The following is a 54300-nucleotide window of genomic DNA, read 5'->3' on the forward strand; positions in this document are numbered from 1 at the left end:
GGGGCTCATCTCGCCGCGTTCGATACGGCTCACGGCAGCCTTCGAGACCCCGGCGCGGCCCGCCAGGGTTGCCTGGGTCCAGCCGCGCGCCTCGCGTTCCGCCGTGATCTGCCGCGCCAGTTGCCCGGCCGCCTGTACCGCCCCCTCCTCCCCGTCATTGCGGATCATGGACATGCATTGAGTTTCTGCAACAAAGGTGGCCGGTGTCAAGGGAATCTTTTGAACCGGGTGCAGTACCCCGCCGGTACCCGCCTGCACGTCCCACCCGGACTCCCACCTTCACCCCAGTACAGTGGACGCACACACAGCCCACGACCCCGCGCCCGGGGCCACCCGACGGCCCCCGATCCGACCCTCCCGGAGGTTGCCCCATGACCCACACGCCCCCCCCAGCCAGCGACCATCCCGCCAGCGACCACATCGACGCGATGCTGCACGAGAGCCGCGTGATCGAGCCCAGTGCCGAGTTCCGCGCCCGCGCCCGCGTGACCCGCGAGGACTACGAGCGCCGCTACCGCCAGAGCCTGGACGATCCCGACACCTTCTGGTCGGAGGTCGCCGGGGAACTCCACTGGTTCAAACCCTGGACGCAGGTGCTCGACTGGCAGCCGCCGCACGCGCAATGGTTCGTGGGTGGGCAGACGAACATCGCTTTCAACGCCCTAGACCGCAACGTCGCCCGCGGCCTGGGAGGCAAGACCGCGACCATCTGGGAGGCCGAGGACGGCGAGGTCCGCACCTACACCTACGCGCAGCTGCTGCGCGAGGTGAAGAAGGCCGCGAACGCCCTGCGTGACCTGGGCGTGCAGTCCGGCGACCGCGTGACCCTGTACCTGCCCCTGACGCCCGAGGCCGCCATCGCCATGCTGGCCTGCGCCCGCATCGGCGCGGTGCACTCCGTGGTGTTCGGCGGGTTCTCCGTCAGCGCGCTGGCCGACCGGATCAACGACGCGCAGAGCAAGGTGCTGATCACCGCCGACGCCGGGCAGCGGCGCGGGTCACTCGTGAACCTCAAGGCGAACGCCGACGAGGCCGCGAAACTCACCCCCAGCCTGGAGAAGATCCTCGTGGTGTGCCGCGCGAACTGCGACGCGCCCATGCAGGAGGGCCGCGACGTCTGGTGGCACGACGCCCTGAACGCCGCCAGCGACGACCACGACGCGCTCCCCGTGGACAGCGAACACCCGCTGTTCGTGCTGTACACCTCCGGCAGCACCGGCAAACCCAAGGGCGTGCAGCACACCACCGGCGGGTACATGATCGGCACGTACCTCACCACCCAGACTGTCTTCGACCTGCGGGACGACGACATCTACTGGTGCACCGCCGACGTCGGCTGGATCACCGGCCACAGTTACAGCGTGTACGGCCCCCTCCTGAACGGCGCGACCATCCTCATGTACGAGGGCGCCCCCAACCACCCGGACTGGGGCCGCTTCTGGCAGCTGATCCAGAAGCACCGCGTCACGATCCTGTACACCGCGCCCACCGCCATCCGCTCCTTCATGCGCCAGGGCGACGCCATCCCCGCCGCGTACGACCTGAGCAGTCTGCGCCTGCTCGGCTCGGTCGGGGAACCCATCAACCCCGAAGCGTGGATGTGGTACTGGCGCACCATCGGCGGCGAACGCTGCCCCGTCGTGGACACCTGGTGGCAGACCGAGACCGGCTCAATCATGCTCACCACCCTGCCCGGCGCTCACGCCAGCAAACCCGGCAGCGCGGGCCTCCCCATGTTCGGCGTGGAGCCCGCCATCATGACCCGCACCGGCGAGGAACTCGGCCCGGACGAGGGTGGCCTGCTCGTCCTGAAACGCCCCTGGCCCAGCATGCTCCGCACCGTGTACGGCGACGACGACCGCTACCGCAAGACCTACTGGGGTGAGATCGACGGCGTGTACTTCGCCGGGGACGGCGCCCGCCGCGACGGCGACGGCTACGTGACCGTCATCGGCCGCGTGGACGACGTCCTGAACGTCAGCGGCCACCGCCTGGGCACCATGGAGATCGAATCCGCCCTCGTCGCCCACCCCAGCGTCGCCGAGGCCGCCGTGGTCGGAAAACCCGACGACGTGAAAGGCGAATGCGTCGTCGCGTTCGTCCTCCCCCAGAGCGGCTACGCGGTCGACCCGAAGGAACTGCGCGCCCACGTCAGCCGCGAAATCGGCGCGCTCGCCCGCCCCGACGCCATCTACGTCGCCGACGCCCTCCCCAAGACCCGCAGCGGGAAGATCATGCGCCGCTTCCTGAGGCAGATCGCCGCCGGAAAAGACATCCAGGGCGACACCAGCACCCTCGAAGACCCCGGCGTGCTCGACCGCATCGCCGCCACAGAGCCCATGTAATGCCAGTGAGCAGGCCGCGACACTGCCAGGGCTGGGGTGTCGCGGTCCGCTGGTGAATTCACGTGGCGCTGATCGCGTACTCCGGCGCGTCCGCCCGCCATTCCAGGTGATCCCCGCACCACAGCGGATGCAGGTCCACGCTGGCCGTGCGGCCCCAGCGCGCCCCGTCATGCGCGGCCCGCACCGTCAACGTGACGGTCCCGCTGGGCTTCGCGGACACCTGAATGTCCAGCTGCCGCAACGGGTCCGGGTGGCACCCCCCGAGCAACTGGGTCTGAAGTTCCGGAAGCAGGGGCCGCAGCGCCTGATGCAGGTCGGCAGGAAGCATGCCCGCAGCATGCGCCCAGCCGCTCCGGGGCGGAACTGGCCGCGTGGCGCACCCGACTGGCCAGCTGGCCTCACGGTTCCAGGGGCCAGACCAGCAGCTGCGTGGCGTCCTGAACGGGGAAGAGGTGGGGGGAAACCTCCGCCTCTCTCCCGTACGTGCCCAGCAGGAACCGGGCGTCGTCAGCGCTCACCGTAAGCGGGCAGGTGAGGGTCAATGCGGATTCCGGCGGCGTGTCTCCCGGCGCGAGGGGCCGGCCCAGCGCCGCCCAGGTGGCCCGCAGGTGCGCCGGACCGTGCGCCGCCCCCCACACCACCCCGCCGGGCCGCAGGATGCGCCGTGCCTCCGCCAGCGCCCGCGCCGGATGGGGCAGGTGCGCCAGGACCCGCGCGAACAGCACCACGTCGAAACTCGCGTCCGGGAACGGGAGCGCCTCTGCGTGCGCGGGCTGCACGCCCGGCCCCGGCGTGGGATCGACCCCCACCACCCGGCCCGCGTGCCCCCGCCGCGCCAGCTCCCGCAGAATCCGACCGTCCCCCGCGCCCACATCCAGCACGTCCAGGGCAGGGGAGAGGTTCAGTGCGTCCAGCAGCATCCCCTCCGGCCAGGATGTCCCGGACAGGCGCGAGAGGAGAGCATCCCGCTCCCGCAAACGGGCAGAGGCAGACGCCGGGTGAACCCCAGCCATCTGCCCCAGACCATCCGCCATGGGTTTTACATGTCCATGCGCGTTTTCAGGAAGTTCGTCATGACCGCCCCGCGCTTGTAGAACGGGTTGTCCATGATCTTCACGTACAGCGGAATGGTCGTCTTGGGTCCCTGGATGACGGTTTCTTCCAGCGCGCGCTTCATGCGGGCAATCGCCTGCTCACGCGTGTCGTGGTGCACGATCAGCTTGCCGATCAGGCTGTCGTAGTGGGGGGGGATCACGTAGCCGGTGTAGCAGTGGCTGTCCACGCGCACGCCGGGGCCGCCCGCGAAGTGCACGTCGTCGATCTTCCCGGCGGCCGGGCGGAAGTCCTTGTCGGGATCCTCGGCGTTCAGGCGGCACTCGATGGCGTGCCCGCGCAGGACCACGTCCTCCTGCTGGAGTTTCAGGCCGTACCCGGCGGCGATCTCCAGCTGCAGCTTCACGAAGTCCAGCCCGGAGATCTCCTCGGAGACGCAGTGTTCCACCTGGATGCGGGTGTTCATCTCCATGAAGTAGTAGTTCCCGTCGCGGTCCACGATGAATTCCAGCGTGCCCGCCCCGGCGTAGTTCACGTGCTTGGCGAGGCGCACGCCGGCCGCGAGGATCTCCTGACGCAGCGTGTCCGGCAGGGTGCTGGGCGCCTCCTCGATCAGTTTCTGGTTGCGCCGCTGGATGGAGCAGTCACGCTCGCCGATGTGGATGACGTGGCCCTGCCCGTCGCCCATGACCTGCACCTCGACGTGCCGGAATTCCTCCAGGAACTTCTCCATGATGATCGCCGGATCACCGAAGTACAGCCGCGCTTCCTCCTGCGCCTGCGCGAAGCCCTTGGCGAGTTCCTCCTGCGTGCGGATGACCTTCTGCCCGCGCCCGCCGCCGCCCGCGCTGGCCTTCAGCAGCACCGGGTACCCGATCTGCTTCGCGGCCAGCAGCGCGTCGTCCACGGTGTCCAGCACGCCGGTGCCCGGCACGACCGGGACATTGCTCATCGCGGCGATCTCGCGCCCACCGGCCTTGGATCCGAGGGCGCGCATGCTCTCGGGCGTCGGCCCGATGAACGTGATGCCGTGCTCGCGGCACATCTCCGCGAAATCCGGGTTCTCCGCCATGAACCCGTACCCCGGGTGAATCCCCTCCGCGCCCGTCATGAGCGCCGCCGAGAGGATGTTCGGGATGTTCAGGTACGACTGGTTGCTCGCGGGTGGGCCCACGCACACCGACTCGTCCGCCAGCAGTACCGGCAGGCTCTTCTCGTCCGCCGTGGAGTACACCACGACCGTCTTCACGCCCATCTCCCGCGCCGTCCGGATGACGCGCAGGGCAATCTCGCCACGGTTGGCGATCAGGATCTTCTTGAACATGCATGCCTCCAGCGGGGTCAAAGTGTCTGAGGGTCGAAGAGTCCAAGGGGTCAAAGGGTCAAAGAAAGTTCACTCTTGACGCCTGGACCCTTCGACCGTTCGACCCTTCGACGTTTTGACGTCATTCAATGATGAACAGCGTCTGGCCGTACTCGACGGGTTCGGCGTTCTTCACGAGGATCTCGCGAATGGTGCCGCCCTGTTCGGCTTCGATCTCGTTCATGAGTTTCATCGCCTCGATGATGCACAGCACCTGCCCGGCGGCGACGGTGTCGCCGACCTTCACGTAGGGGGCGGCGTCGGGGCTGCTGGACGCGTAGAAGGTGCCGACGATGGGCGCCTTGACGGGCGTGCCCTTGCTGGCGGGCTTCTCGGCGGGTGCCTCGGCGGGCGTGGGGGCCGGGGCACTGGCCTGCGCGGGCGTGGCGGGGGCGCTGTCCTGCACCTGGGGGGCAGGCATGGCGGGTGCGGGCATGGGCGCGAACGCGGGGGCGCTGGCGGGCATGGGGGCCGCGACTGGTGCGGGGCCGGGTGCGGGCATGGGGGCGGGCGCGGCGAAGGCCTGCGGGCCGCGTTTGAGGCTCAGGTCGAAGCTGCCGGTGCGCAGGCTGAATTCGCGCACGTCGGCGTACGTGAGGGCATCGAGAATCTGTTTCAGGTCGTTCGGGTTCATGGCCCCTCCTTGAAGTTCGGGTGTTCTGCGGGTGCTGCTCCCAATCATGCCCCGTGCCGGGTGAGAGGGAGGTGCCTCCCGCAGCCTAACGCTCGTTTGGCTGATGCGCAGTCTAGCGGCAATCGTGATTCGGGAACGGTCCCGGGCGCCGGGCGCGGACTGAACTCAGTCCAAGGGAAAACGTGCGCGCCGCCCGCCGGAGAAACCGGGGGCGGCGCAGTCACGTCACGTCATTTACGCGCGGCTGAGGTACTGACCCGTGCGGGTGTCCACCTTCACGCTGGTGTCCTGCTCGACGAACAGGGGCACCTGCACCACGGCGCCGGTTTCCAGCGTGGCGGGTTTCGTGCCGCCGGACACCGTGTCGCCGCGCACACCGGGGTCGGTCTGCACGATCTTCAGGATGACCTGGTTGGGCAGCGTGATGCTCAGGGGCTTCTCGCCGTACATGGCGACTTCCACCTCGGTGTTCTCCTTCATGAACTTCGCCGCGTCGCTGACGAGGCCCTTGCCCAGCGTGATCTGGTCGAAGGTGTCCAGGTCCATGAACACGAAGTCCTCACCGTCGGGGTAGAGGTACTGCATCTTCTTGCCTTCCACGTAGATGTCCTGCAGCTTCTCGCCGCTGTTGAAGGTGCGGTCCACGATCGAACCGCTTTCCATGTTGCGGAACTTCGTGACGACCTTCGCGCCGCCGCGGCCCATCTTCAGGTGCGAGTACTCCAGGCACTCCCACAGGCCGCCGTCCATCTCCACTTTCGTGCCGTTGCGCAGTTCAGTCACACTGATCATGTCTTCTCCTTGTCCTCGTCCGGGGCCATCTCCGCACCCGCTGGGTGGGGCGGCCGCGCGGCAACGCCACAGAGTCTAGCAGAGGCCCCCGTGACCCTTCCACCCGCCTATGCGCGTTTGCTATGCTGTCACGGTTGCACGCCCGCCCCCCGCCCCGCCCCGAGCGGAACCGCGCGGCGAGAGTGAGGCGGCGAAGAACGTCCCCGAAGGAGAAAGAGCACATGGAACTGAACGCCAAACCCCGCAAGAGCCAGGAAAAGCTCGCTGAAGGCCTGATCCCCGCCGTCGCCTACAACAAGGAGAAGAACGTCTCCTTCACCCTCGACAAGAAGGCCTTCGACCGCGCCTTCCGTCAGCAGAGCACCACCGGCCTGTTCGACATCACCATCGAAGGCGGCGAGACCTTCCCCGCGCTGGTCAAGACCGTGCAGATGGACAAGCGCAAGCGCACCCCCATCCACGTGGACTTCTACATGGTCACCTACGGTGAACCCGTCGAAGTGAACGTCCCCGTGCACACCAAGGGTAAGAGCCAGGGCGAAGTCATGGGCGGCCTCGTGGACATCGTCGTCCACAACCTGAGCGTCATCGCCCCCGGCCCCCGCCGCATCCCCCAGGAACTCGTCGTGGACGTCACCAAGCTGAACATCGGTGACCACGTTACCGCCGGTCAGGTCAAGCTGCCCGAAGGCGTGAAGCTCGCCGGTGACGCCGAGCAGGTCGTCATCAGCGTCCTGGCGCCCCGCCTCAGCGAAGGCGAAGCCGCCGCCGAGCAGCAGGCTGCCCAGGTGGCCGGACTGGTCGCCGCTGGCGAGATCAGCGAGGAAGCTGCCGCCGCCATCCTGGAAGGCGACGCCACCGTCGAGGAAGCCAAGGCCGAAGCCGCCGGCGAGCCCGAAGGCGAAGCCACCGAAGAGAAGACCGAAGAGTAATCCTCTTCCCGAGCGCCGCCCCTCCCAACGGAGAGGCGGCGCTCCTCGTTGACCCCCGCCGCGGGAACCGCCCCGGTCCGCGTGTAGGAAGATGGCCCCGGGAATAACCTGCGCCGCTGACGATGTCCTGTGTCCCAGGCTACTGCGCGTCCCTTGTCCCGCCTGATCCAGAGGTCGGGTGGCACCTTCAGGACAACACGGACCGCAGGAGCGCTGCTGCCTCCGGGGGGCGCTGCCTCTATCACGACTGTCCGGAGGCCTGGCGGTGCCGTTCCAGGGACATTGAGGAAGGCCCTCTCGGCGTCCTGTGGTGTTGTTCGGCCCATGGCACCGATATCACCCGGCGGCTGTGTCTGTGGACGCGAAAAAACCGCCCCGGTGAGGGGCGGCTTCGCACCTGGAGGGGCGCTGCGCTCAGGGTTGGCTGGGCGGCGTGACCGGCGCCGGGGTCACGGGCTCGGTCGGGGCAGGCTCACCGGGAGCCGGTTCGGTCGGTGCGGGCTCAGTCGGTGCGGCGTCTGCCGGGGCGGGTTCAGCCGGGGCTGCCTCCGCTGGGGCCTCGCTGGGCGCCGTGTCTGCTGGGGCCGGGTCGGTGGCAGGCGCACGGTCGGGTGCGGGCGTCTCGGCTGCGGGGGCGGCCGGGGTGTTCTCGCTCTCGGGCAGGCGGGCGAGCGCCACGACCGTCAGACCCATGCTGCTCCTCTGCGTCAGCTGGAACTGCTGGTCATCCTTCGTCAGGGTCAACGTGGTGACGCCCGCCGCGTCGGCGGTGGGGGCCGCACCCCCGGCGCCGGCGGCCTGATAGCCCTCGGCGACCAGGGCCTGCGCGGTGCGGGCCAGGGCGTCCTCGGCGTCGCCCCGGTAGATCAGCGCCTCGCCCAGCACGGTTGGGACGGTCTTCAGGACCTCCTCGCCGTCCAGTTTGGGCACGGTGACGCTGCCCGCGGCCGGCAGGCTGCTTGGCGGGACGTCACCAGTCGGGGCGTCGGCCGGAGCCGTCTCGGTCGGCGCTACGGTGGCGGGCGTGGCGTCCGTCGGGGCCGCGTCAGCGGGAGCCGCGTCCGTGGGGGTGGTCTCGGCCGGTGCCGGTTCAGGCGGCGTGGTCGGCGCGGGGGCCGGTGCCGCAGGAGTGGGTTCGGTGGTGACGGGCGCCGGGGCGGGCGGCATGACCGGATTGGCGGTCTGGGCCAGCGCCGCAGGGGCAGCCAGCAGGCTCAGCGTGAGCAGACCCAGCAGGGGGCGGCGCAGGGCGGGACGGGGGGCATTCTCTTGACGCATGGAGCACCTCTTTCAGGGTCGCGCGGCCACGGTGGGCCGGGCGGGGAGAAGTGAACGACCGCTCTGGGCTGTTCCTGCTTCCCACCTTGCGGGGCGAAGCTGCGCGTTCCCTGGGGGCACGCTCAAAGGCGCGCCAGTCCTCCACTCAGGCGCGGCGCACGCGGCGTTCATGCGATTCAGGGAGACGTCACTGGCCCCTCACGCCGCACGTCAGTCCGGTCCCCCACGGTGGGGGCGCAGTGACCCGCCGGTAGCAGACGCGCGCCCGGCCGGGCGTGAGACCGCCCTCTCACGCGGCGCGGCGTTCAGGACGGCATCTGGGGACCGACCGTGAGGGCCGCCGGTCAGGAACCGCGCAGGCACGCGGCCCGCTCCGCCTGCGGGCGGCGACTGCACACGCGGGCCTCCTCGATGAAGGTGGGCAGGTGCCCGTTCACCCGCGCCAGCAGTGCCTGGAAGTCCGGGACCATCGTCGCGTAGGCCGCCACGGCGCCCAGCGTCGCGTTGTTCACGCCCCGCGCGAAGAACGCGTCGTAGCCCGCGTACCCGCCCCAGGACGCCTTCAGCGTCGCGTATCGGGCATTCATGTCCGCCAGGATCGCGCCCTTGCGCTCGCGGCGGTCGGTTTCCGTCAGGCCGGACGTGGCGTACAGCGCCTCCAGCCGCGCGCGGGTGTCCAGCAGCAGCGCCTCGAACCCCGCCTGCCGCTCCTGGGCCAGCCGGTCCTGTTCGCGCAGTTCGGGCGTGCCGTGCGCGGCCAGCCAGCGGCGCATGCCCTCCTCTTCCACCGCCGTGGCGTACGACTCGTTGAAGACCGTGTCGCCCGCCACGTACAGGCTCGGGTGGGACAGCTCGTGGATGATCGTGCGGATCAGCGTCGCGTCCGGGTAGGTCAGCATGGTGGACAGCAGGGGGTCCTTCAGGTACCCCAGCGTGGAGTACGCGCTGACGCCGCCCACGTTCACGTCCCGGCCCGCCGCGCGCCGCGCCTGCGCGTCCGAGAGCGCCGACGCCTCGCTGAAGTACCCCCGGTACCCCACGCAGCCCGCCACCGGGAAGCACGACGTGTCCAGCGTCACGCTGAACTCCGGCGCGGAAAACACGTTCCACACCACGTACGGCCGCCCCACGTCCACGTACTTCAGGAAGGACCCGTGGTCCGGCAGGCCCAGCCCACCCGCCGCCTCCGGCGCGACCGCGAAGGCCCGCACGTCCGACGCCAGTTGCAGGCGGCGCCGCACGCCCGCCGGGGTGCCCGGATCGGCCAGCACGTCCGCCAGGGGCCGCGCGCGGCGCAGCAGGTCCAGCTGCCCGCCCGCCGCCTGCGTCAGGTACCGCACGTCCGCGCACCCGCTCAGCAGCGCCCCGCCCGCTACGAGCGCCGCCGCCCACACCACCCTGCGTCTCATGACGGCAGTCTAGCCGGGGCGGCGGAACCTCCCCCCGGGTCAGGGCAGCGTGTTCCCGGCCGCGATCAGCAGCCCGTACCATTCCTCGCGGGTCAGGGTGACGTCCGCTGCGCGCAGGCAGTCCGCCAGCCGCTCCGGGGTGGTCGTGCCCGTCACGGGCTGCATCCGCGCCGGGTGGCGCAGCAGCCACGCCATGGCGATCGTCGTGCTGCTCACGCCGTACTTCGCGGCCAGTTCGTCCAGTTTCGCGTTCAGTGCGGGGAACTTCGCGTGCCCGATGAAGACCCCTTCAAAGAACCCGAACTGGAACGGCGACCAGGGCTGAACGGTGATGTCGTGCAGGCGGCAGTAATCCAGCACGCCCCCGTCACGGTCCACCGCCGACGCGTTTTCCATGTTCACGTTCAGGCCACTGGTGATCATCGTGGCGTTCGTGATGCTCAGCTGCAATTGGTTCGCCACCAGCGGCTGCCGCACGAACTTCTTCAGCAGCTCGATCTGACGGGGGTGCTGGTTCGACACGCCGAAGTGCCGCACCTTCCCTTCCCGTTCCAGCTGGTCGAACGCGGCGGCGACCTCCTCGGGTTCCACCAGCGCGTCGGGGCGGTGCAGCAGCAGCACGTCCAGGTACTCGGTCCGCAGCCGTTTCAGGATGCCGTCCACCGACGAGAGGATGTGCTCGCGGGAGAAATCGAAGGTCTGGATGTCCGGGCGGATGCCGCACTTGGACTGCAGGATCAGGCCCTCGCGCACGCTGGAGCTCATGCCGACCGCGTCCGCGAACACCTCCTCGCTGCGGCCCGCGCCGTAGATGTCCGCGTGATCGAAGAAGTTCGCGCCGTGCTCCAGCGCCGTCCCGATCAGGTGCGACGCCGCCCCCCGCTCCATGCCGTCGATGCGCATGCAGCCCACCGCGACCACCGGCACCATCAGGTCACTTCCGCCCAGCTTCTGAGTTCGCATGCCCCCATGCTAACTGAAAGGATTCAGACGCCGGGGAGGACGCGACCCTGAAGCTCCGCTCAGCACACCCCCAGCCTCCCATGAACCCCACGTCATCCCCGCGCCCGGCGCCGCCCGTACGCTCGGGGTATGCCCGGCACCCTGAAAGACCTCGCGCGCCTCATGCGCGGCCTCGACCTCTGCCTCCTGACCACCACCACCGCGTACGGCCACCTCGGCTCGCGCCCCATGAGCAACAACGGCGAGGTCGACTACGACGGCACCAGCCACTTCTTCACCTGGGCTGACAGCCGCGCCGCCCGTGACATCGAGAAGAACAAGAACGTCCAGCTGGGCTTCCAGTCGCAGAAACCCTTCCTGTTCATCGCCGTGCAGGGCGACGCGACCCTCACCACCCACCGCCCCACCATGGAACCCCACTGGCAGGACCAGCTGACCCAGTGGTTCAAAGAAGGGCTGGACACCCCCGGCCTGACCATGATCACCGTCAAGGCCCGCCGCGTGAACTGGTGGGGCGAGGAAGAAGGCGAACTGGAACTCGGCTGATCAGCCCGCTCCGTCCGCCTACACCTCCGAGTCTGCCCACACCGCCATGAACTGCGCAGGCGTCCAGCCCACCAGATCCGACACCTGCCCGTCCCCGACCTCCACCACCCGCTGCGCCCCATCGGCACGCCGGGCGATGTCCACCGAGAAGAACGGCGACGCGATCCGCCTCGCGACCTCCCGCACCAGCTGAGGCACCGCCGCGCCATCCGCGCTGAACGCCCGCCCCCCGCGCACGAAAAACCGCACCTCCGACGCCGGATCCAGGTTCTCCACGCGGCGCACGCACACCCCACCCTCGACCTGACCCCGGAAGTGCGCCATGCGCTCCAGCAGCTCCCCGATCTGATCAGGGCGCGTGATGCGGCTGCCCGCACCGGTCTTCAGGGACTTCACGAAGTCCTTCACGAAAAACCCGTCCCAGCCCAGCGCCGCCAGCGACCCCGGCAGGGCGTCCAGATCCGTGAAGCACACCGTCTCCGGCGTCACGTCCGCCAGCAGTGGCAACCAGCGCGGCAGGTGATGCGCCGCCAGATACGCCTCCGGTGACGTCAGCACCTGCGCGTCCGCCGCCTCCACCGCACCCACGAACGCCCGGTACCCCACCTCATCCAGCATCCAGCCCCGGTACAGCACCGTCTCATCCGGCATCAGCGCCGGGCGGAACACCCGGTCCCCATCGAACGCGAACGTGGACACGCTCCACCCCAGCCCCGCGAACGCCGCTGCCTGCTCTGCGAACGCCTCATCCGGCTGCCGCACCTGAAAGTAATCCGCCGGGACCACCACCCGCATCGCCATGCCCGGTAGTGTAAACCGGCCCGTCCACGCGGGACGGACCGGTTCAGGCACAGAGCCGGGCGTGCGTTACGCCGCGCCGACCTTCTTGGCGATGATGCCCTCGATGTACTTCACGACGCTCGCCAGGGGCACGCGGCCCAGCACGTCCTCCAGGAACGCGGTGACGAGCATCTTCTCGGCGGTTTCCTTGCTGATGCCGCGCGACCGCAGGAAGAACAGCGCCTCCTGATCCACGGGGCTGGTGGTGCTGCCGTGGCTGCAGCGGACGTCGTTCGCGTTGATTTCCAGCTGCGGGACGCTGTAGTTGCGGGCCTCGCTGCTGAGCATCAGGGTGCGGTGCTTCTGGTACGCGTCGGTCTTCTGCGCGCCCAGGTCCACCTTGATCATGCCGCTGAACACCCCGACGGCCTGGTCGTTGTTCACGCCCTTGTACAGCAGGTCGCTGTGCGCGTTCGCGGCCGCGTGGTGCTGCAGGGTGTAGTGATCGAAGTGCTGGTCGGCGTTCGCGAAGTACAGGGCCAGCATCTCGCTGTCCGCACCCTGCCCGCGCAGGTAGGACTGCATCTCGGTGCGGCTCAGGGTGCCGCCCATCGTGACGACCAGGGAGTTCAGGGTCGCGTCACGGCCCACGTCGCCACGCTGACGCTGGATGTGCGTGACGCCCTCGCCCCAGTTCTGGATGCTGACGTACCGGACGCGCGCGCCGTCCTTCACGACGAGTTCCACCGCGCCGATCGCGTACGTGCCGGGCAGCGCCTCGCTGTCCTGCTCGTCGATGAACGTCACCTGCGCGTTCTCCTCGGCGACGACCAGCGTGCGGGTCGCGGTGTACGTCCCCGCGTCGCTCATGACGCGGAAGCTCCCCAGGGGCAGTTCGACCTCCACGCCGCGCGGCACGTACACGAACGCACCGTTCGTCCACAGGGCCGCTGCCAGCGCACTGAACTTCCCTTCGCTGGGATCCGGGCTCTTGCTGGGCGTCGTGCCCGGCGCGGCGATCGTCGTGTCGTCCGGCACCTCGGCCGGCACCACGCTGTACAGGTACTGCTGCACCTTGTCCGCGTGCTGCTCCACCGCCGACTTCAGATCCGTGAAGATCACGCCCTTCGCCGTCAGTTCGGCGGGGAGTTCCGTGCGGTACACCACGTCCGGGCCGTCCAGCACGAGGAACGCGCCCACGTCCGTGCCGCTCAGGCGCTCCTGCACGCTCGCGGGCAGCGCCGACACGTCCGACACCACGTCACGCTTCCCGTGGGGGCGCAGCGCGTCGAAATCCACGTCCACGCGCGTGTACTTCCACGCCTCCACCGACTCCTGCGGCACCTCCAGCGTCGTGAACAGCTTCAGGCTTTCCCTGCGCTTCGCGGTCAGCCACTCGGGCCCCTGCACCTGCGCCAGTTGATCATTGAATTGCGTCATGAACCCTCCTCGCGCCCGCCCCGTGGCTCGCCGCCGAGAAACGCCTCGACCTCGATCACCACGCCGAACGGCGCGTCAAAATAGAATGTGAGCCGACCGTGGTTCGCCACCGGTTCAGGCACCATGAACCCACCCTGCGTCAGCTGCGCGTGAATCGCCCGCACCTGCTCCGGCGACTCCTGAAGGAACCCGATGTGGAACACCTTCGGGTACACCACGTCCCTCACCCGGAACACCGAGATCAGCGCGTCCGCGTCGTCCAGCAGGAACGTCATCGCGTCGTTGCGCGGCATGCCGACCGCCGGCCGCAACCCGAAGAACCGCTCGAAGATCTCGACCGCCAGCGGCACGTCCGTGACACCCAGATTGATGTGATTCAGTTTCATGACGCGGGGCCTCCGGGGCAGGGGAGACGCCCCCACGCCGCAGCGTGAGGGCGACAGGGGGCGGTCAGCCGACCGAGCCTTCCATTTCCAGTTCGATCAGGCGGTTCAGTTCCACGGCGTACTCCAGGGGGAGCTCTTTCGCGATGGGTTCGATGAAGCCGCGCACGATCAGCCCGGCCGCCTCGTCTTCAGACAGGCCGCGGCTCTGGAGGTACAGGATCTGGTCGTCGTTGATCTTGGAGACGGTCGCTTCGTGGCCGACGCTGGCGTCTTTTTCCTCGATCTCGATGTAGGGGTAGGTGTCGGTGCGGGCTTCCTCGTCGAGCAGGAGGGCGTCGCATTCGACGTTGGTCTTGCTGCCCTTGGCGCCCTCGTAGATTTTCACGAGGCCGCGGTAGCTGCTGCGCCCGGAGTCCTTGCTGATGCTCTTGGACACGATGGTGCCGCTGGTGTGGGGCGCGAAGTGCACGATCTTCGCTCCGGCGTCCTGGTGCTGGCCGCGACCGGCCATGGCGATGCTCAGGACCTCGCCGCGCGCGCCTTCTTCCAGCAGGTAGCAGGCGGGGTACTTCATGGTGACCTTGCTGCCCAGGTTCCCGTCCACCCATTCCATGACGCCGTTGCCGTACACGGCGGCGCGCTGGGTCACGAGGTTGTAGACGTTGTGGCTCCAGTTCTGGATGGTGCTGTAGCGGAAGCGGGCGCCTTCCTTCACGACGATCTCGATCACGCCGCTGTGGAAGCTGTCGCTGCTGTACGCGGGGGCGGTGCAGCCCTCGATGTAGTGCGCCTGCGCGCCCTCGTCGATGATGATCAGGGTGCGCTCGAACTGCCCGCTGCTTTCCGCGTTGATGCGGAAGTACGTCTGCAGGGGGATGTCCACCTTGACGCCCTTGGGCACGTACACGAACGAGCCGCCCGACCACACGGCCGAGTTCACGGCCGCGAACTTGTTGTCCTCGGGGGGCACGATCGTCGCGAAGTGCTCGCGGAACAGTTCCGGGTACTCCTTCAGGCCGTCCTCGATGCTCAGGAACACCACGCCGAGCTTCTCCCACTCCTCCTTGAGGTTGTGGTACACCATCTCGGATTCGTACTGCGCGCCCACACCGGCCAGCGCGGCGCGCTCCGCCTCGGGGATGCCCAGACGCTCGAAGGTCTCCTTCACGTCGGCGGGCACGTCGTCCCAGCTGCGCGCGTTGAAGCCCTCGGGCTTGATGTAGTAGTAGATCTCGTCGAGGTTCAGGCCCGACAGGTCCGCGCCCCACTCGGGCATGGGCTTGCTCAGGAAGATGTCCAGGGCCTTCAGGCGGAAGTCCAGCATCCACTGGGGTTCGTCCTTGGCCTTGCTGATCATTTCCACGACGTCGCGGCTCAGGCCCTTGGGGGCCTTGATCGCGTAGCGTTCCGGGCTGCTCCACCCGTACTCGTACGTGGCGTTGATCTCGTTCACTTCGGGATTGATGGTCATGTGCTGCTCCTTCGGAGGGTGAGAGGGAAGCGAGGGTTGATGGACACGGGCCCCGCGTGGGGTCGGCCATCAACCGTCAACCGTTCACCATCAACGGCGTTACGCCGTGGCGAGTTCCTTGACCCAGTCGTAGCCTTCGGTGTCCATCTTCTTGGCGAGTTCGGGGCCGCCGGTCTGGACGACCTTGCCGTCGAGGATGATGTGGACCTTGTCGGGGACGATGTAGTCCAGCAGGCGCTGGTAGTGGGTGATGATCAGGCCGCCGAGGCCCGGGCCGCGCATGCTGTTCACGCCCTTGGAGACGATCTTCAGGGCGTCGACGTCGAGGCCGCTGTCGGTTTCGTCCATGATGATGTAGTTGGGTTCCAGCATGAGCATCTGGAGGATCTCGTTGCGTTTCTTCTCGCCGCCCGAGAAGCCGGCGTTCAGGTAGCGTTCGACGATGCTCTCGTCCCATTCGAGGGTCTTGAGGGCGCTCTGGAGTTTGCCGTAGAACTCGGTGAAGCTCACTTCTTCGCCTTCGGCTTTGCGGGCCTGCATGGCGAGGCGCAGGAAGTTGGCGATGGTGACGCCGGGGATCTCGACGGGGTACTGGAAGGCCAGGAAGACGCCGAGGCGGGCGCGTTCGTCGGGTTCCATCTCAAGGATGTTCTGGCCGTCGACGAGGATTTCGCCTTCGGTGACGGTGTATTCGGGGTCGCCGACGATGACCTTGGCGAGGGTGCTCTTGCCGTTGCCGTTGGGGCCCATGATGGCGTGTAGTTCGCCGCGGGGCACGGTCAGGTTGATGCCTTTGAGGATGGGCTGGTCGCCGACGGTGGCGTGCAGGTTGCGGATTTCGAGCTGGTGGGTCATGCGGGCTCCTTCGGGAATCAGGGTGTGTTTTGTTAGGAATGATTCCTACTTACCGGGTTATTTTACCCGTCCCGGAGCCTAAAGTCGAGTGATTCACTGCGGATTCCGGACGGCAGGGTCAGCAGGAACGTACGAAGTGAGCGTTCGTCTCCGCCCGCCTGCCGTGGGCACGGAGAAAGCGGCTTCAGCGCCCGCAACGACCGACCTGCCCGTCCACCCACGCGCCTCCTCATGAGTGTGCTGCACGCTTTTTTCACGGTTGCCACGTGCGCGCGTGCTACCCGTGGAGGTCATGACCATCCTTGATCTGGTTCGCGCGGCTGGCCCGCTGTTGTGGGTGCTGCTGGCCCTGTCGGTGTACGTGGTCTACCTGAGCGTCGCCCGCGCGCAGGCGCTGGCCCGATTGGGCGCGGACGCCCGCACGCTGGTGGAACGCGCCCGCGCCGTCACCGCCGAGAGCGGCCCGCACGCCGCGCTGGCCGAGGTAGACCGCGCCGCGCACCCCAGCCCCGCCGCGCAGGTCCTGCGCGCCGGACTGGCCCGCGCCGACCGGGGCGTCCCCGCCGCCGAGAGCGCCATGCACTCCGCGCTGCTGCACGAGGACGCCCGTCTGTACGCCGGGCTGGGCGCGCTGGGCACCGCCGCGCAGGTCGCGCCGCTGCTGGGCCTGCTGGGCACCGTCATCGGCATGGTCCGCTCCTTCCTGGTGTTCAGCCAGACGACCGCCCCCACGCCCGCGCAACTGGCGACCGGGATCAGCGAGGCGCTGATCAACACGGCGGGCGGCCTGATCGTCGCCGTGATCGCGTACGTGGCGCGCGGCGCGCTGCGGGCCCGCGCCGACCGGATCATGGTGCAGGCCGAACAGGTGCGCGAGGACCTGCCCGGCTGGCTGACCCGCCCCGCCCCCACCCCGGCCCCCGTGCGCGCCGACGCACCCATCCCGGAGGTCGCCCTGACGTTCGGCGGCGCGCAGTGAAGCCGTTGCCCAGGGCTTCCGCCCCGACGGAACGAATGACGCCACCCGTTCACCCGGAGTCCGTATGACCCGCCCCGCCCGCCGCCGCTTCCGGGGGGATCACGACCCGGTGACGTTCGACTTCGCGCCGATGGTGGACATCGTACTGCTGCTGCTGATCTTCTTCTTCCTGACGAGCACGCTGGGTGCGCGGCAGAACGCGCTGCCGCTGGACCTGCCCCGCGCGAGCAGCAGCGTGCAGGAAACGCCGGACCTGCCCATCGTGAGTGTCAACCGCGCCGGGCAGGTGTTCCTGAACGGCAAGGCCACCACCCTGGCCAAACTGGGCGCGCAACTGCGGCCCCTGGCGGAACAGTCGGGCGGCGTGGTGGGCCTGCGCGCCGACGAGCGCGGCAGTTACGGCACCGTCGTCGGCGTGATGGATGAGATCAAGAAGGCGGGCGGCACCCGCCTCGCACTGGGCACGCAGACCGGGCAGGACGGCGGGGCCGCACCGTGACCACCCTGCCCCGCCCCACGCCCCCTGAATCCCGCGAGGGCCGCCGCGCCGCCGCCGCGACCGTCGCGGTGCACGTGGCGCTGCTCGCGGGCCTGCTCGCCCTGCGTCCCCAGCCGCTGCCACCTGCTGCGGCGCCCGATGCGACCCGCGCGCCGCTGGAAGTCGTGACGCTCGCCCCGGCGCCACCTGCGACCCCACCGACACCGGCCCGGACGATCACCACGCCGCGTCCCACCCCGGAGCGTCCCAGCCGGACCCCCAGTCCGGCCACGCCCGCGCGCCAGACTGCCGAGACCCGGCCGACGCCGCCACAGCCGACCACGTCGGCGCCCACCCCAACGAGTCAGGCTCCTGCATCCCAGACGGCCGCATCCCAGACGGCCGCATCCCAGACGGCCGCAGCCCAGTCACCCGCCGCGCCGACCCGAGCGGCGCAGGCTCCGGCGGACCGGGCTGCACCGTCACCTGAGCCCGCCCCTGCCACCCCGGTCGCGTCCGCGCCGACCCCTGTTCAGGCGGCCCCAGCTGCTCCAGCCGCGCCCCGTGACTCAGACGCCACGCCAACCCCATCAGAGCTGCCCTCGTTGGACGCCGCGACCCGACCCGCCGCCACCGGTGAGGCGGACGCCGCGTCCGGGCCGACCCCTGCCCGCGCGGCGGAACCGGAGCAGGCGGCCCCCGAGGCTCCCCGCACCGCCGCAACCGCTCCGTCGGACGCCGGGCCGATCAGTGCCCTGCCCCGCCGCGAGGACCTGACCCGCACCGCCCCGGAGGGTGTGGTCGCCCAGGCCACCCCGGTCCGCAGCGCGAGCCCCGCCGAAGCCCCGGTGGACGTGCGTGGCATTCCCGCGCGGCCTGTGAGCCGTGCCGACACACCCGCCGACACGAGCCCGGTCGCGTCCACCAACCGTGACCGGACGGCCGCCACCCCGCCCACCGCCAGCCCGGCGCCCTCCAGCAGCCGCGCGACGACCAGTGAGCCCGTCTCGGCCGCTCCGGTTGCCTCGACACCCGCCAGTCGGGCCGCTGATCCTGCCGCTACACCCGCACCAGCCGCCCGACCGGCCAGCGGCAGTGCCGCGCCGCAGACTCCAGCGGCGCAGAGTCCCGCGGCAGCCGCGCCCACTCCGCGGACCTCCGCCCCGGCCGCTTCTGCTCCGGCCGCCCCAGCCGCTTCCCCCGCCCCTCGCACCGAGCCCACCACGGGCGCAGGAACGGCTCCGGCGACCGGTACGCCCAGCCGCGACCCCGCCGCCAGCCCCACCCCGGCTGCGGGGACGTCCCCTGCACCCGGAACAGGCACGGCCCCCGCGGCCGGGACCCCGGACACCCCCACCTCCGCTCGGCCCGGGAGTGGTCCGGGTGGGGACGGCGGCACGCCCGCGGCCGGACGGGGCGGCGCCGCTGCCGGCAGTGGCGGTGGCAGTGACCCCGCCGCGCCCGTCGCGCGCGGTGGTGGCGCGGCCCCCGGGGCAGGCAGCGAGACGCGCCCACTGGCCTGCACGGTCGTCATCGACGTGCGCGGCCTGGGCGCGTTCCAGCGGGACATGACCAGCATCGTGTACGCGGGCGGGCAGCAGCTGTGGCCCGACGCCGCCCTGATCAAGGGGGTGTCCAGCGAACTCGTGCAGGCGGGGAACCTGCACACCTACGTGACCACCGAATCACATCTGGCCGCCTTCCAGAACGTCACCCGCGTGAAGGCCGAGCGCATCCAGCCCAGCCGCTTCGCCCCGAACTCGCGGGTGTACACCGACGTGACCATCTCAGACGCGGCCGCCGCGCAGTTCCGCTCGGCGGGCAGCGCCTGCCGCGTCGTCTACCTCAAAGATTGATCCTCCAAGGAGCCCCATGAACCGTCACCTGACCCTGCTGACCCTCTGCACGCTGCTCGCCGCGCCCGCACACGCCTGGGTGCCGAAACTGGAGGACACCACCGCCAAGAACGTCATCGACGGCGCGTACGGCCGCCGCGACCCGGTGCCCACCTACCTGAATGTGGACCTGACCGTCAAGGGCGCCGCATTCACGGCCGGGAAGGACGCCGTGACCGCCTTCGACGGCGGCGCCGCCTGCGTCACCGACTGGCTGGCCGCACCGGACGACTTCACGAAGGGCAGCCGCCCCGCGCAGCTCACCGTGAGCGGACAGGCGGACCAGCTGTACTTCCAGGCGCAGGACGCCCGGAACAACTTTCAGAACCTCAACGTGAAAACCGCGCTGGCCGAGGAGTCCGCCGCGCGCCGCCTGCCGGACGGGCAGCTGCGCGTGGACATCGCCGTGCGCGGCCTGCCGGGGGAGAAGGCGCGCGGCGCGTACCTGGTGCGCCTGAAGGGCCCCGACGGAAAACTGATCGCGCCCGTGAAGAGCACGTACGTGAACGATTTCAAGCAGGAGGGTGGCACCTGGAGCGGCACGCTCGTGTACTACTTCGAGCCGCTCAAGGCCGGGATCGGCGCCAGCGACACCGTGCCCCTGCTGCTGCGGACCGAGGCGGACACCGACTGCGCGTACCAGATTCCCCTGAACCTCGCCGCGTTCAACTGACCACCGGCCAGACCCGAAGAAGCTGAAATTCGCTGAGCAGAACGTCGAATGTGGGGGGCGGGCGGACCGTCACGCGGGACCCTCATTCGGGGAACTGCTCTAGAATGCGGGGCGTGCCTGCTTTCCCCCTCCTGGCCGTGGACATCGGCAACACCAGCACCGTCATCGGACTGGCCGACGAGCAGCTGAACCTCACGAACACCTGGCGGATCCGCACGAACCGCGAGCACCTCCCGGACGACCTCGCCATGCGCCTGCACGGGCTGCTGCAGTTGACGGGGGCGCCCATGCCGCGCGCGGCGATTCTCAGCAGCGTCGCGCCGCCCCTGGGGGAGAACTACGCGCTGGCGCTGCGCCGCCACTTCGCGGTGGAGGCCTTCGAGGTGCGCGCCACGAACCTCCCGGACGTCAGCGTGGAACTCGACGTGCCCGACGCCGTCGGCGCCGACCGCCTGTGCAACCTGTTCGGCGCGGAGAAGTACCTGGGGCACCACGAGTACGCCGTCGTGGTGGACTTCGGGACGAGCACGAACTTCGACGTGATCGGCCGGGGCCGCCGCTTCCTGGGGGGCGTGCTCGCCACGGGCGCGCAGGTCAGCGCCGACGCGCTGTTCAGCCGCGCCGCGAAACTGCCGCGCATCACGTTGCAGGCGCCGGGCACCGCCATCGGGAAGAACACCACGCACGCCCTGCAGTCCGGTCTGGTGTTCGGGTACGCGGAGATGGTGGACGGGCTGCTGCGCCGCATCCGCGCCGAACTGCCGGGTCCGGCGGTCGCCATCGCCACCGGGGGCTTCTCGCGCACCATTGAGGGCATCTGCCGCGAGATCGACCACTACGACGAGACGCTGACCCTGCGCGGCCTCGTGGAACTCTGGGCCAGCCGCTAGAGCCCTCCACAGGACCAGCGCGAGTCATCACCTCGGCCCGTACCGGCAGGTCATCGGCCCGTCCCCGGGCTACCCTGCACGGTATGACCGCCCCGCACCGCATCGTCAGCCTGCTGCCCAGCGCCACCGACCTGCTGTTCGACCTGCTGACCCACCTGGGCCTGGGGGAACGCGTGGTGGGCGTCAGTCACTCCTGCGACCACCCGCGCGCCCGGCACCTGCCGGTCCTGACCCGCTCCATCGTGGACAGCGCCGCCCCGCAGGCCGAGATCGACCGGGCCGTCAGTGAAGCCGTGCGGGAGGGCCGCGCCCTGTACCAGGTGGACGGCGAACTGCTCGACCGGCTGGCCCCCGATCTGGTCGTCACGCAGGGGGTCTGCGAGGTGTGCGCCGTCACGCCCGGCACGCTACAGGACGCCGTGCGGTACCTGCCCGGCTGCCTGCCCGCCGCGAACGTCCTCAGCCTGGAAGGCAAGAGCGTGCAGGGCATCCTGGACGACCTGCGCGCCCTGGCCGCCGCCGCCGGTGTCCCCGAGACCGGTGAGGCCCTCGCCCGGCAGGCGCAGGCCGACTGGGACGCCATCCAGCCCGCCCCCCACGCGCCGCGAGTCCTGACGCTGGAATGGACCGAACCCCCGTTCTACGGTGGGCACTGGGTGCCCGAGCAGGTGGAGAGGGCGGGCGGCGTGAACGTCCTGGGCACCCCCGGCACCGACTCGGGCCGCGCCACCTGGGACCAGATCGCGCCCCTGCGACCGGACGTGAGCGTCGTCCTGTGCTGCGGGTACGGCCTGAGCGACAACGTCACGTTCGCCCGCGACCTGCCCGACCTCCCGCTGGGAGAGGTGTGGGCGGTGGACGCCAACGCGCTGTTCAGCCGCCCCGCGCTGGGCGTCGTGCGCGGGGCGCAGGTCCTCGCCGACCTGCTGCGCGGCCAGGCAGCCCCCGGCCTCAGCGAACGCATCCGCTGAAGCTGGCCTGCGTGGTGTGGCCTACGCGGGCCGCATGATCCGCAGGTACGCCCGCCACGGCCCCACCGCCTCCCGGTACCCGCCCCCCAGCGTGCGCGTGATCTGAAGGACGTGATCCAGGTCATGCGCCGCCCAGGTCGCCAGCAACTGCGCCAGCGTCACCGACCCGAACTCGGGGTGCGTGCCGCGCCGTCCCAGTTCCGCCGCGCCCAGGGTCAGGGCGTCCAGCGCGTCCAAGCTCTCCTCTCGCACCGCCGCGAAGTCGTCCAGCAGTTCATCCAGCGACCGCGCCGCCTCCGCCGCCTGATGCCCGGCCCGGTCGAACGGCGGGAACACCTCCGCCTCCCCCGCCGCGAGCAGCACCCGCGCCCGCGGCAGCCAGTTCGTGCGGTCCGCGTGCGACAGGTGCGCCACCACCCCACGCGGCGACCACGTCCCCGGCCCCTCGTCCAGCTCCGCCCACGCCTGTGGCAACCCGCGCAGGAGCGCGTCCAGCACGCCCGGCGTCCGCGCCAGCTGCGCCCGCACCGTCCCCAGATCCACGTTCATACCCGCAGCATAAAAGGGAAGAGGCAGGCCGCCTCACGCCGCACGCCCCCTTGAATGCGCACCGCGTCTACGGATTCCGTCTGTTTCGCCCTCCACCCGGAAGAACGCCGGGTTGCCCACTCCACGCCCGGAACCCGCTTTTCCCCTCCTCGCATCCGCTCGGGTTGAAAGATGTTGCACACCTTTCAACCGGAGTCCGGATCAGTTGATCATCTTCGTCTTGTTCGTCATGAAGTCCATCAGCACGTACTGCCCGATGTTGTGCGGCGTCGTGAAGTACGCCTTGCCGCGCGTCATCTCCGAGACGCGGCGCACGAAGCCCACCAGATCCGGGTCGCGGGCCAGCATGAACGTGTTCACCTGAATGCCGCTGCGGCGGCAGTTCGCCACCTCGCGCAGCGTCGCGCCCAGCACGTACGGGTCCAGACCGTACGCGTTCTTGTAGATGCGCCCGTCCGGCAGCGTCAGCGCCGAGGGTTTCCCGTCGGTGATCATCACGATCTGCTTCATGTCCTTGTTCTCCCGCTTCAGCAGCTGCTGCGCCAGCCGCAGGCCGCCCGCGGTGTTCGTGTGGTACGGCCCGATCTGCGCCTGCGCGAGCTTCCCGACCGGGACCTCCTCGGCGCTGTCGTGGAACAGCACGAACTTCACGGTGTCCCCCGGGTACTGCGTGCGGATCAGGTGCGCCAGCGCCAGCGCCACCTGCTTGGCGGGCGTGAAGCGGTCCTCGCCGTACAGGATCATGGAGTGCGAGCAGTCCAGCAGCACCACCGTCGCCGCCGACGAGTTGTACTCCGCCTGCCGGATCACCAGATCCGACTCCTCCAGGTTGTCGAAGCCCTTGCTGATCACGTTCCCGAGCGTGGCGGTCGTGTCGAGGTTCATGGTGTCCCCGAACTCGTACCCCTTGAGTTCACCGGTCATCTCGACGCCCGACGCGTACTCGCGCGTGTCGTGCGACCCGGCGCTGCTGCGCCCCAGGCCGCCCATCAGGTCCCGCAGGCTCTTGTACCCCAGGAAATCGATGCTCTTGTCGGTCAGCTGGAACTTCGCGTCGCCGGGATCACCCGCGCCGCCCCCCTCGCCATCCTCGAACTCCTTGCGGATGAATCCGTCCTGCTGCAACTTGTCCATCAGCCGCTGGATCTGCTGGCCCAGCCCGGTCTCGCGGATGTCGTCGGCCTGCATGGCCTCCATCAGCTGCTCCTCGGGGATCATGTTCCGCTCCGCGAGCGCCTGCAGGATCGCGTCGAACAGGTCGTCCATGCTGGGGCGCGCGTTCGGGTCCGGGTCGTACGGGTCGTTCATGCCCTGCCCCAGCAGCGCCTCCTGAATCATCTGCATCAACTCGCTGCTGTCGAGCTGATCGAGTTCCCCCTCGAACTTGCTGTACCGCGTGACACGCGCCATGTGAACCTCCGTTCCCCGCAGCATGGCGCGTTTGGCGTGCGGGGTTTGTAAGGCTCTGGGTGTTTGCCTCCGCCCCGCCCGAAGGACTCCCGGTCAGGGAGTCGGTCAGAAGCGGATGCGCTGCTTCAGGGTGGGCGACAATCTCAGTTTCACGAGGCAGACGCCCGGCACGCCGTCCACCGCAGCGTTCGCGCTGATCGTCAGGGTGTTCGGGGTGTTCCCGCCCGCCTTCACGCCGATCACGGGTGACAGGGCCTCCCACGTGTAGGACACGCCCAGCCCGTAGTACTGACTGGGGTTGGCGAGGTCGTACGTGCCGCCCGCGTTCCGGTTCATCTTCAGGATCCAGGGTTCACTGCCGGCCGGGATCAGCTCCACGCTGGCCTGCCCGCCCGCGTCCTTGGCCGTCATCGTGAAGGTCTTCAGGGTGACGGTGATCTGCGCGGCGGTGGGCGCGCATGCGAAGCTCGCTCCGGCGAACTGCATGGGGATCTCCAGTTTCGACGGGTTGCCGACGCGCGACACGACCTCCTCGTACGACACGTCGTCGAACGTCGCCGCGTACGTCAGGGTGCCGGAGGCCACGGCCTGCGGCGAGAGTGCCTGCGGGGTGGGGACGGGCGTGACCTCCCCGCCGACGTCCTGTCCGGCGATGGGCAGCGCCGCCACCTGCTGCCCGTCGGCAGCGGCGCGGACCAGTGACCCGCAGCCACTCAGGGCGGGCGCGGCAAGCAGTGAGCAGATCAGGGCGGAACGGAGCCGGGTACGCATGGGAAACCTCCTGGGGTGGCGCAGGCCACCTGCCAGGAGCCTAGGCGGGCACGCGTTGCAGGGGCGTTGCGCGCCCCACGCGCCACCCTGCGCCGCTCAGGGCTGACGCAGCGTGATCGTCTGGTCCTGCGTCAGCGTGGCGCTGATCTGCATGTCGTCCAGGGTCATGAGCATGCGCATCTGCATGGTCGTGCGGACGCTGCTGCTGACGGTCAGCCCGTCGGGGCGGGCCAGGGACTCGCCTTTCACTGAGCCGCCAGTCACATTCATCTGGAAGAGGACCTGCCCGGCGCGGTCCTTCACGCTCGTCTGCCACGCGCCGAACGTCCCGGTCTGCGTGAAGCGCAGCCGACCGGCGGCGTCCGGCCCGGTGAAGGTCAGGCGGCTGGTGACGGCCAGGGGCGTGCTGGTCAGCGTGGCGGGGTCCACGTCCGAGTCCGGGTCCTGCAGGATCGGACCCAGCAGCGCGCCCATCATGCTGTCGAGCGGCACCTCCTGCCGGGTTTCGCGGCTCTGGCCGGGGGTCAGGGGCAGGCCGATCAGTTGCGGTCCCGTGCCGCTGCTGTTCGACGCGCGGATCAGTTCATTCAGGTTCATCTGCTGGTACAGGCGGTTCACGTCCGCGTTGTCGCTGCTGAGCTTCAGGTCCGTCAGCGTCCCGTTCGCGTCGAGCGTCTGCGTGGCCTTCGTCGTCAGGGCCTTCGGCAGTCCCGGAATGGTCTGGATCAGGGTCTGTTGCAGGGTCACGCCCCCCAGCGCGTCGCGCGCGGCGACCCGCGTGAAGCTCTTGCCGGTGATGGTCGTGGTCTGCCCGCCCATCCCCTGGAAGGAGGTCCGCACGGCGTCCAGTTCCTTCTGCGGGACGTTCGCGCCGGGACGGGCGGTGACCTTCACGTCACTGACCTTCAGGACGCTGGTCAGGGTCGAGCGCTGCTCGACGGTGGTGCCCACCGGGGCACTCAGGCGCAGTGTGGTCGCCGTTCCCGTTGCCGGAGCCGACTGCGCGCCCGCCGGGGTGAACAGGGAAGAGGAGAGGAGCAGGCCGGTCAGGAGGAGAGGACGCATCGCCAGCACCCTACGCGCCCCGCACCGCCCAGGTTGCCGCAGGTGACCGGGCGGACAGCGAACGTGAAGGGAGGTCCCACGGTCGTGTGGCGGCGCGCGGCGTGCGCGGTGCGTCAGAATGATGGGCATGACTGATCCCGTGACTTCCGTTCGTCCTGACGCCCGGCTCGTGCGCCTGCACGCCGGGCGGGGCGATCCGCACGCCCGCCTTGCCGGGGCGCTCGCTGACCTCGAGGGCGCCGCGTGGGGCCTGCTGCTGCGTGACGAGACGGCCCTGGCCCGCCAGCTGGCCGCTTCACTGGGCGCCGGAACGCTGCGCGTGGACGCCCGAGTCCGCGTGAACCGCGAGGCGCTGGCCGCCGCCGGACTGGCCGCCGCGAGCGCCGACGCCGACTGGCGCGGCGCGCGCGCCGTGTGGCTGCTGGAACCCACCCCGGCCGAACTGGACCGCGCCCGCCGCGCCGGGGTGCCCGTGATCGTGGACGCCACCCTGGCCCCCGGCGGGACGTGGCTCGCGCAGGGCGCGCGGCTCGTCGCGTACCGCGACAGCGTGACCCTGACCGGGCACGGCGACGCCCCCCTGAGCGCCCTGTTCGGCACGGGCGCCGCCCCCGCCCCGCTGGCCGCCGCGCCCAGTGACCTGAGCGTCGCGCTGGCCCTGCGGGACGTGGCGACCCTGCCGCTGCGGCTGGCGCGCGCGGCCCGCACGACCACGCAACTGGCGGAGCAGCTGGGCGGCGCGGCGCAGCCCGCCGGGCCAACCGCGCTGCTGCTCGCGCCGGACGCCGCGGCGGACACCGAAGCTCCGCTGGGCGGCGTGCTGACCGCCGCGCGCAGCGTGCCGGGCGGCGTCCTGATCACGCCCGGCCTGGAGGACACGCGCGCCGCCCTGACGCTCCTGCGCGGCGAGGCCGACACGCAGGGCCCCGCAGACCCGGACACCACGACACAGGCCGAAGCGACCGACGAGGAGGGCCGGGGCGACCCCCGCACCGAGGGCCGTCCGGAGTTCCGGGAACGCCGCGAGAGCCGCGACCGCTTCGAGCGCCGTGAACGCGGCGGGCGCCGCGACGACCGGCGGGACGACCGCCGCGACCGGGGCGGCCGCGACCGTTTCGAACGCCGCGACTTCCGCCCACCCGTGCCCGCCCAGCGGGGCGAGCAGCCCGACGCACCCAGCACCCCGTCCCAGCCGGACGTGCCCGAACGCTTCACCTTCGAGCCTCCCGCCGCTGCTGCCCCCGTGAGCACGCCCACCCCGGTCGCGGCACCCGCCCCGGCGCCCTCCCCCCAGGCGGAGCCGGAGGAGACCTGGGAGCCGGAGATCGTGTTCAGCGACTCGCCCGTGCAGGGGGCCGGTCCACTGCCCACCCCGGTCAGCAGCGGACCCAACGCCCCGAACCTCCCGCAGGTGCCGGACGTGCGCCATCAGGCCGTCGAGGAACAGGCCCAGCCCACCGAGGAGCAGGCCGCCGAGGAGCGCCCCGACGCCGCCGACGCCCAGCCCGAACCGGAACCCACCCCCGAACCCGCCCCGGTCATCCTGCCCCCGGACCTGCCCGGCGGGAAGGAGGACCCGGCCGCGAACCTCACCGACGGGCAGCTGGCCATCTACGCCCGCCTGCGCGAGTGGCGCAACGCCGAGGCGAAACGCCAGGAGATCAGCCGCTTCATCATCGCCAGCAACGCCACCCTGGCCGAGATCGCCCGCCGCGTCCCGTACACCCTGGACGACCTGCGCGAGGTCAAGGGCATGGGACAGGCCCGCCTGGGCAAGTACGGCGACCGGATACTGGAGGTCGTGCGCGGCTGACCGTCCGCGGGAAGAAGGGGGGCCGGCCGGTGCGTCGGCCCTTCTTCATGTTCGCTCAAGGCGGTGGCGGCACGGGGACCGATAGGCTCGCGGCATGATACGGATTCCGTCTGTTTCGCCCTCAACCCGGAAGGCCACCGGGTTGCCCACGCCACGCCCGGAACCCGTTCCGCTCCAACTCTCATCCGCTCGAACTGAACGGTTTTGGCAAACCATTCAGTCGGAGTCCTTATGAGCCCTGACTTCGTGCGGTACCGCGACGACCTGGAACGCCCGCAGCCCGACGAGGCGCGCACCTTCGCGCAGCTGGCCCGCGTCATGCAGGGCTACAGCGAGGCGTTCCACACCCGCTACCACCACGCGGTGCGCCCCGTGCACAGCAAGGGTCACGGCCTGCTGATCGGGGAACTGGAGGTCCCGGACCTGCCACACCACCTCGCGCAGGGGCTGTTCGCCGCGCCCGGGCGTTACCCGGCGGCCGTGCGGCTGTCCACCCCGCCCGGCGACATCCTGCCGGATAGCGTGTCCACGCCGCGCGCGCTGGCCCTGAAGGTCGTGGGTCCGGCCGGGCAGGTCATGGTGGACGGGCACGCGGGCGAGGTCACGCAGGACTTCCTGCTGAACAACGGCCCCGTGTTCGCCGCGAAGGACGCGGGCGGGTTCCTGAACAACCAGCTGCCCATCCGCCTGACCCTGAACGCCCCGGAGGAACTCAAGGTCGCGGCGGCGCTGGGCGCGCAGGTCGCGGCGCGCATCGCACCGGACAGCGGCCCGCTGGCGGGCGCCCTGAAACAGCTCGGCGGACACCCCTCCACGCACCCGCTGGGCGAGACGTACTACTCGCAGCTGCCCATCCGCTGGGGCGAGTACGTGGCGAAGGTGGCGCTGGTCCCCACCGCCGAGCACCTGCGCGCCCTGACCGGGCAGGCGGTGCGCGTCCTCGGGCCGGGCCGCGCCGACGCCCTGCGCGCCGCCGTCGCCCAGGTCATCCGCGCGTCGGGCGGCACCTGGGACCTGCGCGCGCAACTGTGCACCGACGAGACCCGCATGCCCATCGAGGACGGCTCGGTCCGCTGGGACGAGACCCTCAGTCCCTTCGTGACCGTCGCGCGGCTGCACGTCCCCCCGCAGGACCCCGCGCGGCCCGACAAACTGGTGTTCGCCGACGACCGCCTGAGCTTCAGCCCCTGGCACGCCCACGCCGCGCACCGCCCGCTCGGCAGCGCCATGCGCGCCCGCCGTCACGTCTACGAACAGTCCACGGCGTTCCGGCGCGAACACAACGACGAACCCATGCGCGAACCCCGCACCGCAGGGGACCTGCCCACCCCCTGACCGGTGCGGTCAGCTCTGACCGTCAGGTCTGCTCGTCCGGTCCGTAGCGGTGCTCGGTGGGCAGGGGCGCGCGGTCGTGCGTGGCCTGCGCCACCCGCGCGGCCAGTGGGAAGTCCACGGCGGCGTACCACGCTTCCTCCAGGCCCGCGCCGCCGGGGTCCGGGCGGTACACGCACAGCGCCGGGCCGTAACTGCACGCGCCCAGGCAGCCGCTCTCGGTGAGGCGCAGCGTGCCGCCGCGTTTGTAGTAAGCGAGCGACTGGCGTTCCAGGTGGTTCCAGAGTGCCTTGTGCAGCAGTGCGGAGCCGCGTGACTGGCAGTTGGGTCCCTGGCAGATGAGCAGGTGGCCGTGGGTGGGGAAGTACTTCGGGGGCATGCCTCTCCTTGCGCGGCCCTGTGTGGGCGCCGCTCAATCCTGGGGGATGACCAGCAGGCGGTCTGCGTGCTGCACCACGTTGACGTGCAGCCCGTACGCGGCGTGCAGGTGCGCGGGCGTCAGCACCTCGCGGGGCGTGCCGCTGGCCTGCACCCGCCCGCCATGCAGCAGCACGAGGTGATCGGCACGTGCGGCGAGGTTCAGGTCGTGCAGCACCGCCACGACGCCCAGGCCGCCCGCGACCTCGCAGCGCAGGTAGCGGATGACGTCCAGCGCGTACGCGAGGTCGAGGTGGTTGGTGGGTTCGTCCAGCAGCAGGAAGCGCGGTTCGGCCGCCAGCGCGCGGGCCAGCGCCGCCCGCTGCCGCTCCCCGCCGCTGAGTTCGGACACGCGGCGGTCCTCGAACCGGCGGGTGTCGGTGCGGTCCAGCGCGGCGTCCACGGCGGCCTCATCGGCGGGGGTCCAGGGGGTGCGGGGCAGCAGCCCGAAGCGCCAGTCGCCCGCGCCGCGCCCCAGCGCCACCACGTCCCGCACGCGCGCCCCGTCCGGCAGGCCCTCGCTCTGCGCGAGGTACGCCAGCTGCCGCGACCGCTGCGCGCGACTCCAGGCCCCCAGGGGCCGCCCGGCCAGGGTCACCTCGCCCTGCGTGACGGGGTTCAGGCCCAGCAGGGCGCGCAGCAGCGTGCTCTTGCCCGCACCGTTCGGGCCGATCACGGCGCTGAACACGCCGGGCCGGAAGGTGGCACTCACGCCCCGCACCGCCGGGAACGATCCGGCATGGACGTGGACGTCATGCGCGACCAGGGCGTCCTGGGTGGTCGCCTCCGGCTGCGGTGGCGTCGTGTTCCGCAACAGGTCAGTCATGGCGTTCCTTGCGCAGCAGCCACAGGAAGAACGGGCCGCCCAGCAGGGTGGTCACGATCCCGACCTGCGACAGCGGCGTGGTGCGGGCCAGCAGGTCCGCGCCGACCAGCAGCGCCCCGCCCAGCAGCGCCGAGAGCGGCAGCAGCGTGCGGTGCCCGGGGCCGAACGCGAGGCGGATCATGTGCGGCACGATCAATCCCACGAAGCCGATCACGCCCACGTACGCGACGGCGCCAGCCGTGGCGAGGCTCGCGGCGATCACCGCGATCAGCCGCAGCCGCTCAACCGGGACGCCCAGGCTGCGGGCGGTCAGTTCGCCCAGTTGCAGGGTGTCCAGCGCGCGGGCCAGCAGCAGCAGCGCCCCGCAGCCCAGCCCCACGTAGGGCAGCACGGTCAGCACGTCCCGCCAGCCGCTGAAGCCCAGGTCGCCCAGCGTGTACGCCAGCACCTGCCGCGCCCGGTCCTCGCCACGCAGGATCAGCGCGGTGGTCGCGGCGCTCAGGACGCTGCCCACCACCACGCCCGCCAGGATCAGCCGCGTGGGCGGAAAACGGCGCCCCTCGCGCGCCAGGGACAGCGTGCACGCCACGGCGACCAGCGCGGTCAGCAGCGCCGACACCGGGATCAGCGCGCGGGGCCACCCCGCCACGATGGCGACCGTGGCGCCCAGCGCGCTGCCGCTGGCGACGCCCAGCAGGTACGGGTCGGCCAGCGGGTTGCGGAACACGCCCTGGAACGCGCCGCCGCACACGCTGAGGCTCGCGCCCACCAGCGCCCCCATCACCACGCGCGGCAGGCGGATCTGCCACACGATCACGTCGTTCCCCTCCAGCGCCTGCCGGGTCACGCCGCGCCACAGCGCGCCCAGCACCTCGCCGGGCGGAATCGTCACGCTGCCCAGCCCGGTGCCCAGGACCACGGCGGCCAGCAGCAGCGCCGCGAGCAGCAGCGTGCCCAGGCCCACCCCCAGCCCCCGGCGCGGCGCGGCGACCTGCATTTACTTGAACAGTTCCGGGTGAATCAGTTTCGCCAGGCCCATCAGCGCCTGCCCCAGGCGCGGTCCCGGGCGGCCCAGCATGGTGTTCAGTTCAGCCGGGATGTCCCGGACCTTCCCGGTCTTCAGGGCGCTGATGCCGCTCCAGCCGGGGCGCGCGCCCGCCGTCTTGGCGTCCACGCCGAGGATCAGCTGCGGGTTGGCCTTCACGATGAACTCCGGGTCCACCTTGGGGAAGTCGCCCATGCTGGCGGGGATGATGTTGCGCGCGCCGGCCTTGGTGAGCAGCACGCCCATGAACGAGTTCGGGCCGATCGAGTACGGGGTGGGGTCGATCTCGAAGTACGCGGTGGGTTTGCGCACGGCGTTCTTCGTGAGGATCTCCACGCGCGCGATGTCGCCCTTGATCTTCCCGACGAGGGCCCTGGCCTGCGCCTCGCGGTTCAGGATCTTCCCGAGCAGCGCCGTCTTCGTGAACACCTCGTCGTACGTCTCGGGGTTCACGGCGATCACGGTCACGCCCGCCTGCGTCAGCGGCTCGGCCAGCTTCCCGTACTGACTGACGAGCACCACGTCGGGTTTCAGGGCCACCATCGCCTCGATGTTCGGGTTGTACAGGCCGCCGACCTTGGGCAGTTTCGTCGCCTGCTGCGGGAAGTCGCTGTAGTCGTCCACGCCGACCAGGCGGTCGCACAGGCCAAGGGCGCACACGGTCTCGGTGGTGCTGGGCAGCACGCTGACGATCCGCTTCGGCTCGGCTTTCAGGGTCACCTTGCGGCCCAGGTCGTCGGTGATGGTCAGGGGGTAGGTGGTGGCGCCTGCGGCGCCGCTCAGGGCGGCACTCAGGGTGATCAGGGTCAGGATGCCTTTCATGGGGAACTCCTTGCCCTCCGGCAACGAAACGCGCCGCCCGGGTGGGGGCGGCGGCGGGAAACACAGTGTCCGTGGCAGGCCCCGCGCGGTGGGGGCGCTCACGGCGTGCCCCCAGTCCGCGAGGGGTCAAGCCACGCCCGCCCGGTCCGGGCGGCGCGAACGGCGGGGGTGCTCGGCCTTCCTCAACTGCGCTGAAGTTACCGTTGCGCGACAGGGCCGGACTCTCACCGGACTTCCCCCCGCAGCCGTCACCGGCGAGTATAGCGCCGGCCGCTACAGCTTCTGCCCGACCGGGACGGCCAGCGTGGACAGCACCTCGCCCAGCTCTCCGGTGATGGCCTTGATCCCCCCGCGGGGCGGGATCGGCTCGCCGAAGCGGATGATCCAGCGCTTCCCGTCGCGGCTGACCCCGGCGGGCAGGATAGGCGCGCGGCCCTTCGCAGCGATGAGGGCCACGCCGCCCTGCATTTCATGCCCGCCGCGCGTGCCCTGCGGGAAGATGCCGACCGTCCCGTTCGCTTTCAGGATGCGCAGCGCCGTGCGCACCGCGCCCAGGTCGTTCCCGCTGCGGTCCACCGGGAAGGACCCCCCGGCGCGGATGATGTCCCCGATCACCGGCAGGAACAGTTCCTTCTTCGCCATGAACTGCAGGAACCGCCCCGGCGGCAGCGACCGCGCCACCAGGAACGGGTCTAGGGCGCTGACGTGGTTCGCGGCGACCACCAGGGGCGTGCCGGGCGGCGGGACGTGCTCACGGCCATGCACTTCGAGGTGCATGCCGCTGACGATCACGGGCAGGTACGTGGTGTCCACCACCAGCCGGTACACCCAGGGAATCACGGGCGGGGCGGGCGGCTCGGCCGTGGGGGCTGTGGCGGCTGGCGGGGCCGCAGGCTTCTCGGGGTGAGCAGCTTCACTCATTGCCCGCAGGATACGCCGGCATCCACGAACTGACCTCCGCGTTCTGGCGGGGTGCCGGGGGAACCGTGGCAGATCGCGCGGTCCCGCCGCCCCGAGGGGCGCACCCTGCGGAGCATGAATCTCGCAGTGATCGGAGCGGCTGGTGGTGTGGGCCGCCGCGTGGCCGCGCAGGCCGCCGCCAGCGGGCATCAGGTGCGGGCGCTGGTCCGCACTCCTGAACAGGCCGCGCAACTGGAGGCCCTGGGTACGCAGCCCGTCCTGGGTGACCTGACCGGCAACTGGACGGCCGTGCTGGACGGCGCCGACGCGGTCGTGTGGGCCGCCGGGGCCGGGGCCAGCGGGAACTTTCAGGCCATTGACGGGGACGCCCTGATCGCCGTGACGGACGAACTCGCCCGCCGCGCCGCGATGGGCGGCCCGCGCCGCGTCGTGGTCGTCAGTTCCATGGGCGTGGACCGCCCCGAGCAGATGCCGCCCTTCCTGACGGCCGTGCTACGTGTGAAGGCCATCTCGGACGCGCACGTGCAGGCCAGCGGGCTGGAGTGGACGGTCATCCGCCCCGGCGGCCTGACCGACGCCCCCGGCACCAGCAGGGTCAGCGCCGGGATGCCCGCCCCGCGCGGCATGATCGCCCGTGACGACGTGGCGGCCGTGGTCCTCGCCTGCCTCAACGAGCCGCGCAGCGTGCGCCGCACTTTCGAGGTGGTCGCCGGGGACACCCCGGTCGCGCAGGTGGTCGCCGCGCTGTAAGTAAACAGTGGGGAGTGGGCTGGAGGTCAACCCCGCTCCGCTCCCCACTCACTCGCTACTCCTCATCGTCTGTGTCGGTCTTGTCTGTGTCGATCTCGTCTGCGTCCGTCTCGCCTGTGTCACCATCGTCGGCCCAGTCGCCGGCCAGCACGGCGCGCACGGCCTCGATCCGCTCGCGGCACCGGGCGTATGCGGCGCGGGCGTCCTCCAGCAAGGGCAGCACGCGGTCCAGGTCGGCCTCGCCGGACTCGAGTTCGGCGGCGATGCGGCTCAGCCGGGCGTACGCCTCCCGGTACGAGGTGGGCTGAGGCTCAGTCATGCTGGCCATGCTACCGCTACGCTGCGCGCATGACGCCCCCCGACATGACGCCCCGAGAGGCACCGCCTCAGGACGTGACGCACTTCGACCTGACGGCGCTGCCCGGCGCGGCGCGCTACAAGCTGCTCACGGCGACCGTCACACCCCGCCCCATCGCGTGGGTGAGCACCCTGGGCGCGGACGGGCACGTGAACCTCGCGCCGTACTCGTTCTTCGGCCTGATGGGCAGCGACCCGCCCGTCGTGGCGTTCGCGCCCGGCGACCGCGCGGACGGCACGCCGAAGGACACGGCGCTGAACATCGGTGCGGGCGGCGAGTTCACCGTGAACATGGTCAGCGAGGCGCTGGCCGTCACCATGAACGCCACCGCCACGGACTTCCCGCACGGCCACGCGGAACCGGACGCGCTGGGCATCCCGCTCGCGCCGGGCGTGAAGGTCGCGGTGCCGCGCGTGGCCGCCGCGCCCGCCGCGCTGGAATGCCGCGAGGTGCAGACGGTCCTGATCGGCCGCACCCGCATCATCCTGGGCGAGGTGCTGGGCCTGACCCTGCGCGCAGCCGCCGTGCAGGACGCGCAGCGGCACCACGTGGATACCGGCGCGCTGGACCTGATCGGCCGGATGGGTGGGCGCGGCACGTACGCCCGCACGCGCGACACGTTCGTCATCGACCGGATTCCCTTCGAGGAGTGGCAGAAGGAACAGTAGGCAGTCGGGCAGGGTGGGACGGTCTTGACCTGGGCGGATTCATCGCGCCCACGCTGTCGACCATCAACCATCAACCATCAACCCGTCACACCGGTTCCCCGCCGGCTTTCACGCGGGCGTTGTCCGCCCAGACGTACCGGGCGGCCAGGGTGCGGTACGGGGCCCAGCGGTCCAGCACCTCGGTACTGGGCGCGTCCGGGTGCAGCCGCGCGAGGCCCTGGCGCAGCGCGAGGTCCCCGAGGCTGAACACGTCCGCGCGGGCCAGGGCGAACATCAGGAACATCTCGGCGGTCCAGCGGCCGATACCCGGGAGGGGCAGCAGGTCGCGGATCACGGTCTCGTCGTCCTGTTCGCTCAGGTGCGTGAAGTTCACCGCGCCGGTCTTTGCGGCCTGCGCGATGGCCTGCACGGTCCGCACCTTCGCCCAGGACAGGCCCGCGCCGCGCAGCGTGTCGCCGCTGGCGGCCAGCAGGGTGTCGGCCGTGACCTCACCCAGCGTCTCCGTCACGCGGGCGTGGATGCTCGCAGCGGCCTTCACGCTCAGCTGCTGCCCGGTCACGTTGCGGATCAGCGTCCCGAACGGGTCGGTGGTGGGCGTCAGGACCGGCAGGTCGCCCACCCGGGCGATCACGCCCGCCAGCACGGGATCCCGCGAGAGGTGTCGGGTGGCGGCGGCGTGACCGGCGAGGGGCGCCTGATGCTCGGGCAGGGGCATGCCCCCATTGTGGCGTGGGGACGGGGCTGGCGGAACGGCAACGCACCGGCCCTGGGGGTGGCCGGTGCGTGCGGGGGTGGGGGTTACTGCGCGGTGACGCCAGTGTAACTGTTGATCCAGTTGATGTAGCCGTTCACGCGGGTGTACACGCCGTAGCCGCGGCACTCGGCGGGGCCGTACGAGACGATGCCCAGCACGTAGAACTTGCTGTTGTAGCGCGCGGCGAGCGGGCCGCCGCTGTCGCCGTTGCAGGAGTCCTTCCCGGCGGAGTACTTGCCGCAGATGGTGTTGCTGGGGCGGCTGCCGCAGTCGCTGCCGGTGGGGGTGATGGGGATGGTCACCTCGCGCAGCGCGCGGTTGCTGTACGCGCCGGTTTCGGTCTTGCCCCAGCCGCTGACGGTGGCGGACTTGCCGTTCACGTCCAGCACGCTCTCGGTGGTGTTGTTCGGCAGCGCGGCGGTGGCCACGGTGCTACCCAGTGTGAACGCGGTGCCCACGCGGATCAGGGCGATGTCGTACGCGTAGGTGCTGCTGTTGTAGTTGGGGTGACGCACGATCTGCGCGGCGGTGCGCAGCTGACCGGTGCTGGTGGTCAGGTCGTTGATGCCGGCGCGGACGCGCATCTGGCTGGCGCTGTAGCCCTCGACGCAGTGCGCGGCGGTCAGGATCCACGTGCTGCTGATCAGCGTGCCGCCGCACCAGCCGCCCGCGAGTTCGGTGCTGGGCGTGACGCTCACCTGGTAGGGGCGGTTGGTGACGTTCGTGACCGTGCCGTACACGATCTGGCTGCCGATGGTGTCGGGGAAGGCCTTCTCGGTGCCGGTGACCGTGAGGGTCTCCTCGGGCAGCGTGGCCTGGGGGGCGGTCTGGGTGGAGCAGGCGCTCAGGGCCAGGATGCCCAGGGCGGTCAGTGCGGCGTGCAGGGGTTTGAACATGGTGGGACCTCGCGGGAATGTCGGATGAGGGGATGTGAATCAGGGATCAGGTGCGTTGACCTGATCCCTGACCGGAGGGGTTACTTGGTTTCGACGAGGCTGTAGGTGCCGCTGCCGCTGTAGCCGTACACGCGCCAGCGGTACGTGCCGCTGGTGGCCGTGTAGGTGATGGCCTCGGTGCTGGTGCTGCCCTCGGCGCGGGCGACGGTGGTCCAGCTGCCACTGGAGAGTTTCTGCAGGTACAGGTCGAAGTCGGTGCCCGACGGGCCGCTCAGGTTGCCTTTCAGGGTGCCGCCCGCGTAGCTGAAGCCGGCAGTTCCGGGCTGGTAGGAATTGGTGCCGGTGCTGACCGTGCCCGTGTAGGTGGTGCCGGCGGGCGGCGGGGTGACCGTTCCGGTGCCGGTGAACAGCAGGCGGTTGGGGCTGCCGGTGCCGGCGCTGGTGACCTTGTTGGGGGTGGCGTTGTTGATCATGGCGCTGGTCACGGCGCTGTTGGTGGTGTTGCCGGCGGCCACGAGCAGCGCGGCAGCGCCCGCGACGTGGGGGGAGGCCATGCTGGTGCCGCTGATGGTGTTGGTGGCGGTGGTGCTGCCGATCCAGGTGCTGGTGATGTTGCTGCCGGGCGCGAAGAGGTCCACGCAGGTGCCGAAGTTGCTGAAGCTGGAGCGGGCGTCGGTGTTGGTGGTGCTGCCGACGGTGATGGCGCTGGCGGCGCTGGCCGGGGAGACGTTGCAGGCGTTCTGGTTCTCGTTGCCCGCGGCGACGGCCATGATCAGGTTCTTGCCCGCGGCGCTGTTCACGGCGTCGTTCACGGCCTGGCTAAAGCCACCGCCGAGGCTCATGTTGGCGACGGCGGTCGCCGAGCCCTTGTTCGTCACGGCCCAGTTCACGCCGGCGATCACGCCGCTGTTGGTGCCGCTGCCCTGGCAGTCGAGCACCTTCACGGCGATCAGGCTGGCGCCCTTGGCGACGCCCCAGGTGCTGCTGCCGACGGTGCCCGCGACGTGCGTGCCGTGCCCCTGGCAGTCGCTGTTGTTGCCGTCCCCCGTGGTGTTGGTGCCCCAGATGGCACGCCCACCGAAGTTGGTGTGGGCGGTGTTGATGCCGGTGTCGATGATGTACACCTTCACGCCGCTGGCGGTGCTGTTGTAGGTGTAGCTGCCGTCCAGGGGCAGGTTGCGCTGGTCGATGCGGTCGAGGCCCCAGGTGGCGCCGGTCTGGGTGGCGGTCATGTGCATCATGGCGTCCTGCTCGATGTACTTGACGCGCTTGTCGCCCTGCAGCTTGGCGAGGTTCTGGCTGCTGAGCTTGGCGGCGAAGCCGTTCAGGGCGGCGCTGTACACCTGCTGGACCTGCACGCCCTGGGCGTCGAGCCCAAGGCTGCTGATCAGGCCGCTGGCGCTCTGGCTGCTGAGATCCGCGGCGGCGCCGTCGCTGAACACGACGATGTACTGGCCGGGGATGGCTTCGGGGTTGGTGGTGCCCAGGAGGGGCGCGCTGGTCTGACCGCGGTCGGCGACGTCGGTGGTGGGTGCGGTCTGCTGGCTACCGCAGGCGGCGAGCAGAAGGGTAAGCGCGAGGGTACCGAGGGTAGTGGTGCGTGCGTTCATTGAGGCGACCTCCTGGGACAGTTCCACAACCAAGACAGATGGGAGTGTGGCCGTGGCATGCACGGCTGATGTGACGCTGTCAAGCGAAATTGGGAACTTCGCCGATGATACGCAGAGAATTGTCCACTGTTGATGAACGTGGTCATCTGATCCGGAATTCTGTCCGTCGGCGGTACAAAAATTACAAAAAACTTACCGCCCGACGTATAAAAACTCTGTCTCGTAATGCGGGACAATACTGCTTGACGTGGGAGTCAGGCTGAATGATCTCATATTCCTCATCTGACCATTGGGTGAATAACATTTCAAAAGGCGTCTCATGACGCAATTGCTCCTGGCATTCGAAAAGTCCTCATGACGACAGATCAAATGCGCAGCACAATCCATCCCCTCACACCAGAGAGGTCAGGTCAAGGTCTCATGCAGATGAGGGTCGGTGCGGATCAGCCAGTTCCACTGAATATCAACGGAGGGCGTATGCGGCGCCGCACGGTGCCCTACCGGCAGGCGCCACCCACGGCAGGGACCAGGCAGACCCCGACCTTGCGTCTATCTGGGGAAGCAGGTGTCGTCCTTCTCTGTGACCTCCCCCCGCCTGCGGTCAGAGGTGCCAGCCGCCCGCGACCTCCAGCTCTTGGCCCGTCACGTAATCGCTGGCCCGGATGAAGAACAGCGCCGCCTCGACCAGTTCCGCGACCGTGCCCACCCGCCCCGCCGGAATCTCCCGCACCGGCTGACTGACACTCGTCTCGATCACGCCGGGACTGACCACGTTCACGCTCACGCCGCTGCCCGCGAGCGTCACCGCCAGCGACCGCGACAGCTGCAGCACCCCCGCCTTCGCGATCACGTACGGGACGATCCCCGGCCGCGCCACCCCCGCCGAGGCGCCCGCAAAACCCAGGTTCACGATTCGGCCCCAGCCGCGCGCCCGCAGCAGCGGCGCAGCCTCCTGACACGTGACGAAAGTGGCGGTCAGGTTGCTGCCCAGCATGTCCGCCCACTGCTCGTCCGTCACGTCCAGCAGCGGGCGGTTCACGTAGTTGCCCACGTTGTTCACCAGCACTGCCAGTCCCCCGAAGGCGGCGTGCGCGTCGCGCACCAGCGCGCGCGCCTGCGCGGGCACCGTCAGGTCGGCGCGTAGCGTCACGGCCCGCACGCCCCGCTCGCGGCACAGGCGCGCCGTCTCCTCGGCGTCCACGGCGCTGCCGCGGTAATGCACCGCCACGTCCAGCCCCTCGGCGGCCAGCGCGACCGCCAGCGCCCGCCCGATCCCGCGCGCCGCGCCGGTCACCAGCGCCGTGCCGGTGGCCAGCCCCGTGCCGGGTGGGACGGTCACGCCCGCACCGGTCGGGCCCTCACGACTCACCCTGCCGCAGCGCCAGTTCCACCAGGGACCGCGTGAACGAGTTCAGCGGGTACTCCAGCGCCTCGTGCAGGTGCACCCAGGCCCACTCCGCGATCTCCTCGTTCGGTTTCACCTCGTGGTCGCCGGTGGTGGCCAGGAAATCCACCAGCAGCATGTGCGCGGGCTTGTGGAACTCCTCGCTGAGCACCGCCTCCTGCGTCTGCGCGTACTGCACGTCCTCCAGGCGCAGGCCGACCTCCTCGAGAAATTCGCGCTGCACGGCGTCCAGCAGTGTCTCGCCCCACTCGACCTTGCCGCCCGGTACGCCCCACAGCCCGCGCCACTTCGTCGTGCGGGCCAGCAGCACCCGGCCGTCCCGGCCCCACACGAGCGCGCCCACACACACCAGCGGTCTCTCCATGCGCGCCAGCGTACCGTCCCCCGCGCCCGCCCGTGCGGGTGAACGCCTACCGACCCCGGCGGCGCATCACGCGGCGTTCCAGGCCCGTGATCACCGCGTACACCAGCACCCCGTACCCGATCAGCAGCGCGATCGCCGCGAACTGCCCGGCCTTGTTCTGGTACGTCCCCGCGACCTGCACCGCCAGTCCCAGGCCCTTCTGGTTCGGGTCCACGAATTCCCACACGACCGCCCCGATCAGCGCCAGGCTGGCTGCCAGTCGCAACCCGCCCAGCAGCACGGGCAGCGCGCCGGGAAATTCCAGGCGGGTGAGGCGCTGCCAGCGCGAGGCGCGCAGGGTGCTGAACAGCTCGTGGAAGGTGGCCTCCAGTTCCCGCACGCCGACCAGCGTGGCGACCAGCATGGGGTACAGGGCACTCAGGGCCGACACGATCACCGCCGGGAGGAACCCGAAGCCCAGCCACGACACCAGCAGCGGGGCGAGTACCACGATCGGGGTGCTCTGCGACGCCACGATGAACGGGCTGAGGAAGCGTTCCAGCGCCCGCCAGCGCGCCAGCGGGTACCCGATCAGCACGCCCGCTAGCGCGCCCAGCAGCGTCCCCACCAGCGCCGTCTGCACCGTCACGCCGAACGCCGCGAGGAGCGCCGGGGCGGTGCGGACCCCCTCCTGCCACACCGCGCCGGGCGTGGGCAGCAGGAACGGCTGATTCAGCGCCGAGGCGCCCAGCTGCCACGCCACCCCGGCCAGCGCCACCGCCAGCGCGGGCAGCAGCCACCCCGCGCTGCGCCCGGGACGCGATTCCACCCGCAGCCGCGTGGAGTCCCCGGTGCCCAGCACGGCCCGCAGGTGCGCCTCCAGCCCGTCCGTGTACGCGCTGACGCGGCCCTCGCCGCGCGTGTCGAGCACCTCCACGATCCGCCCGCCGCGCAGCACCGCCACGCGGTCCGCCAGCCACACCGCCTCGCGGATCGAGTGCGTGACGAGCACCGTCGTCCGGCCTGTCTTCTCGTGCAGGTGCCGCAACTCCGCGTTGAAGCGCTCGCGGACCAGCGCGTCCAGCGCCGCGAACGGCTCGTCCAGCAGCAGCACGTCCCCGCTCTGCGCCAGCGCCCGGGCCAGCGCCACCCGCGCCCGCATCCCGCCGGACAGTTGCGCCGGGAAGTACGGCCCGTACGCCTCCATGCCCACCAGCTTCAGCGCCTCCGGGGCACTCAGGCCGCCCCCGGCTCCCAGATCGGCGGGCAGCTGCACGTTCCGCAGCGCGGTGCGCCACGGCAGCAGCCGGTAATCCTGGAACACCAGCGCGGGCGGCGTCCCGATCTGCACGCGGCCCGACTCCGGGCGCAGCAACCCGGCCAGCACCCGCAGCAGCGTGCTCTTCCCCCCGCCCGACGGGCCGATCAACGCCAGGAACTCCCCCCGGCGAACATCTAGCGTCACGCCGCTGAGGATCACCTCGCCGCCCAGCCGCACCGTGACGTCCTGCACGGCCAGCGGGGCGTCCGTGGCTGGCTCCCCGCTCACGCCTTCACCTCACGCGCCGCGTCCGGAACGGGAGCCGGGGCGGGCCGACCACGCGTGTTCACCAGCACCACGCCCGCCACCGCCACCACGCCCCCCAGCAGCGTCAGCAGGGTGGGCACCTCGCGCAGCCACGCCCACGCGATCAGCACCGCGAACACCGGCGACACGTACAGGAACGACGTCGTCACGCCCGCCCCCACCCTTGAGAGGGCGAACGTCCACGTCAGGTACGCCAGCGCCGCCGGGAACAACCCGATGTACACCAACGCGAGGTGCGCCTCCAGCGGCGCGGCGCGCAGTTCGGCCCCGAAGCCCGGCAGGAACACCAGCATGGGCACCGTCCCCGTGATCAGCGACCACACCGTGAAATGCAGCGGATTCATCCGCGCCAGCAGCGGCTTCTGAAACACGAAGTACAGGCTGGTGAACAGCGCCGCCGCCAGGATCAGCAGCGCCCCCCGCGTGAAGCTCAGGTCCTGCCCGCCGCCCAGCACGATCAGCGCCACGCCCGCCAGGCTGACCAGCGTGCCCAGCCAGCCCAGCGCGTTCAGCCGTTCCCCGGCGAAGCGCGTGGCGAGCAGCGCCGTGATGACCGGCCCCGCCGCGATGATCAGGCTGGCGGTGCCCGCCGGGACCGTCACCTCGCCGTAATTCAGGCACACGTGGTACAGCGTGATGCCCGAGAAGCTCAGCCCCGCGATCCGCCCCAGGTCCCGCAGCGGCGGCAGCGGGATGCGCGCGGCCAGCGCGTACACGCCCAGCGCCAAGCTGGCCACCAGGAAGCGGTACAGCGTCACGTGCCCCGGCGAGAACGACTCCAGCCCCGCGCGGATCCCCGCGAACGCCGACGCCCAGAACACGATCGTGACCAGGATGGCCCCCAGCGACAACGGATCCAGACGGCCAGCAGCGGGAGCACGCATATGGCGGCCAGCATAGAGCAGCCCCCGCGCCGCGCGGCATCGGCAGAAACGATCCGTCCCGCGTGACCCTTCGGAAACCCGGCCAGACTCGGCGGGCCGCGCAGGTCTAAACGCGCCCTGAGGCCCGGCACACCCGCCCAGCTGCCGATGCGCGAAGGATGAGGCATGACCGACCCCCAGCCGAAGAGCACGCCCGAAACCGCGCAGGACCACACGGGCAGCGACCACGCCACGCACGGCGCGAACACCAACCTCACGCCCGACGTGCAGGGCGGCCCCACCTCCTCTCAGGACCGCGCCGCGACCGACACCATCACCGACCAGCACGCGCATGATGGAGGGAACCACTCCGGCTGAACTCACGTAAGGTCAATTGCCCCCGCCCGGTCCGCAGGCGGGCCTTAATCTTCGTTGGGCGTGGCTTCACGCGCCCCCACACCGCACTTCATACACTGCCCCCACGGAGGGAATCACCATGACGAACACCACAGGAATGGATCAGAACCGCATGATCAGCGGCGCCGCCGGAGGCGCCCTGCTGCTGATGGGCCTGCGTAAACGCGGCGTGCTGGGCCTGGGGATGGCCGCCGTCGGCGGGTACCTCGCCTACCGCGCCGCCACCGGCAACGACCCCGTCATGGCCGCCGCGGGCCTCAGCGGCAACGCCGTGGCCGCCAAGCCCATCTTCGTGGAGCACAGCGTCGTCATCGACCGCCCCGCGCAGGCCGTGTACGACTTCTGGCGCAAGCTGGAGAACCTGCCCCAGATCATGAGCCACCTCGAGAGCGTCACCGCGCTCGACGAGAAACGCAGCCGCTGGGTCGCGAAGGCCCCGCTGGGCACCCACGTCGAGTGGGAAGCGGAGATCGTGAACGACAAGCCCGGCCAGCGCATCGGCTGGCACTCCCTGCCCGGCGCGACCGTCGACAACGCAGGCAGCGTGCAGTTCGAATCCCTGCCCAACGGTGGCACGCGCGTGCACGTGGCGCTGTCCTACCGTCCGCCCGCCGGGCCGCTGGGCGCCGCCGTCGCCAAGCTGTTCGGCGAGGAACCCAGCCAGCAGATCGCCGAGGACCTCCAGAAGTTCAAGGCCGCCTTCGAGGGCACCGCGAAGAACTGACTGGAACAGTAGGAGGGGGCCAGTGGTGCGATGCCACTGGCCCCCCTTTCGCGCGGACTTACCAGTTCAGGTCGATGCCGGTGAAGGGCGTGCCGTTCTTGCCGGGGGTCAGGCCGTTCACCAGAGTCCAGCCGGGCTTCACGTTCAGCAGGTCGGTGCCGCTCTTGTCACCCGAGCCGTTCTTCGAGAAGACGAACGTGCGGCTGCCGGTCTTCTGCTCGCCGCTGTCGTGGCGCAACTTGGTGCCGGTCTCGCCGTCCACGTACGCGAACAGCTCGTACGCGCCGTCCTGCGGTTCGTTCGGGAAGCTGATGGCGTACACGCGCTTTTCCGGGTTCAGGGTGCCCATGTTGCCCTGGTCGAGCGCCGGGGTCTGCACGCCGCTGAGGGTCATGCCGCGCAGCGCCATGCGGATCGTGCCGCTGGGCTGCGTGCCCAGGATGTTGCCGGACACGTCTCCGTCCGGGATACCGAGATACCCGCAGGAGGCGATGGTCAGGGGGAGGAGCAACAGGGCAGCTTTCTTCATGCTGCTCACCCTAGGCGGACCGGGTGAAGGGTCTGTGAGCGGCAGCTGACGCGGCTCTCAGGAATTCTCATTCGCTTGCGGTGGAGCTTCCGGCACGTCTGCCGCGCCCTCCTCGACCACGGTCAACGAGCGCAGCGTCGCGCCCTGATGCCAGCCGTACTGCGGGTTGCGCAGGGCCAGCGCCGCCGCCACCGCCTCCGCCGCGCTGCGGTCCGGTTCGCCGTCCAGGCAGAACAGCAGAAACTTTCGCCCGCCCGGCGCGATCCGGATGAACAGGTCCTCGCCGATCTCCAGCTGCTGCGTGCGCGACAGCCGCTCGGCACGCCCCTGCGCGTACCGCAGCGCCTCGCGGATCGGCACCGTCACCGTCGGGTTGCTCATGCGCGCAGTCCCGACAGCAGCATGTCCGCGAACTGGTCCGCCACGTCCCTCGGGGACAGCGACCCGCCCGGGCGGTACCACGTGTACGCCCAGTTCACCGCCGACAGGATCAGATACGCGGTCATCTTCACGTCGAGGTCCGCGCGGAAGGTCCCCTCGCGCACGCCCTGCGTCACCAGTTCCCGGTAGAAGCCGTCGATGGTGTCGCGCCAGCCGGTCACGCGCCCATACGCCTCGGGCGACAGGTGCTTCCACTCGTGGAAGAACACGGTGGCGCTGTCCATGTTGTCCGCCACCACCCGGATGTGCCGGAACATCGCCTCGCGCAGCTTCTCGTCGGCGCGCATGGGCTCGCCGCGCAGCGTGAACAGCGCCTCGTCGAACTGACGCGACGCCTGATTCACGATCTCGATCAGCAGCTCCTCCTTCGAGGAGATGTGCGCGTACAGACTGCCCCCCTGCATGCCCAGTTCGCCCGCCAGGTCACGCATGCTCGTCGCGTGATACCCACGCTCGGAAAAGAGGCGGCTGGCCGAGTCCAGAATCTGCTCGCGGCGGGGTTTGGCAGTGTCAGTCATGGTGGGGGAGACGGGCACAGCGGCGCGGCCCAGTACACCCAGCCTAGCACGCCCCACCCAAACGCCCGTTAGGTCCCCACCCGCCAGGATGCTGCCCCCACCGGGCCGTCAGCGCCGCTGGAAACTGATGTTCAGCGCCGGACCCGCCGCGCCCTGCACCCACTCGGCCTGGAACCCCCCGGCCAGCGCGGAGCGCACCTTCGCGTCCGTGCTGAACACGTACAGCGTCCGCGTCCCCGCGCCGCCGCGCAGAGTGATCTGCTGCGGCGCCACGCCCGCGCGCAGCTGAGTCAGACTCCTGTCCGGCTGGGCCTTGAGCACGACCCGCTCGGTCCCGCAGTAGCAGATCAGCAGACCCTTCTCGACCGAGTACGTCGTGCAGCCCTGCGACGTCCCCCCGGGACACGACACCACGAACGTCTGAGACTGCCCCGCCGTCACGCCCTGCGCGCCCGTCAGTCCACCCATCGCCACGGCTGCCAGCCCCGCCCACCACCACGTCATCGTCATGCCCGCAGCGTACCCGGCCCGGCGTTTCAGGAGCGTTGCGCCCGCCCCTGATCCAGCAGCGCCTGAAACACCGCCGCGCCCGCCGCGTGCCCCTCGGCCTCCGCCGCCTCCAGCCCACCGGTCGCGAAGTCCCGCAGCGCCCCCGCCTCCCCGTGCTCCTGCGCCCATTCCGAGAGTGCCTGCCACACGTGATGCTGCATCCGGTACTGCCCGGACCGGCGCGCCGGTTCCAGCGCCGCCTCCAGCGCCGATCGCTGCCCGGCCCCGTCGCCCAGCAGACGGTGCAGTTCCGCCAGGGTCGTCAGCGCCACCACCTCGCCCTCGTGGCGGCCCAGCGTCCGGAACAGCGCCTGCGCCGCGCGCGCGTCCGCCAGACCCTCCGCGGGCCGCTCCTGCTCGTAGGCCACGCCCGCCAGCGTCGAATGCAGATTCGCGCGCAGCAGGTCGTCGCCCCCGGCATCCAGCGTCGCCCGCAGCAGCGCCTGCGCCTCATCCGCGCGGCCCAGACGCAGCAGGGCCAGCGCCCGGTCATGCATCAGCAGGCCCCACTCCGGAGCGGCCCGCCCGTCAGCCGGTTCAGCGCCGCTCAGGCCGGGCCCCGCCAGCCACGGAGCGCTGACCTCCAGCGCCCCCTGCGGCTCGCCGCGGCGCAGCAGCAGATGCGTGCGTTCCAGCGCCAGCCGCAACGCCTCGGCCCGGTCATCCGGGACGAGACCCTGCGCGGCGTCCAGTTCCGCCGCCCAGGCGTCCAGATCCCCCAGCGCCTGAAACGCCCGCCCCCGCTCGCGGTGCAGCGCCGCCCGCTCCGGGCCCCCCGGCGTGCAGGCCAGCGCGCGGTCCAGCGCCAGCAGCGTCTCCCGGTGCGCCCACAGCGCCCGCGCGTCCGAGGCCGCCTCACGCCACAGCCCGGCCGCCCGGTCCGAGTCGCCCGCCGCCTCCCAGTGCGCGGCCCGCTCACGCGCCGCCGCGCCCACCCCGTCCAGGTGCCGCGCCAGCCGCGCGTGCCCCGCCGCCCGCTCCGGGTCGGGCCAGCCCAGCCGCAGCGCCTCGCGCAGCAGGTCGTGCTCCAACCGGAACGACCCGTCCGGCCGGGCCTCCACCCAGCGGTGCGCGGCCGCCGCCGAGAGCGCCGCGTCCAGCGCCGCCCCGTCCAGCCCACTGGCCGCCGCCGCGTCCTCCGGGCGGAACGACCGCCCCCGCAGCGCCGCCCCGCGCAGCGCCGCCAGGACCGCCGGGCCCTGCGCCGCCACGCGCTCCTCCAGCGCCGCGCGCAGCGTGCCCGGCACCAGTGACCGCACCTCCGGCAGGTCCACGTGCAGCTGCCACGCCCCCTGCGCGTCCACGCTCAGCACCCCACGCGAGAGCAGCCCCTGCACCAGCGACAGCAGCGCGTACGGATTCCCACCACTCAGGCCGTGCAGGGTCTGCGCGAACCCCGTCGCGCGGGCCGAACCCGACAGCAGCCGGATCAGTTTCAGCACCGCCAGTTCCGACAGGGGCGGCACCTCCAGCCGCAGGAGCCGCCCCGCCCCGTCCAGCTCCTGCGCCCAGGCGTGCAGCGGCCCGCCCGGCACCAGACCCTCCGGCCGGACCGCGCCCAGCACCCGCGCCCCCGAGCGCTCCTGCGCGCGCGCCAGCACCCGCAGCGTGGACGGATCGAGCCAGTGCGCGTCCTCCACGACCCACACCCTTCCGTTCCCGGCCAGGGCCAGCAGCGCCTGCGTGAACGCCTCCTGCACCCGCGCCTCGCTCAGCGCGCCCACCGGCAGCAGCGGCGGCGGGCACAGCTGCGGCGCCACCACCCCCAGGTCATCCCGCACCCGGCGCGGCAGGCCGCCCAGCACCTCCGGGCGAAGCTCCAGCGCCCGCAGCAGCGCCCCGAACGGCCCCGCCGCCGCGCCACTCGACCCGCGCAGCAGCACCCGCCGCTCCCCCACGCCCGCGCCGAGCGGCCCGCGTGTCAGGGCGTCCAGCAGGCGGGACTTGCCCACGCCCCCCTCACCGATCAGCAGCAGCGTTCCGCCCGCCGGGGCGCGCCCCGCCCAGTCCAGCACCTGCTGCCACAGACCCTCCCGGCCCACCAGGGGCGGCTCCAGCACACTGACCGACCCGGCCGCCGGGGGAGGAGAGGCCGACCCTCCCTCCAGCGCGTGCCCCAGGGCCGGCGCCCAGCCCAGCTCCCGCTCGAACCGCTCGGTGAACGCCGCCTGCACCTGCGCCGCCTCCGCCCGGCGGCCCGCGCCCCACAGGAGGCGGGTCAGCGCGTCACACGCCGCCTCCGACAGCGGCTGCGCGTCCAGCAGCGCCCGCTGCGCGTCCAGCGCCCCCTCCGGCCGACCCTGCGCGTCCAGGCCCGTCACGGCCGCCTCCAGCAGCCCCACCTGCCACGCCCGCACCTGCGCCCGCCAGCCCTCCACCCACTCGTCCAGTTCCGGCACGTCCGGGACACTCACGCCCGACAGCAGCTCGCCCGACGTCCACGGTCGGCCCGCACCCCAGTCGGCCGCCCAGTCCCCGGCGGCCACCGCGCCCCGCAGCTGCGCCGCGTCACACGCCGCGTCCAGCCACACGTCCTCACCGTCCAGGTGCAGCGCCCCGTCCAGTGGCCCGCGCGCCCGGTGCAGTTCCAGCCTCAGCCGCGCCCGCGCTTCCTCCGGCCCGTGCTCCGGGAACAGCCGCGCACTCAGCCGCGCGCGCGACTGCCGGCCCTCCAGCGCCAGCGCCGCGAGCAGCAGCAGCCGCCGCGCCCGCACCGGCACCCGCGCGCCCCGCACCAGCAGCGCCGGGTCGCCCAGCAGCCGCAGCGTCACCGACACGCGCCGCTCCACGAAAAGGTCACACGGTCAGTATAGGAAACCGGGCCCCGAAACGCCCCTGCAACGCCCCGCGCGTCACCCTGACCGTGGAGGAGTCCCCGATGACCGAGCGCTACACCCTGCACGTCCAGCACGCCCCGCACTGGGAAGCCCATCTGACCCCCCTGCGCGCACCCGGCGCGGATCCGGGCACCCCGCAGGCCCCAGCCCTGAGGTTCAGGTCACCGCTGGACCTGCTCGAATGGCTCGAAGCTCAGGCGGAACCCGCGGTACAGCCGCCCGCGCGGCCCGGCCCGCTCCCCTGACCCCGGCCCGATTCCGGATCACTGGACGGCCCGTCACGCCCCGGTGGTACAACGGACAGTGATGACCACTGAACCCCTGTCCGCCGCGCCCGCCGGGGTGCGCGCCGCCGTGCGCGGCGTGCCCGCCTACCCGTTCACGCCGCTGGACGTGCCCACCAAACTCGACCAGAACGAGAACCCCTACGACTTCCCCGAAGCCCTGAAACAGGAGGCGCTGCGCCGCATGGCCGCGCGCCCCTGGAACCGGTACCCCGACCTGCACGCCGACGAACTGCGCCGCCGCATCGCCGCCTTTGAGGGCTGGGACGAGCACGGCGTGGTCGTCACGCCCGGCAGCAACGTCCTGATCAAACTGCTGACCGAACTCGCCGGAATCTCCCAGACCGTCCTGACGGTCAGCCCCACCTTCAGCGTGTACACCCTGGAAGCGCAGCTGCTCGGCGCGACCCTCGTGCAGGTGCCGCTGAACGCCGACTTCAGCCTGCCGGTGGACGCCCTGAAGGCCGAACTGAAACGCCACCAGCCGGGCGTACTGTACATTACCCAGCCGCACGCCCCCACCGGGCACGTGGACGCCGACTCCGCCATCCGCGACCTCGTGGACGCCGCCGAGGACTGGGTCGTCGTGCTCGACGAGGCGTACCACCAGTACAGCCACACCGACCACAAGGACCTCGTGCGCGCCGGCGGCAACCGCCTGAGCCTGCGCACCTTCAGCAAGGCCTGGGGGCTGGCCGGACTGCGCCTCGGGTACGCGCTCGCCACGCCGGAACTCGCCGGGCAACTGCAGAAACTCGTGCCCGCCTTCAACGTCAGCACCCTCGCGCAGGCCGCACTGGAAGTCGCCCTGGAACAACCCGGCTACGTGCAGGAGCGCGTGCAGGAGGGCGTCCGTGAACGGGGCCGCGTCCTGGCGGCCCTCGCGGGCCACCCCACCTGCCAGGCGCTGCCCAGTCAGGCGAACTTCTTCCTGCTGCGCACCCCCGACGCCGCCGCCGCGTACACCCACCTGCTGGAACGCGGGATCGTCGTGCGCCGCCAGGACAGCCTCCCAGGGCTGACCGGCTGCCTGCGCATCGCCATCGGCACGCCCGCCGAGAACGACGCGCTGCTCGCCGCGCTGGCCGACCTGACATGACCGCGCGCGGGCCGCTCCGCCTGACCGCCGACGAGCAGGCCCGCTTCACGCCGCCCCCCGACGCCGCGCCGCGCAGTCCCCTCACGACCGACTGCACGGCGTGCGGGGCGTGCTGCGCCGCGCCGGACATCCACGCGCTGAACAAACCCCTCGGCGTGCCCTGCGTGAACCTCGGCCCCGACCAGGGCTGCGGGCACCTCTGCGCCATCTACGTCACCCGGCCCGGCGTGTGCCGCAGTTACCAGCCGGACTGGGTGTGCGGCGAGGTCGCCCCGCTGCCCACCCTGGACGCCCGCACCCGGCGCTTCCTGGAGATCTACGGGTTACAGCAATTGCCATGAAGACGTGTTCTTCATGGCCGAGCGGAGCGAGTGATTTTTGTTGAGCAGGATGGAGAATGGAGGCATCAGAAGTTTGTTTTTCTGATGCCGTAATTCGGAGAACTGCTCTACAGCCTGACTGATTCCCGTAACGCCTGCCGCAGCGAGAACGGCGTGAAGTTCGGGCGGATGCCCGGCACGGTGCCCACCCAGTCGCGGTACGCCGCATCGAACAGTGCGGCGCGGTGCAGGTGCGCCAGCGGCAGTGACCGCCACAGCAGCCCCGCCGCGTCCCCGGCCCCCAGGGCACGCAGGTACGCTCCGGCCAGCCGTTCGGGCAGGTGCGGCGTGCCTGTACGCACGGGCAGCGCCGCGCGGGCGGGGTGCAGGGTGAACCCCAGGAACCACCCGGCGTCCATGAACGGGTGCGCCAGGGCCGCCTCGCTCCAGTCGAACCACACGCTGCCCCGCTCCGGGCCGTGCAGGGCGTTGCGGGGGTGCGCGTCTCCGTGCGCGGGAAGGCTGGGCAGGCCGTGCGCGTGCAGGTCACGGAACGCGGCGGCCACGCCCGGGCGCAGGTCGCGCAGCGCCGCCACCTCGTCGGGATTCAGGCCCCAGGCGTGCAGGGGCGCGGGGTCGGTCAGCAGGGCGTCCACCCGCGCCGCCATGTCCGGCACCGTCAGGGTGGGCGCGCCCAGGTCGGTCAGGGCCGGGGCATCCGCCGCGCGCTGGAAGGCCGCCAGCCGCTCCAGCGCGCCGGTCCACGCCGCCGGGTCGGGCACTCCGTCGAGCAGCGCGCCGCCGTCCAGGGTCAGCAGCGTCGCCCCCTGTGGGTCGGCGTGCAGGACGGGCGGCAGCAGCTCCGGGTACCGCGCGGCGAGGTGCGCGGTCAGGGCCGCCTCGCGCCCGTCCGCGCTGACCTTCAGCCACGCCCGGCGGCCATCCTCCAGCGGCACGCGGTGGATGCCCATCAGGTCGTGACTGAAACCGAGGTTCACCGGCCCTGCTCGGGTCAGGCCCAGCGCACCCAGACGGGCGTCCACGCTGGCCGTCGCGACCTCCGGCCAGTCGGGCCGCTGCCAGGGCCGCGCGCCCGGCAGGACGTCCGGGAGGTGCGCGCTCCAGCCGCCCGGCCACGTCACCTCTGTCCCGTCGGTCAGGCGGACATGCAGCGTCCCGCGCTGCCCGAAGCCCAGCCCGCCGTCGTGCAGCAGCCACGCGCCGGGCGGCAACTCCGCGCGCAGCACGTCCGGCAGGGCCGCCGCGTCCGGGACGTTCAGGGTCGGCAGGTCACCCGCCGGGGTGCGCCACACCTCACCCCGCGCGTTCCACAGCGCCACTCGGCTGGACTCAGCGGCCATGTTCCGTCCGTTCGGGCGTGGTGGTGGTGTAGGTGCTGCGGCCCAGGTAGATGGCGGGCGGCGCGACGAGCAGGCCCGCGTCGTCGTAGGCGTCCGGGTCGAAGTGCACCTGTTCGACGTGACCAACGAACAGGTCGTGGTCGCCGGTGGGCGTGACGGCGCTGACGCGGCAGGTGTAGTGCAGGTACGCGCCGCGCAGCGCGAGCGGCTGCCCCGGCAGGGTGTCGAGGTTCAGCAGGGCGTGCTTGTCCACGCCGCCGTGCAGGCTGTGCAGGCCCGCGCCCTGCACGGCGTCCGCGTGCGTCAGCGGAAGGAAGTTCACGCCGAAGGTGCCGCCCGCGCGGATCAGGGCGTGCGTGGCGCGTTCACGCCCGACGGCCACGCCGTACAGGGGCGGGTCGGCGCTCAGGGCGGTGTGCCACCCGGCGGCCATGACGTTGCGCTGCCCGTCGTGCGCGGCGGTGATCAGGGCGACGGTGCCGGGGTAGTACCCGAAGAAACGGTCGGTGGTGGCGCTGAGCATGTGCGGTCATTGTGCCGCGCGGGGCGGGCGGTACGCTGGGCGCATGCTGCCCCCCACGCTGGCTGACCTGCTGGAGTTCCACGCGCCGCTGTCCGCCGTGCAGCGCGAGCAGGGGGGCGCGGTGACGCTGCTCACGCCGGGTGTGAACGTGCTGGCGCTGAACGCGACGTTCCTCCCGGCGGATGTGCGCGGGGTGGATATCGCGGCGGTGCTCGACTGGCACGAGGGGCAGGGTGTGCCGCCGCTGGTGGCGACGGCGGGGCCGCTGGTGGGCCTGCCGGGTCGGGAGGTGGCCCGCGTGCGCGTGGGTCACGCCGACCCCGCGCCGTGGGCAGGGGAGGGCGTGGTGGTCGAGCAGGTGTCGCGCCTGCACCTGCGCCCGTGGGCGGAGGCCCTGACGCGCGCGCATGGCACGCCGGCCTGGGGGGAGGGGCTGGCGCGGCAGCTCGCGGCGCGGCTGGAGGGGGACCGGGACTTCGTTCCGCTGAGTGCGTACCGGGACGGTGAGGTGGTGGGCGCGCTGCTGTGGCAGGCGCGTACGTCTGGTGGCGCGGCCCATCTGTGGGGCGCGGCTGACCTGTCGGTTCGTGCTGCCCTGATGAGGGGCGCTCAGACGCTGGGTCACCCTATTACTATGTCTAGACATCTGGATGAGACGGATGGGGGTCAGATGGGTGAAGTTGTTCACTACATCCTCCTGGAAATGTGAGATTTCCGTCTCACGATAGGGTGTTCATCTGGAAAGCGTGAGAACCAGTCGTTGTAGAATTTCTCGCAAAAGATGGGTTTCTGCTCTGCTGGTCAGCTCTATCCAGAGGGTGAGAACTGAGCTTCTGGCTCTCATGTTGAGGCATTCTTTAACCCGCTTTAATGCCCGCATGCCCACCGCCCTTCTGCGCGGCAGCGCGGCCGCGTTGCTCACCCTCACCCTCGCTGCCTGCAGCAGCACCAGCACCCCCACCACCAGCACCCCGGCGCCCACCACCAGCGAACCCGCCCAGAGCGTCCGGCTGGCCGCGCAGGCCGTCGCCACGCCCGTCGCCCTGACCACCGGGCAGACCCTGCAACTGAACGTCACCGTGAACGGCCAGCCCGCCCAGCCCGGCCAGCTGAAGTGGACCACCAGCAACGCGGGCGTCGCCACCGTCACCCAGACCGGTCTCGTCACCGCCGCCTCGGCCGGCAGCGCCACCATCCGCGCGGCGCTCGCCACCAACCCCGGCGCGTTCATCGACTTCCCCGTGGCCGTCACCGCCCCGGCGCCCGCCCCCACCCCGGCCCCCACGCCCGCGCCGGCCCCCGCTCCCACCACGCCGGGCAGCTTCGCGCAGCAGGTCCTGGACCTCACGAACGCCGCGCGCGCCGTGCCCCGCAGTTGCGGCGCCACCAGCTTCGCCGCCGCCCCGGCCCTCACCTGGAACGCGCAGCTCGCGCAGGCCGCGCAGGGTCACGCCGCGGACATGGCCGCTCAGAACTACTTCAGCCACACCAGCAAGGACGGCCGCACCTTCTCGCAGCGCATCGTGAACGCCGGGTACAGCACCTACCGCACCATCGGCGAGAACATCGCCGCCGGGCAGACCACCCCCCAGCAGGTCGTGGACGGCTGGCTGAAGAGTGAAGGGCACTGCCGGAACATCATGAACCCCAACTTCAAGGAACTCGGCGTCGGGTACGCGTACACGACCACCAGCACCTATAAGCACTACTGGGTGCAGGACTTCGGCGCCCGCTGACCGCCGCACACGAGGAGGGGGAGGCTGCGACCGGCCTCCCCCTCCTCGTGTCGCTCGTTATCCGAATAGCGCCCGGTACTCGCCGTACCCCTGCGCGTCCAGTTCCGACACCGGCACGAACCGCAACGCCGCCGAGTTGATGCAGTACCGCAGCCCCCCGTGCTCACGCGGGCCGTCCGGGAAGACGTGCCCCAGGTGCGAATCCGCCCCCGCCGACCGAACCTCGGTCCGCGCGTAACCGATCTTGTAATCCGTGTTCTCCGTCAACGCCACGCTGGGAATCGGCCGCGTGAAGCTGGGCCACCCGCACCCCGCGTCGTACTTGTCCAGGCTGGAGAACAACGGCTCACCGCTCACCACGTCCACGTAGATGCCCTCTTCCGTGTGGTCCCAGTACTCCCCGGTGAAGGCCCGCTCGGTGCCCTCGTGCTGGGTCACGCTGTACTGCATGGGCGTCAGCCGCTCCCGCAGCTCCGCATCCGACGGCTTCACGAACGGCTTCTCAGTCATGCGGGCAGTCTAGGCGCGCGGCGCCGCCGGGACGGTAACGAAACGTAGGAAGTGGGTTGTGGGCAGTAGGTTGTGGGAGCAGACCTACAACCCACATCCCACTCCCTACAACC

At 71.0% G+C, this 54300-nt stretch carries 58 protein-coding genes and 1 pseudogene (1 of these 59 cut by a window edge); 20 read left to right on the forward strand and 39 right to left on the reverse strand.

Features of this window, described 5'->3' with window-relative positions:
* Nucleotides 1–174, reverse strand: partial view of a helix-turn-helix domain-containing protein gene (locus IEY69_RS11435; RefSeq protein WP_189073270.1) — the start only. The gene continues 438 nt to the left of window position 1, outside the view; 174 of the gene's 612 nt are visible here — the first part of the coding sequence; the start codon lies at nucleotides 172–174; the stop codon falls past the left edge of the window.
* A 197-nt stretch (nucleotides 175–371) separates the two neighbouring features.
* On the opposite strand from IEY69_RS11435, the gene acs reads away from it, so the two are divergent.
* A complete protein-coding gene (acs, locus tag IEY69_RS11440) occupies nucleotides 372–2345 on the forward strand; it encodes an acetate--CoA ligase (RefSeq protein ID WP_189073271.1) in 1974 nt (657 codons plus the stop codon).
* Between the two features lie 58 nt (nucleotides 2346–2403).
* Here acs and IEY69_RS11445 read toward each other — a convergent pair whose 3' ends face one another.
* The 5 genes from IEY69_RS11445 to efp form a co-directional block, all read right to left on the reverse strand.
* Nucleotides 2404–2673: a hypothetical protein gene (locus IEY69_RS11445; RefSeq protein WP_189073272.1), complete on the reverse strand. Its 270-nt coding sequence runs from the start codon at nucleotides 2671–2673 to the stop codon at nucleotides 2404–2406.
* 70 nt (nucleotides 2674–2743) lie between these two features.
* Nucleotides 2744–3265 carry a class I SAM-dependent methyltransferase gene (locus IEY69_RS11450; protein ID WP_229783885.1) on the reverse strand — a complete coding sequence of 174 codons (522 nt, stop codon included), beginning with the start codon at nucleotides 3263–3265 and terminating at the stop codon, nucleotides 2744–2746.
* Nucleotides 3266–3384: 119 nt separating this feature from the next.
* Nucleotides 3385–4722, reverse strand: coding sequence for an acetyl-CoA carboxylase biotin carboxylase subunit (gene accC, locus IEY69_RS11455; protein WP_189073274.1), 1338 nt, complete (start codon nucleotides 4720–4722; stop codon nucleotides 3385–3387).
* Between the two features lie 121 nt (nucleotides 4723–4843).
* Nucleotides 4844–5395 (reverse strand): acetyl-CoA carboxylase biotin carboxyl carrier protein, encoded by a 552-nt coding sequence (gene accB, locus IEY69_RS11460; protein ID WP_189073275.1) that lies wholly within the window; start codon nucleotides 5393–5395, stop codon nucleotides 4844–4846.
* 234 nt (nucleotides 5396–5629) lie between these two features.
* Nucleotides 5630–6187, reverse strand: coding sequence for an elongation factor P (efp, locus tag IEY69_RS11465; protein WP_189073276.1), 558 nt, complete (start codon nucleotides 6185–6187; stop codon nucleotides 5630–5632).
* A 221-nt stretch (nucleotides 6188–6408) separates the two neighbouring features.
* On the opposite strand from efp, the gene IEY69_RS11470 reads away from it, so the two are divergent.
* Nucleotides 6409–7119 carry a 50S ribosomal protein L25/general stress protein Ctc gene (locus IEY69_RS11470; RefSeq protein WP_189073277.1) on the forward strand — a complete coding sequence of 237 codons (711 nt, stop codon included), beginning with the start codon at nucleotides 6409–6411 and terminating at the stop codon, nucleotides 7117–7119.
* Between the two features lie 414 nt (nucleotides 7120–7533).
* On the opposite strand, the gene IEY69_RS11475 is transcribed toward IEY69_RS11470, so the two are convergent.
* From IEY69_RS11475 to IEY69_RS11485, 3 genes are all read right to left on the reverse strand, one after another.
* Entirely contained in the window at nucleotides 7534–8397 is an 864-nt protein-coding gene (locus IEY69_RS11475; protein ID WP_189073278.1) for a hypothetical protein, read from the reverse strand.
* A 344-nt stretch (nucleotides 8398–8741) separates the two neighbouring features.
* The gene (locus IEY69_RS11480) at nucleotides 8742–9806 is read right to left on the reverse strand and encodes an aminopeptidase (protein WP_189073279.1); all 1065 of its coding nucleotides are present in this window, start codon (nucleotides 9804–9806) and stop codon (nucleotides 8742–8744) included.
* Nucleotides 9807–9845: 39 nt separating this feature from the next.
* Nucleotides 9846–10769, reverse strand: a complete 924-nt coding sequence (locus IEY69_RS11485; RefSeq protein ID WP_189073280.1) for an aldo/keto reductase — start codon at nucleotides 10767–10769, stop codon at nucleotides 9846–9848.
* A 129-nt stretch (nucleotides 10770–10898) separates the two neighbouring features.
* Between IEY69_RS11485 and IEY69_RS11490 the strand changes: the two genes are divergently transcribed.
* The gene (locus IEY69_RS11490) at nucleotides 10899–11315 is read left to right on the forward strand and encodes a pyridoxamine 5'-phosphate oxidase family protein (protein ID WP_189073281.1); all 417 of its coding nucleotides are present in this window, start codon (nucleotides 10899–10901) and stop codon (nucleotides 11313–11315) included.
* An 18-nt stretch (nucleotides 11316–11333) separates the two neighbouring features.
* Here the strand turns inward: IEY69_RS11490 and IEY69_RS21960 are convergent, their stop codons facing one another.
* The 5 genes from IEY69_RS21960 to sufC form a co-directional block, all read right to left on the reverse strand.
* Entirely contained in the window at nucleotides 11334–12116 is a 783-nt protein-coding gene (locus tag IEY69_RS21960; RefSeq protein WP_189073282.1) for an ATP-grasp domain-containing protein, read from the reverse strand.
* 66 nt (nucleotides 12117–12182) lie between these two features.
* The gene (gene sufD, locus IEY69_RS11500; protein WP_189073283.1) at nucleotides 12183–13535 is read right to left on the reverse strand and encodes a Fe-S cluster assembly protein SufD; all 1353 of its coding nucleotides are present in this window, start codon (nucleotides 13533–13535) and stop codon (nucleotides 12183–12185) included.
* Nucleotides 13532–13921 carry a VOC family protein gene (locus tag IEY69_RS11505; protein ID WP_189073284.1) on the reverse strand — a complete coding sequence of 130 codons (390 nt, stop codon included), beginning with the start codon at nucleotides 13919–13921 and terminating at the stop codon, nucleotides 13532–13534. The genes sufD and IEY69_RS11505 overlap by 4 nt, the downstream gene beginning before the upstream one ends.
* Nucleotides 13922–13985: 64 nt before the next feature.
* Nucleotides 13986–15392 (reverse strand): Fe-S cluster assembly protein SufB, encoded by a 1407-nt coding sequence (gene sufB, locus IEY69_RS11510; RefSeq protein WP_062157390.1) that lies wholly within the window; start codon nucleotides 15390–15392, stop codon nucleotides 13986–13988.
* A gap of 99 nt (nucleotides 15393–15491) precedes the next feature.
* A complete protein-coding gene (gene sufC / locus IEY69_RS11515) occupies nucleotides 15492–16247 on the reverse strand; it encodes a Fe-S cluster assembly ATPase SufC (protein ID WP_062157391.1) in 756 nt (251 codons plus the stop codon).
* Between the two features lie 292 nt (nucleotides 16248–16539).
* Between sufC and IEY69_RS11520 the strand changes: the two genes are divergently transcribed.
* From IEY69_RS11520 to IEY69_RS11545, 6 genes are all read left to right on the forward strand, one after another.
* Complete coding sequence (locus IEY69_RS11520) at nucleotides 16540–17226, forward strand: MotA/TolQ/ExbB proton channel family protein (protein ID WP_189073285.1); 687 nt, start codon at nucleotides 16540–16542, stop codon at nucleotides 17224–17226.
* 64 nt (nucleotides 17227–17290) lie between these two features.
* Entirely contained in the window at nucleotides 17291–17725 is a 435-nt protein-coding gene (locus IEY69_RS11525; protein WP_189073286.1) for an ExbD/TolR family protein, read from the forward strand.
* Nucleotides 17722–19560: a hypothetical protein gene (locus IEY69_RS11530; protein ID WP_189073287.1), complete on the forward strand. Its 1839-nt coding sequence runs from the start codon at nucleotides 17722–17724 to the stop codon at nucleotides 19558–19560. The genes IEY69_RS11525 and IEY69_RS11530 overlap by 4 nt, the downstream gene beginning before the upstream one ends.
* 16 nt (nucleotides 19561–19576) lie before the next feature.
* Nucleotides 19577–20272 carry a hypothetical protein gene (locus tag IEY69_RS11535; RefSeq protein WP_189073288.1) on the forward strand — a complete coding sequence of 232 codons (696 nt, stop codon included), beginning with the start codon at nucleotides 19577–19579 and terminating at the stop codon, nucleotides 20270–20272.
* Between the two features lie 113 nt (nucleotides 20273–20385).
* On the forward strand, nucleotides 20386–21162 hold the full coding sequence (locus IEY69_RS11540; protein ID WP_062157397.1) for a type III pantothenate kinase: 777 nt from the start codon (nucleotides 20386–20388) through the stop codon (nucleotides 21160–21162).
* A gap of 83 nt (nucleotides 21163–21245) precedes the next feature.
* Nucleotides 21246–22133: a TroA family protein gene (locus IEY69_RS11545; protein WP_189073289.1), complete on the forward strand. Its 888-nt coding sequence runs from the start codon at nucleotides 21246–21248 to the stop codon at nucleotides 22131–22133.
* Between the two features lie 21 nt (nucleotides 22134–22154).
* Here IEY69_RS11545 and IEY69_RS11550 read toward each other — a convergent pair whose 3' ends face one another.
* The 4 genes from IEY69_RS11550 to IEY69_RS11565 all read right to left on the reverse strand — a co-directional run bounded on the left by IEY69_RS11550 (nucleotide 22155) and on the right by IEY69_RS11565 (nucleotide 25928).
* Nucleotides 22155–22682, reverse strand: coding sequence for a DinB family protein (locus IEY69_RS11550; RefSeq protein ID WP_189073290.1), 528 nt, complete (start codon nucleotides 22680–22682; stop codon nucleotides 22155–22157).
* A 201-nt stretch (nucleotides 22683–22883) separates the two neighbouring features.
* Entirely contained in the window at nucleotides 22884–24092 is a 1209-nt protein-coding gene (locus IEY69_RS11555; protein ID WP_189073291.1) for a vWA domain-containing protein, read from the reverse strand.
* A gap of 105 nt (nucleotides 24093–24197) precedes the next feature.
* Nucleotides 24198–24863 carry a hypothetical protein gene (locus IEY69_RS11560; protein WP_189073292.1) on the reverse strand — a complete coding sequence of 222 codons (666 nt, stop codon included), beginning with the start codon at nucleotides 24861–24863 and terminating at the stop codon, nucleotides 24198–24200.
* 96 nt (nucleotides 24864–24959) lie between these two features.
* On the reverse strand, nucleotides 24960–25928 hold the full coding sequence (locus tag IEY69_RS11565) for a hypothetical protein (protein ID WP_189073293.1): 969 nt from the start codon (nucleotides 25926–25928) through the stop codon (nucleotides 24960–24962).
* 127 nt (nucleotides 25929–26055) lie between these two features.
* On the opposite strand from IEY69_RS11565, the gene IEY69_RS11570 reads away from it, so the two are divergent.
* Nucleotides 26056–27741: an HRDC domain-containing protein gene (locus IEY69_RS11570; RefSeq protein WP_189073294.1), complete on the forward strand. Its 1686-nt coding sequence runs from the start codon at nucleotides 26056–26058 to the stop codon at nucleotides 27739–27741.
* A gap of 231 nt (nucleotides 27742–27972) precedes the next feature.
* The gene (locus IEY69_RS11575; protein WP_189073295.1) at nucleotides 27973–29076 is read left to right on the forward strand and encodes a catalase family protein; all 1104 of its coding nucleotides are present in this window, start codon (nucleotides 27973–27975) and stop codon (nucleotides 29074–29076) included.
* Nucleotides 29077–29098: 22 nt separating this feature from the next.
* Here IEY69_RS11575 and IEY69_RS11580 read toward each other — a convergent pair whose 3' ends face one another.
* From IEY69_RS11580 to IEY69_RS11600, 5 genes and pseudogenes are all read right to left on the reverse strand, one after another.
* On the reverse strand, nucleotides 29099–29452 hold the full coding sequence (locus IEY69_RS11580) for a (2Fe-2S) ferredoxin domain-containing protein (protein WP_189073296.1): 354 nt from the start codon (nucleotides 29450–29452) through the stop codon (nucleotides 29099–29101).
* Between the two features lie 33 nt (nucleotides 29453–29485).
* Nucleotides 29486–30199, reverse strand: a pseudogene (locus tag IEY69_RS11585) (ABC transporter ATP-binding protein); the annotation flags it as partial.
* A 109-nt stretch (nucleotides 30200–30308) separates the two neighbouring features.
* Entirely contained in the window at nucleotides 30309–31313 is a 1005-nt protein-coding gene (locus IEY69_RS11590; protein WP_189073298.1) for a FecCD family ABC transporter permease, read from the reverse strand.
* Nucleotides 31314–32183: an ABC transporter substrate-binding protein gene (locus IEY69_RS11595; protein WP_189073299.1), complete on the reverse strand. Its 870-nt coding sequence runs from the start codon at nucleotides 32181–32183 to the stop codon at nucleotides 31314–31316. It lies immediately after the preceding gene.
* A 273-nt stretch (nucleotides 32184–32456) separates the two neighbouring features.
* The gene (locus IEY69_RS11600; protein ID WP_189073300.1) at nucleotides 32457–33104 is read right to left on the reverse strand and encodes a lysophospholipid acyltransferase family protein; all 648 of its coding nucleotides are present in this window, start codon (nucleotides 33102–33104) and stop codon (nucleotides 32457–32459) included.
* A gap of 114 nt (nucleotides 33105–33218) precedes the next feature.
* Here IEY69_RS11600 and IEY69_RS11605 point away from each other — a divergent pair, with 114 nt between their 5' ends.
* The gene (locus tag IEY69_RS11605) at nucleotides 33219–33854 is read left to right on the forward strand and encodes an SDR family oxidoreductase (RefSeq protein WP_189073301.1); all 636 of its coding nucleotides are present in this window, start codon (nucleotides 33219–33221) and stop codon (nucleotides 33852–33854) included.
* A gap of 55 nt (nucleotides 33855–33909) precedes the next feature.
* Here IEY69_RS11605 and xseB read toward each other — a convergent pair whose 3' ends face one another.
* Nucleotides 33910–34173 (reverse strand): exodeoxyribonuclease VII small subunit, encoded by a 264-nt coding sequence (gene xseB / locus IEY69_RS11610; protein ID WP_189073302.1) that lies wholly within the window; start codon nucleotides 34171–34173, stop codon nucleotides 33910–33912.
* Between the two features lie 29 nt (nucleotides 34174–34202).
* On the opposite strand from xseB, the gene IEY69_RS11615 reads away from it, so the two are divergent.
* Complete coding sequence (locus tag IEY69_RS11615; RefSeq protein WP_229783887.1) at nucleotides 34203–34880, forward strand: flavin reductase family protein; 678 nt, start codon at nucleotides 34203–34205, stop codon at nucleotides 34878–34880.
* 85 nt (nucleotides 34881–34965) lie between these two features.
* Here IEY69_RS11615 and IEY69_RS11620 read toward each other — a convergent pair whose 3' ends face one another.
* The 7 genes from IEY69_RS11620 to IEY69_RS11650 all read right to left on the reverse strand — a co-directional run bounded on the left by IEY69_RS11620 (nucleotide 34966) and on the right by IEY69_RS11650 (nucleotide 42360).
* Complete coding sequence (locus IEY69_RS11620) at nucleotides 34966–35595, reverse strand: DNA-3-methyladenine glycosylase family protein (RefSeq protein WP_189073303.1); 630 nt, start codon at nucleotides 35593–35595, stop codon at nucleotides 34966–34968.
* Nucleotides 35596–35678: 83 nt separating this feature from the next.
* Entirely contained in the window at nucleotides 35679–36530 is an 852-nt protein-coding gene (locus tag IEY69_RS11625) for a serine protease (RefSeq protein ID WP_189073304.1), read from the reverse strand.
* 80 nt (nucleotides 36531–36610) lie between these two features.
* The gene (locus IEY69_RS11630) at nucleotides 36611–38140 is read right to left on the reverse strand and encodes a S8 family peptidase (protein ID WP_189073305.1); all 1530 of its coding nucleotides are present in this window, start codon (nucleotides 38138–38140) and stop codon (nucleotides 36611–36613) included.
* Nucleotides 38141–38741: 601 nt separating this feature from the next.
* Nucleotides 38742–39479, reverse strand: coding sequence for a bifunctional dihydropteridine reductase/dihydrofolate reductase TmpR (gene tmpR, locus IEY69_RS11635; protein WP_229783889.1), 738 nt, complete (start codon nucleotides 39477–39479; stop codon nucleotides 38742–38744).
* Between the two features lie 19 nt (nucleotides 39480–39498).
* The gene (locus IEY69_RS11640; RefSeq protein ID WP_189073306.1) at nucleotides 39499–39909 is read right to left on the reverse strand and encodes an NUDIX domain-containing protein; all 411 of its coding nucleotides are present in this window, start codon (nucleotides 39907–39909) and stop codon (nucleotides 39499–39501) included.
* Between the two features lie 46 nt (nucleotides 39910–39955).
* Nucleotides 39956–41437 carry an ABC transporter permease subunit gene (locus tag IEY69_RS11645; RefSeq protein WP_189073307.1) on the reverse strand — a complete coding sequence of 494 codons (1482 nt, stop codon included), beginning with the start codon at nucleotides 41435–41437 and terminating at the stop codon, nucleotides 39956–39958.
* Nucleotides 41434–42360, reverse strand: coding sequence for a DMT family transporter (locus tag IEY69_RS11650; protein WP_189073308.1), 927 nt, complete (start codon nucleotides 42358–42360; stop codon nucleotides 41434–41436). The genes IEY69_RS11645 and IEY69_RS11650 overlap by 4 nt, the downstream gene beginning before the upstream one ends.
* A 165-nt stretch (nucleotides 42361–42525) precedes the next feature.
* On the opposite strand from IEY69_RS11650, the gene IEY69_RS11655 reads away from it, so the two are divergent.
* Together IEY69_RS11655 and IEY69_RS11660 are read left to right on the forward strand one after the other, a co-directional pair.
* Nucleotides 42526–42717, forward strand: coding sequence for a hypothetical protein (locus IEY69_RS11655; RefSeq protein WP_189073309.1), 192 nt, complete (start codon nucleotides 42526–42528; stop codon nucleotides 42715–42717).
* 118 nt (nucleotides 42718–42835) lie between these two features.
* Nucleotides 42836–43480, forward strand: a complete 645-nt coding sequence (locus tag IEY69_RS11660) for an SRPBCC family protein (RefSeq protein WP_189073310.1) — start codon at nucleotides 42836–42838, stop codon at nucleotides 43478–43480.
* 58 nt (nucleotides 43481–43538) lie between these two features.
* Here the strand turns inward: IEY69_RS11660 and IEY69_RS11665 are convergent, their stop codons facing one another.
* From IEY69_RS11665 to IEY69_RS21965, 5 genes are all read right to left on the reverse strand, one after another.
* Complete coding sequence (locus IEY69_RS11665) at nucleotides 43539–44009, reverse strand: hypothetical protein (protein WP_229783890.1); 471 nt, start codon at nucleotides 44007–44009, stop codon at nucleotides 43539–43541.
* Nucleotides 44010–44066: 57 nt separating this feature from the next.
* A complete protein-coding gene (locus IEY69_RS11670) occupies nucleotides 44067–44390 on the reverse strand; it encodes a hypothetical protein (RefSeq protein WP_189073312.1) in 324 nt (107 codons plus the stop codon).
* Nucleotides 44387–44968 (reverse strand): TetR/AcrR family transcriptional regulator, encoded by a 582-nt coding sequence (locus tag IEY69_RS11675; RefSeq protein WP_189073313.1) that lies wholly within the window; start codon nucleotides 44966–44968, stop codon nucleotides 44387–44389. The genes IEY69_RS11670 and IEY69_RS11675 overlap by 4 nt, the downstream gene beginning before the upstream one ends.
* A 108-nt stretch (nucleotides 44969–45076) precedes the next feature.
* Nucleotides 45077–45478 carry a hypothetical protein gene (locus tag IEY69_RS11680; RefSeq protein ID WP_189073314.1) on the reverse strand — a complete coding sequence of 134 codons (402 nt, stop codon included), beginning with the start codon at nucleotides 45476–45478 and terminating at the stop codon, nucleotides 45077–45079.
* 26 nt (nucleotides 45479–45504) lie between these two features.
* Complete coding sequence (locus IEY69_RS21965) at nucleotides 45505–48294, reverse strand: ATP-binding protein (protein ID WP_189073315.1); 2790 nt, start codon at nucleotides 48292–48294, stop codon at nucleotides 45505–45507.
* A 101-nt stretch (nucleotides 48295–48395) separates the two neighbouring features.
* On the opposite strand from IEY69_RS21965, the gene IEY69_RS11690 reads away from it, so the two are divergent.
* The 3 genes from IEY69_RS11690 to IEY69_RS11700 all read left to right on the forward strand — a co-directional run bounded on the left by IEY69_RS11690 (nucleotide 48396) and on the right by IEY69_RS11700 (nucleotide 50078).
* Nucleotides 48396–48599, forward strand: a complete 204-nt coding sequence (locus IEY69_RS11690) for a hypothetical protein (RefSeq protein ID WP_189073316.1) — start codon at nucleotides 48396–48398, stop codon at nucleotides 48597–48599.
* A 61-nt stretch (nucleotides 48600–48660) separates the two neighbouring features.
* Entirely contained in the window at nucleotides 48661–49737 is a 1077-nt protein-coding gene (gene hisC, locus IEY69_RS11695) for a histidinol-phosphate transaminase (RefSeq protein ID WP_189073317.1), read from the forward strand.
* Nucleotides 49734–50078 carry a YkgJ family cysteine cluster protein gene (locus tag IEY69_RS11700; RefSeq protein ID WP_189073318.1) on the forward strand — a complete coding sequence of 115 codons (345 nt, stop codon included), beginning with the start codon at nucleotides 49734–49736 and terminating at the stop codon, nucleotides 50076–50078. The genes hisC and IEY69_RS11700 overlap by 4 nt, the downstream gene beginning before the upstream one ends.
* A 107-nt stretch (nucleotides 50079–50185) precedes the next feature.
* Here IEY69_RS11700 and IEY69_RS11705 read toward each other — a convergent pair whose 3' ends face one another.
* Both IEY69_RS11705 and IEY69_RS11710 read right to left on the reverse strand, forming a co-directional pair.
* Nucleotides 50186–51418 (reverse strand): aminoglycoside phosphotransferase family protein, encoded by a 1233-nt coding sequence (locus IEY69_RS11705; RefSeq protein WP_189073319.1) that lies wholly within the window; start codon nucleotides 51416–51418, stop codon nucleotides 50186–50188.
* Nucleotides 51408–51941: a flavin reductase family protein gene (locus IEY69_RS11710; RefSeq protein WP_189073320.1), complete on the reverse strand. Its 534-nt coding sequence runs from the start codon at nucleotides 51939–51941 to the stop codon at nucleotides 51408–51410. The genes IEY69_RS11705 and IEY69_RS11710 overlap by 11 nt, the downstream gene beginning before the upstream one ends.
* 43 nt (nucleotides 51942–51984) lie before the next feature.
* Between IEY69_RS11710 and IEY69_RS11715 the strand changes: the two genes are divergently transcribed.
* Entirely contained in the window at nucleotides 51985–52650 is a 666-nt protein-coding gene (locus tag IEY69_RS11715) for a hypothetical protein (RefSeq protein ID WP_189073321.1), read from the forward strand.
* Nucleotides 52651–52819: 169 nt separating this feature from the next.
* Nucleotides 52820–53677, forward strand: a complete 858-nt coding sequence (locus IEY69_RS11720; RefSeq protein ID WP_189073322.1) for a CAP domain-containing protein — start codon at nucleotides 52820–52822, stop codon at nucleotides 53675–53677.
* Nucleotides 53678–53734: 57 nt separating this feature from the next.
* On the opposite strand, the gene msrB is transcribed toward IEY69_RS11720, so the two are convergent.
* Nucleotides 53735–54187: a peptide-methionine (R)-S-oxide reductase MsrB gene (gene msrB, locus IEY69_RS11725; RefSeq protein WP_189073323.1), complete on the reverse strand. Its 453-nt coding sequence runs from the start codon at nucleotides 54185–54187 to the stop codon at nucleotides 53735–53737.
* Nucleotides 54188–54300 lie beyond the last annotated feature (113 nt).

Source organism: Deinococcus sedimenti, assembly GCF_014648135.1.
GTDB lineage: Bacteria > Deinococcota > Deinococci > Deinococcales > Deinococcaceae > Deinococcus > Deinococcus sedimenti.

Coding starts and splice junctions, on each gene's coding strand:
- acs (WP_189073271.1), top strand. CDS start 372: ATGACCCACACGCCCCCCCCAGCCAGCGACCATCCCGCCAGCGACCAC.
- IEY69_RS11445 (WP_189073272.1), bottom strand. CDS start 2,673: ATGCTTCCTGCCGACCTGCATCAGGCGCTGCGGCCCCTGCTTCCGGAA.
- IEY69_RS11450 (WP_229783885.1), bottom strand. CDS start 3,265: ATGCTGCTGGACGCACTGAACCTCTCCCCTGCCCTGGACGTGCTGGAT.
- accC (WP_189073274.1), bottom strand. CDS start 4,722: ATGTTCAAGAAGATCCTGATCGCCAACCGTGGCGAGATTGCCCTGCGC.
- accB (WP_189073275.1), bottom strand. CDS start 5,395: ATGAACCCGAACGACCTGAAACAGATTCTCGATGCCCTCACGTACGCC.
- efp (WP_189073276.1), bottom strand. CDS start 6,187: ATGATCAGTGTGACTGAACTGCGCAACGGCACGAAAGTGGAGATGGAC.
- IEY69_RS11470 (WP_189073277.1), top strand. CDS start 6,409: ATGGAACTGAACGCCAAACCCCGCAAGAGCCAGGAAAAGCTCGCTGAA.
- IEY69_RS11475 (WP_189073278.1), bottom strand. CDS start 8,397: ATGCGTCAAGAGAATGCCCCCCGTCCCGCCCTGCGCCGCCCCCTGCTG.
- IEY69_RS11480 (WP_189073279.1), bottom strand. CDS start 9,806: ATGAGACGCAGGGTGGTGTGGGCGGCGGCGCTCGTAGCGGGCGGGGCG.
- IEY69_RS11485 (WP_189073280.1), bottom strand. CDS start 10,769: ATGCGAACTCAGAAGCTGGGCGGAAGTGACCTGATGGTGCCGGTGGTC.
- IEY69_RS11490 (WP_189073281.1), top strand. CDS start 10,899: ATGCCCGGCACCCTGAAAGACCTCGCGCGCCTCATGCGCGGCCTCGAC.
- IEY69_RS21960 (WP_189073282.1), bottom strand. CDS start 12,116: ATGGCGATGCGGGTGGTGGTCCCGGCGGATTACTTTCAGGTGCGGCAG.
- sufD (WP_189073283.1), bottom strand. CDS start 13,535: ATGACGCAATTCAATGATCAACTGGCGCAGGTGCAGGGGCCCGAGTGG.
- IEY69_RS11505 (WP_189073284.1), bottom strand. CDS start 13,921: ATGAAACTGAATCACATCAATCTGGGTGTCACGGACGTGCCGCTGGCG.
- sufB (WP_062157390.1), bottom strand. CDS start 15,392: ATGACCATCAATCCCGAAGTGAACGAGATCAACGCCACGTACGAGTAC.
- sufC (WP_062157391.1), bottom strand. CDS start 16,247: ATGACCCACCAGCTCGAAATCCGCAACCTGCACGCCACCGTCGGCGAC.
- IEY69_RS11520 (WP_189073285.1), top strand. CDS start 16,540: ATGACCATCCTTGATCTGGTTCGCGCGGCTGGCCCGCTGTTGTGGGTG.
- IEY69_RS11525 (WP_189073286.1), top strand. CDS start 17,291: ATGACCCGCCCCGCCCGCCGCCGCTTCCGGGGGGATCACGACCCGGTG.
- IEY69_RS11535 (WP_189073288.1), top strand. CDS start 19,577: ATGAACCGTCACCTGACCCTGCTGACCCTCTGCACGCTGCTCGCCGCG.
- IEY69_RS11545 (WP_189073289.1), top strand. CDS start 21,246: ATGACCGCCCCGCACCGCATCGTCAGCCTGCTGCCCAGCGCCACCGAC.
- IEY69_RS11550 (WP_189073290.1), bottom strand. CDS start 22,682: ATGAACGTGGATCTGGGGACGGTGCGGGCGCAGCTGGCGCGGACGCCG.
- IEY69_RS11555 (WP_189073291.1), bottom strand. CDS start 24,092: ATGGCGCGTGTCACGCGGTACAGCAAGTTCGAGGGGGAACTCGATCAG.
- IEY69_RS11560 (WP_189073292.1), bottom strand. CDS start 24,863: ATGCGTACCCGGCTCCGTTCCGCCCTGATCTGCTCACTGCTTGCCGCG.
- IEY69_RS11565 (WP_189073293.1), bottom strand. CDS start 25,928: ATGCGTCCTCTCCTCCTGACCGGCCTGCTCCTCTCCTCTTCCCTGTTC.
- IEY69_RS11570 (WP_189073294.1), top strand. CDS start 26,056: ATGACTGATCCCGTGACTTCCGTTCGTCCTGACGCCCGGCTCGTGCGC.
- IEY69_RS11575 (WP_189073295.1), top strand. CDS start 27,973: ATGAGCCCTGACTTCGTGCGGTACCGCGACGACCTGGAACGCCCGCAG.
- IEY69_RS11580 (WP_189073296.1), bottom strand. CDS start 29,452: ATGCCCCCGAAGTACTTCCCCACCCACGGCCACCTGCTCATCTGCCAG.
- IEY69_RS11590 (WP_189073298.1), bottom strand. CDS start 31,313: ATGCAGGTCGCCGCGCCGCGCCGGGGGCTGGGGGTGGGCCTGGGCACG.
- IEY69_RS11595 (WP_189073299.1), bottom strand. CDS start 32,183: ATGAAAGGCATCCTGACCCTGATCACCCTGAGTGCCGCCCTGAGCGGC.
- IEY69_RS11600 (WP_189073300.1), bottom strand. CDS start 33,104: ATGAGTGAAGCTGCTCACCCCGAGAAGCCTGCGGCCCCGCCAGCCGCC.
- IEY69_RS11605 (WP_189073301.1), top strand. CDS start 33,219: ATGAATCTCGCAGTGATCGGAGCGGCTGGTGGTGTGGGCCGCCGCGTG.
- xseB (WP_189073302.1), bottom strand. CDS start 34,173: ATGACTGAGCCTCAGCCCACCTCGTACCGGGAGGCGTACGCCCGGCTG.
- IEY69_RS11615 (WP_229783887.1), top strand. CDS start 34,203: ATGACGCCCCCCGACATGACGCCCCGAGAGGCACCGCCTCAGGACGTG.
- IEY69_RS11620 (WP_189073303.1), bottom strand. CDS start 35,595: ATGCCCCTGCCCGAGCATCAGGCGCCCCTCGCCGGTCACGCCGCCGCC.
- IEY69_RS11625 (WP_189073304.1), bottom strand. CDS start 36,530: ATGTTCAAACCCCTGCACGCCGCACTGACCGCCCTGGGCATCCTGGCC.
- IEY69_RS11630 (WP_189073305.1), bottom strand. CDS start 38,140: ATGAACGCACGCACCACTACCCTCGGTACCCTCGCGCTTACCCTTCTG.
- IEY69_RS11640 (WP_189073306.1), bottom strand. CDS start 39,909: ATGGAGAGACCGCTGGTGTGTGTGGGCGCGCTCGTGTGGGGCCGGGAC.
- IEY69_RS11650 (WP_189073308.1), bottom strand. CDS start 42,360: ATGCGTGCTCCCGCTGCTGGCCGTCTGGATCCGTTGTCGCTGGGGGCC.
- IEY69_RS11655 (WP_189073309.1), top strand. CDS start 42,526: ATGACCGACCCCCAGCCGAAGAGCACGCCCGAAACCGCGCAGGACCAC.
- IEY69_RS11660 (WP_189073310.1), top strand. CDS start 42,836: ATGACGAACACCACAGGAATGGATCAGAACCGCATGATCAGCGGCGCC.
- IEY69_RS11665 (WP_229783890.1), bottom strand. CDS start 44,009: ATGAAGAAAGCTGCCCTGTTGCTCCTCCCCCTGACCATCGCCTCCTGC.
- IEY69_RS11670 (WP_189073312.1), bottom strand. CDS start 44,390: ATGAGCAACCCGACGGTGACGGTGCCGATCCGCGAGGCGCTGCGGTAC.
- IEY69_RS11675 (WP_189073313.1), bottom strand. CDS start 44,968: ATGACTGACACTGCCAAACCCCGCCGCGAGCAGATTCTGGACTCGGCC.
- IEY69_RS11680 (WP_189073314.1), bottom strand. CDS start 45,478: ATGACGATGACGTGGTGGTGGGCGGGGCTGGCAGCCGTGGCGATGGGT.
- IEY69_RS11690 (WP_189073316.1), top strand. CDS start 48,396: ATGACCGAGCGCTACACCCTGCACGTCCAGCACGCCCCGCACTGGGAA.
- hisC (WP_189073317.1), top strand. CDS start 48,661: ATGACCACTGAACCCCTGTCCGCCGCGCCCGCCGGGGTGCGCGCCGCC.
- IEY69_RS11700 (WP_189073318.1), top strand. CDS start 49,734: ATGACCGCGCGCGGGCCGCTCCGCCTGACCGCCGACGAGCAGGCCCGC.
- IEY69_RS11705 (WP_189073319.1), bottom strand. CDS start 51,418: ATGGCCGCTGAGTCCAGCCGAGTGGCGCTGTGGAACGCGCGGGGTGAG.
- IEY69_RS11710 (WP_189073320.1), bottom strand. CDS start 51,941: ATGCTCAGCGCCACCACCGACCGTTTCTTCGGGTACTACCCCGGCACC.
- IEY69_RS11715 (WP_189073321.1), top strand. CDS start 51,985: ATGCTGCCCCCCACGCTGGCTGACCTGCTGGAGTTCCACGCGCCGCTG.
- IEY69_RS11720 (WP_189073322.1), top strand. CDS start 52,820: ATGCCCACCGCCCTTCTGCGCGGCAGCGCGGCCGCGTTGCTCACCCTC.
- msrB (WP_189073323.1), bottom strand. CDS start 54,187: ATGACTGAGAAGCCGTTCGTGAAGCCGTCGGATGCGGAGCTGCGGGAG.